The 52,529-nt window shown below is 66.8% G+C and carries 67 protein-coding genes and 1 pseudogene; 52 read left to right on the top strand and 16 right to left on the bottom strand.

The window, feature by feature from the left end:
- Nucleotides 1–781: hypothetical protein (locus tag ABZW96_RS33580; protein ID WP_355080353.1), on the bottom strand; the 781-nt coding region annotated here is incomplete at its 3' end.
- Between the two features lie 667 nt (nucleotides 782–1,448).
- Here ABZW96_RS33580 and ABZW96_RS33575 point away from each other — a divergent pair.
- A complete protein-coding gene (locus tag ABZW96_RS33575; protein ID WP_355080351.1) occupies nucleotides 1,449–1,835 on the top strand; it encodes an IS30 family transposase in 387 nt (128 codons plus the stop codon).
- Between the two features lie 123 nt (nucleotides 1,836–1,958).
- Here the strand turns inward: ABZW96_RS33575 and ABZW96_RS33570 are convergent, their stop codons facing one another.
- The gene (locus tag ABZW96_RS33570) at nucleotides 1,959–2,531 is read right to left on the bottom strand and encodes a DUF6325 family protein (RefSeq protein ID WP_355080349.1); all 573 of its coding nucleotides are present in this window, start codon (nucleotides 2,529–2,531) and stop codon (nucleotides 1,959–1,961) included.
- A 261-nt stretch (nucleotides 2,532–2,792) separates the two neighbouring features.
- Between ABZW96_RS33570 and ABZW96_RS33565 the strand changes: the two genes are divergently transcribed.
- A complete protein-coding gene (locus tag ABZW96_RS33565) occupies nucleotides 2,793–3,185 on the top strand; it encodes a hypothetical protein (RefSeq protein WP_355080347.1) in 393 nt (130 codons plus the stop codon).
- A 339-nt stretch (nucleotides 3,186–3,524) separates the two neighbouring features.
- Entirely contained in the window at nucleotides 3,525–3,824 is a 300-nt protein-coding gene (locus tag ABZW96_RS33560) for a DUF6342 family protein (protein ID WP_067470744.1), read from the top strand.
- A 288-nt stretch (nucleotides 3,825–4,112) separates the two neighbouring features.
- On the opposite strand, the gene ABZW96_RS33555 is transcribed toward ABZW96_RS33560, so the two are convergent.
- Together ABZW96_RS33555 and ABZW96_RS33550 are read right to left on the bottom strand one after the other, a co-directional pair.
- Nucleotides 4,113–4,421, bottom strand: coding sequence for a hypothetical protein (locus tag ABZW96_RS33555; RefSeq protein ID WP_355080345.1), 309 nt, complete (start codon nucleotides 4,419–4,421; stop codon nucleotides 4,113–4,115).
- Nucleotides 4,422–4,544: 123 nt separating this feature from the next.
- Nucleotides 4,545–4,889, bottom strand: coding sequence for a hypothetical protein (locus ABZW96_RS33550; protein ID WP_355080343.1), 345 nt, complete (start codon nucleotides 4,887–4,889; stop codon nucleotides 4,545–4,547).
- A gap of 224 nt (nucleotides 4,890–5,113) precedes the next feature.
- Here ABZW96_RS33550 and ABZW96_RS33545 point away from each other — a divergent pair, with 224 nt between their 5' ends.
- Genes ABZW96_RS33545 through ABZW96_RS33535 form a run of 3 tightly spaced genes read left to right on the top strand, consistent with a single transcriptional unit; the run spans nucleotide 5,114 to nucleotide 7,305 of the window.
- On the top strand, nucleotides 5,114–6,193 hold the full coding sequence (locus ABZW96_RS33545) for an HNH endonuclease signature motif containing protein (protein WP_355080341.1): 1,080 nt from the start codon (nucleotides 5,114–5,116) through the stop codon (nucleotides 6,191–6,193).
- A 56-nt stretch (nucleotides 6,194–6,249) separates the two neighbouring features.
- Nucleotides 6,250–6,603, top strand: a complete 354-nt coding sequence (locus ABZW96_RS33540; RefSeq protein ID WP_355080340.1) for a hypothetical protein — start codon at nucleotides 6,250–6,252, stop codon at nucleotides 6,601–6,603.
- A gap of 15 nt (nucleotides 6,604–6,618) precedes the next feature.
- A complete protein-coding gene (locus tag ABZW96_RS33535; RefSeq protein WP_355080338.1) occupies nucleotides 6,619–7,305 on the top strand; it encodes a hypothetical protein in 687 nt (228 codons plus the stop codon).
- Nucleotides 7,306–7,327: 22 nt separating this feature from the next.
- Here the strand turns inward: ABZW96_RS33535 and ABZW96_RS33530 are convergent, their stop codons facing one another.
- Complete coding sequence (locus ABZW96_RS33530) at nucleotides 7,328–8,239, bottom strand: aminoglycoside phosphotransferase family protein (protein ID WP_355080336.1); 912 nt, start codon at nucleotides 8,237–8,239, stop codon at nucleotides 7,328–7,330.
- A gap of 44 nt (nucleotides 8,240–8,283) precedes the next feature.
- Entirely contained in the window at nucleotides 8,284–9,132 is an 849-nt protein-coding gene (locus ABZW96_RS33525) for a GntR family transcriptional regulator (protein WP_355080334.1), read from the bottom strand.
- Between the two features lie 445 nt (nucleotides 9,133–9,577).
- On the opposite strand from ABZW96_RS33525, the gene ABZW96_RS33520 reads away from it, so the two are divergent.
- The 30 genes and pseudogenes from ABZW96_RS33520 to ABZW96_RS33375 all read left to right on the top strand — a co-directional run bounded on the left by ABZW96_RS33520 (nucleotide 9,578) and on the right by ABZW96_RS33375 (nucleotide 25,644).
- A complete protein-coding gene (locus ABZW96_RS33520) occupies nucleotides 9,578–10,096 on the top strand; it encodes a hypothetical protein (protein WP_355080332.1) in 519 nt (172 codons plus the stop codon).
- A gap of 11 nt (nucleotides 10,097–10,107) precedes the next feature.
- Nucleotides 10,108–10,467 carry a hypothetical protein gene (locus tag ABZW96_RS33515; RefSeq protein WP_355080330.1) on the top strand — a complete coding sequence of 120 codons (360 nt, stop codon included), beginning with the start codon at nucleotides 10,108–10,110 and terminating at the stop codon, nucleotides 10,465–10,467.
- 1 nt (nucleotide 10,468) lies between these two features.
- Nucleotides 10,469–12,193 carry an FtsK/SpoIIIE domain-containing protein gene (locus tag ABZW96_RS33510; RefSeq protein ID WP_355080328.1) on the top strand — a complete coding sequence of 575 codons (1,725 nt, stop codon included), beginning with the start codon at nucleotides 10,469–10,471 and terminating at the stop codon, nucleotides 12,191–12,193.
- Between the two features lie 115 nt (nucleotides 12,194–12,308).
- Nucleotides 12,309–12,665, top strand: coding sequence for a hypothetical protein (locus ABZW96_RS33505; protein WP_159850656.1), 357 nt, complete (start codon nucleotides 12,309–12,311; stop codon nucleotides 12,663–12,665).
- Nucleotides 12,666–12,670: 5 nt separating this feature from the next.
- Nucleotides 12,671–12,997 (top strand): hypothetical protein, encoded by a 327-nt coding sequence (locus ABZW96_RS33500; protein ID WP_355080326.1) that lies wholly within the window; start codon nucleotides 12,671–12,673, stop codon nucleotides 12,995–12,997.
- On the top strand, nucleotides 12,994–13,257 hold the full coding sequence (locus ABZW96_RS33495; RefSeq protein ID WP_355080324.1) for a hypothetical protein: 264 nt from the start codon (nucleotides 12,994–12,996) through the stop codon (nucleotides 13,255–13,257). The genes ABZW96_RS33500 and ABZW96_RS33495 overlap by 4 nt, the downstream gene beginning before the upstream one ends.
- Nucleotides 13,258–13,333: 76 nt before the next feature.
- Nucleotides 13,334–13,603 (top strand): hypothetical protein, encoded by a 270-nt coding sequence (locus ABZW96_RS33490; RefSeq protein WP_355080323.1) that lies wholly within the window; start codon nucleotides 13,334–13,336, stop codon nucleotides 13,601–13,603.
- Between the two features lie 48 nt (nucleotides 13,604–13,651).
- Nucleotides 13,652–14,218 (top strand): WhiB family transcriptional regulator, encoded by a 567-nt coding sequence (locus tag ABZW96_RS33485; RefSeq protein ID WP_355080321.1) that lies wholly within the window; start codon nucleotides 13,652–13,654, stop codon nucleotides 14,216–14,218.
- On the top strand, nucleotides 14,215–14,559 hold the full coding sequence (locus tag ABZW96_RS33480; RefSeq protein ID WP_355080319.1) for a hypothetical protein: 345 nt from the start codon (nucleotides 14,215–14,217) through the stop codon (nucleotides 14,557–14,559). The genes ABZW96_RS33485 and ABZW96_RS33480 overlap by 4 nt, the downstream gene beginning before the upstream one ends.
- Nucleotides 14,556–14,867, top strand: coding sequence for a hypothetical protein (locus tag ABZW96_RS33475; RefSeq protein ID WP_355080317.1), 312 nt, complete (start codon nucleotides 14,556–14,558; stop codon nucleotides 14,865–14,867). The genes ABZW96_RS33480 and ABZW96_RS33475 overlap by 4 nt, the downstream gene beginning before the upstream one ends.
- Nucleotides 14,857–15,711, top strand: coding sequence for a DUF6551 family protein (locus ABZW96_RS33470; RefSeq protein ID WP_355080316.1), 855 nt, complete (start codon nucleotides 14,857–14,859; stop codon nucleotides 15,709–15,711). The genes ABZW96_RS33475 and ABZW96_RS33470 overlap by 11 nt, the downstream gene beginning before the upstream one ends.
- Nucleotides 15,712–15,757: 46 nt before the next feature.
- Nucleotides 15,758–16,039, top strand: coding sequence for a hypothetical protein (locus tag ABZW96_RS33465; protein ID WP_355080314.1), 282 nt, complete (start codon nucleotides 15,758–15,760; stop codon nucleotides 16,037–16,039).
- Nucleotides 16,036–16,428, top strand: a complete 393-nt coding sequence (locus tag ABZW96_RS33460; RefSeq protein ID WP_355080312.1) for a hypothetical protein — start codon at nucleotides 16,036–16,038, stop codon at nucleotides 16,426–16,428. Before ABZW96_RS33465 ends, ABZW96_RS33460 begins: the two co-directional genes overlap by 4 nt.
- Nucleotides 16,410–16,925 (top strand): DNA N-6-adenine-methyltransferase, encoded by a 516-nt coding sequence (locus tag ABZW96_RS33455; protein ID WP_355080310.1) that lies wholly within the window; start codon nucleotides 16,410–16,412, stop codon nucleotides 16,923–16,925. Before ABZW96_RS33460 ends, ABZW96_RS33455 begins: the two co-directional genes overlap by 19 nt.
- 99 nt (nucleotides 16,926–17,024) lie before the next feature.
- Nucleotides 17,025–17,771 (top strand): hypothetical protein, encoded by a 747-nt coding sequence (locus ABZW96_RS33450; RefSeq protein WP_355080309.1) that lies wholly within the window; start codon nucleotides 17,025–17,027, stop codon nucleotides 17,769–17,771.
- 895 nt (nucleotides 17,772–18,666) lie between these two features.
- A pseudogene (locus ABZW96_RS33445) lies at nucleotides 18,667–18,945 on the top strand (DNA translocase FtsK); the annotation flags it as partial.
- Nucleotides 18,946–19,101: 156 nt separating this feature from the next.
- Nucleotides 19,102–19,545: a hypothetical protein gene (locus ABZW96_RS33440; protein WP_355080307.1), complete on the top strand. Its 444-nt coding sequence runs from the start codon at nucleotides 19,102–19,104 to the stop codon at nucleotides 19,543–19,545.
- Nucleotides 19,542–19,910 carry a hypothetical protein gene (locus ABZW96_RS33435; protein WP_355080305.1) on the top strand — a complete coding sequence of 123 codons (369 nt, stop codon included), beginning with the start codon at nucleotides 19,542–19,544 and terminating at the stop codon, nucleotides 19,908–19,910. Before ABZW96_RS33440 ends, ABZW96_RS33435 begins: the two co-directional genes overlap by 4 nt.
- Nucleotides 19,907–20,773, top strand: coding sequence for a phage Gp37/Gp68 family protein (locus ABZW96_RS33430; protein WP_355080303.1), 867 nt, complete (start codon nucleotides 19,907–19,909; stop codon nucleotides 20,771–20,773). The genes ABZW96_RS33435 and ABZW96_RS33430 overlap by 4 nt, the downstream gene beginning before the upstream one ends.
- 176 nt (nucleotides 20,774–20,949) lie before the next feature.
- A complete protein-coding gene (locus tag ABZW96_RS33425; RefSeq protein ID WP_159850629.1) occupies nucleotides 20,950–21,189 on the top strand; it encodes a hypothetical protein in 240 nt (79 codons plus the stop codon).
- Between the two features lie 97 nt (nucleotides 21,190–21,286).
- On the top strand, nucleotides 21,287–21,571 hold the full coding sequence (locus ABZW96_RS33420) for a hypothetical protein (protein WP_355080301.1): 285 nt from the start codon (nucleotides 21,287–21,289) through the stop codon (nucleotides 21,569–21,571).
- A 32-nt stretch (nucleotides 21,572–21,603) separates the two neighbouring features.
- A complete protein-coding gene (locus ABZW96_RS33415) occupies nucleotides 21,604–22,152 on the top strand; it encodes a DUF4913 domain-containing protein (protein WP_355080300.1) in 549 nt (182 codons plus the stop codon).
- Between the two features lie 17 nt (nucleotides 22,153–22,169).
- A complete protein-coding gene (locus ABZW96_RS33410) occupies nucleotides 22,170–22,367 on the top strand; it encodes a hypothetical protein (protein WP_355080298.1) in 198 nt (65 codons plus the stop codon).
- Between the two features lie 30 nt (nucleotides 22,368–22,397).
- Nucleotides 22,398–22,781, top strand: coding sequence for a hypothetical protein (locus ABZW96_RS33405; RefSeq protein WP_355080296.1), 384 nt, complete (start codon nucleotides 22,398–22,400; stop codon nucleotides 22,779–22,781).
- Between the two features lie 76 nt (nucleotides 22,782–22,857).
- Entirely contained in the window at nucleotides 22,858–23,103 is a 246-nt protein-coding gene (locus ABZW96_RS33400; RefSeq protein ID WP_355080294.1) for a hypothetical protein, read from the top strand.
- Between the two features lie 52 nt (nucleotides 23,104–23,155).
- Complete coding sequence (locus tag ABZW96_RS33395; protein WP_355080292.1) at nucleotides 23,156–23,836, top strand: hypothetical protein; 681 nt, start codon at nucleotides 23,156–23,158, stop codon at nucleotides 23,834–23,836.
- A gap of 92 nt (nucleotides 23,837–23,928) precedes the next feature.
- Complete coding sequence (locus ABZW96_RS33390) at nucleotides 23,929–24,183, top strand: hypothetical protein (protein WP_355080290.1); 255 nt, start codon at nucleotides 23,929–23,931, stop codon at nucleotides 24,181–24,183.
- Between the two features lie 96 nt (nucleotides 24,184–24,279).
- Nucleotides 24,280–24,702: a hypothetical protein gene (locus ABZW96_RS33385; protein WP_355080288.1), complete on the top strand. Its 423-nt coding sequence runs from the start codon at nucleotides 24,280–24,282 to the stop codon at nucleotides 24,700–24,702.
- A 33-nt stretch (nucleotides 24,703–24,735) separates the two neighbouring features.
- Nucleotides 24,736–25,251 carry a hypothetical protein gene (locus tag ABZW96_RS33380; protein ID WP_355080286.1) on the top strand — a complete coding sequence of 172 codons (516 nt, stop codon included), beginning with the start codon at nucleotides 24,736–24,738 and terminating at the stop codon, nucleotides 25,249–25,251.
- A gap of 105 nt (nucleotides 25,252–25,356) precedes the next feature.
- On the top strand, nucleotides 25,357–25,644 hold the full coding sequence (locus ABZW96_RS33375; RefSeq protein WP_159850610.1) for a hypothetical protein: 288 nt from the start codon (nucleotides 25,357–25,359) through the stop codon (nucleotides 25,642–25,644).
- Nucleotides 25,645–25,791: 147 nt separating this feature from the next.
- On the opposite strand, the gene ABZW96_RS33370 is transcribed toward ABZW96_RS33375, so the two are convergent.
- From ABZW96_RS33370 to ABZW96_RS33350, 5 genes are all read right to left on the bottom strand, one after another.
- Nucleotides 25,792–25,989, bottom strand: a complete 198-nt coding sequence (locus ABZW96_RS33370) for a hypothetical protein (protein WP_159850608.1) — start codon at nucleotides 25,987–25,989, stop codon at nucleotides 25,792–25,794.
- A 663-nt stretch (nucleotides 25,990–26,652) separates the two neighbouring features.
- Nucleotides 26,653–27,096: a hypothetical protein gene (locus ABZW96_RS33365; protein WP_355080283.1), complete on the bottom strand. Its 444-nt coding sequence runs from the start codon at nucleotides 27,094–27,096 to the stop codon at nucleotides 26,653–26,655.
- Between the two features lie 155 nt (nucleotides 27,097–27,251).
- Nucleotides 27,252–27,524, bottom strand: a complete 273-nt coding sequence (locus ABZW96_RS33360) for a hypothetical protein (protein ID WP_355080281.1) — start codon at nucleotides 27,522–27,524, stop codon at nucleotides 27,252–27,254.
- Nucleotides 27,525–27,568: 44 nt separating this feature from the next.
- Nucleotides 27,569–28,240, bottom strand: coding sequence for a hypothetical protein (locus ABZW96_RS33355; RefSeq protein WP_355080279.1), 672 nt, complete (start codon nucleotides 28,238–28,240; stop codon nucleotides 27,569–27,571).
- Between the two features lie 181 nt (nucleotides 28,241–28,421).
- Nucleotides 28,422–29,225, bottom strand: a complete 804-nt coding sequence (locus ABZW96_RS33350) for a hypothetical protein (protein WP_355080277.1) — start codon at nucleotides 29,223–29,225, stop codon at nucleotides 28,422–28,424.
- A gap of 215 nt (nucleotides 29,226–29,440) precedes the next feature.
- Between ABZW96_RS33350 and ABZW96_RS33345 the strand changes: the two genes are divergently transcribed.
- The 12 genes from ABZW96_RS33345 to ABZW96_RS33290 all read left to right on the top strand — a co-directional run bounded on the left by ABZW96_RS33345 (nucleotide 29,441) and on the right by ABZW96_RS33290 (nucleotide 39,265).
- Entirely contained in the window at nucleotides 29,441–29,779 is a 339-nt protein-coding gene (locus ABZW96_RS33345; protein WP_355080275.1) for a hypothetical protein, read from the top strand.
- A 111-nt stretch (nucleotides 29,780–29,890) separates the two neighbouring features.
- Nucleotides 29,891–30,994 (top strand): nuclease-related domain-containing protein, encoded by a 1,104-nt coding sequence (locus ABZW96_RS33340; RefSeq protein WP_355080273.1) that lies wholly within the window; start codon nucleotides 29,891–29,893, stop codon nucleotides 30,992–30,994.
- Nucleotides 30,982–31,584, top strand: coding sequence for a hypothetical protein (locus tag ABZW96_RS33335; protein WP_355080271.1), 603 nt, complete (start codon nucleotides 30,982–30,984; stop codon nucleotides 31,582–31,584). Before ABZW96_RS33340 ends, ABZW96_RS33335 begins: the two co-directional genes overlap by 13 nt.
- A 159-nt stretch (nucleotides 31,585–31,743) precedes the next feature.
- Nucleotides 31,744–32,325, top strand: a complete 582-nt coding sequence (locus tag ABZW96_RS33330; protein ID WP_355080269.1) for a hypothetical protein — start codon at nucleotides 31,744–31,746, stop codon at nucleotides 32,323–32,325.
- A 247-nt stretch (nucleotides 32,326–32,572) separates the two neighbouring features.
- Nucleotides 32,573–33,196, top strand: a complete 624-nt coding sequence (locus ABZW96_RS33325; RefSeq protein WP_355080268.1) for a hypothetical protein — start codon at nucleotides 32,573–32,575, stop codon at nucleotides 33,194–33,196.
- Between the two features lie 7 nt (nucleotides 33,197–33,203).
- Nucleotides 33,204–33,512: a hypothetical protein gene (locus ABZW96_RS33320; protein ID WP_355080266.1), complete on the top strand. Its 309-nt coding sequence runs from the start codon at nucleotides 33,204–33,206 to the stop codon at nucleotides 33,510–33,512.
- A 322-nt stretch (nucleotides 33,513–33,834) separates the two neighbouring features.
- Entirely contained in the window at nucleotides 33,835–34,755 is a 921-nt protein-coding gene (locus tag ABZW96_RS33315) for a site-specific integrase (protein WP_355080264.1), read from the top strand.
- Nucleotides 34,752–37,253, top strand: a complete 2,502-nt coding sequence (locus tag ABZW96_RS33310; protein ID WP_355080262.1) for a site-specific integrase — start codon at nucleotides 34,752–34,754, stop codon at nucleotides 37,251–37,253. The genes ABZW96_RS33315 and ABZW96_RS33310 overlap by 4 nt, the downstream gene beginning before the upstream one ends.
- 3 nt (nucleotides 37,254–37,256) lie before the next feature.
- The gene (locus ABZW96_RS33305; RefSeq protein ID WP_355080260.1) at nucleotides 37,257–37,778 is read left to right on the top strand and encodes a DUF6262 family protein; all 522 of its coding nucleotides are present in this window, start codon (nucleotides 37,257–37,259) and stop codon (nucleotides 37,776–37,778) included.
- 76 nt (nucleotides 37,779–37,854) lie between these two features.
- Nucleotides 37,855–38,184, top strand: a complete 330-nt coding sequence (locus tag ABZW96_RS33300; protein WP_355080258.1) for a metalloregulator ArsR/SmtB family transcription factor — start codon at nucleotides 37,855–37,857, stop codon at nucleotides 38,182–38,184.
- Complete coding sequence (locus tag ABZW96_RS33295; RefSeq protein ID WP_355080256.1) at nucleotides 38,184–38,915, top strand: cation transporter; 732 nt, start codon at nucleotides 38,184–38,186, stop codon at nucleotides 38,913–38,915. The genes ABZW96_RS33300 and ABZW96_RS33295 overlap by 1 nt, the downstream gene beginning before the upstream one ends.
- Nucleotides 38,915–39,265 (top strand): DUF3703 domain-containing protein, encoded by a 351-nt coding sequence (locus ABZW96_RS33290; RefSeq protein ID WP_355080254.1) that lies wholly within the window; start codon nucleotides 38,915–38,917, stop codon nucleotides 39,263–39,265. Before ABZW96_RS33295 ends, ABZW96_RS33290 begins: the two co-directional genes overlap by 1 nt.
- Nucleotides 39,266–39,556: 291 nt before the next feature.
- Here the strand turns inward: ABZW96_RS33290 and ABZW96_RS33285 are convergent, their stop codons facing one another.
- The gene (locus ABZW96_RS33285) at nucleotides 39,557–39,886 is read right to left on the bottom strand and encodes a hypothetical protein (protein ID WP_355080252.1); all 330 of its coding nucleotides are present in this window, start codon (nucleotides 39,884–39,886) and stop codon (nucleotides 39,557–39,559) included.
- 28 nt (nucleotides 39,887–39,914) lie between these two features.
- Entirely contained in the window at nucleotides 39,915–40,832 is a 918-nt protein-coding gene (locus tag ABZW96_RS33280; RefSeq protein ID WP_355080250.1) for a hypothetical protein, read from the bottom strand.
- A gap of 164 nt (nucleotides 40,833–40,996) precedes the next feature.
- Between ABZW96_RS33280 and ABZW96_RS33275 the strand changes: the two genes are divergently transcribed.
- From ABZW96_RS33275 to ABZW96_RS33260, 4 genes are all read left to right on the top strand, one after another.
- Nucleotides 40,997–41,452: a hypothetical protein gene (locus tag ABZW96_RS33275; protein WP_355080248.1), complete on the top strand. Its 456-nt coding sequence runs from the start codon at nucleotides 40,997–40,999 to the stop codon at nucleotides 41,450–41,452.
- A gap of 111 nt (nucleotides 41,453–41,563) precedes the next feature.
- The gene (locus ABZW96_RS33270) at nucleotides 41,564–43,147 is read left to right on the top strand and encodes a 3'-5' exonuclease (protein ID WP_355080246.1); all 1,584 of its coding nucleotides are present in this window, start codon (nucleotides 41,564–41,566) and stop codon (nucleotides 43,145–43,147) included.
- An 89-nt stretch (nucleotides 43,148–43,236) separates the two neighbouring features.
- Entirely contained in the window at nucleotides 43,237–43,599 is a 363-nt protein-coding gene (locus ABZW96_RS33265; RefSeq protein ID WP_355080244.1) for a hypothetical protein, read from the top strand.
- Between the two features lie 460 nt (nucleotides 43,600–44,059).
- Nucleotides 44,060–45,049: a hypothetical protein gene (locus ABZW96_RS33260; RefSeq protein WP_355080242.1), complete on the top strand. Its 990-nt coding sequence runs from the start codon at nucleotides 44,060–44,062 to the stop codon at nucleotides 45,047–45,049.
- 21 nt (nucleotides 45,050–45,070) lie between these two features.
- On the opposite strand, the gene mobF is transcribed toward ABZW96_RS33260, so the two are convergent.
- The 3 genes from mobF to ABZW96_RS33245 form a co-directional block, all read right to left on the bottom strand.
- On the bottom strand, nucleotides 45,071–49,780 hold the full coding sequence (gene mobF / locus ABZW96_RS33255) for a MobF family relaxase (RefSeq protein WP_355080241.1): 4,710 nt from the start codon (nucleotides 49,778–49,780) through the stop codon (nucleotides 45,071–45,073).
- Between the two features lie 478 nt (nucleotides 49,781–50,258).
- Nucleotides 50,259–51,143 carry a hypothetical protein gene (locus ABZW96_RS33250; RefSeq protein WP_355080239.1) on the bottom strand — a complete coding sequence of 295 codons (885 nt, stop codon included), beginning with the start codon at nucleotides 51,141–51,143 and terminating at the stop codon, nucleotides 50,259–50,261.
- Between the two features lie 19 nt (nucleotides 51,144–51,162).
- Nucleotides 51,163–52,359 carry a hypothetical protein gene (locus tag ABZW96_RS33245; RefSeq protein WP_355080237.1) on the bottom strand — a complete coding sequence of 399 codons (1,197 nt, stop codon included), beginning with the start codon at nucleotides 52,357–52,359 and terminating at the stop codon, nucleotides 51,163–51,165.
- Between the last annotated feature and the right edge of the window lie 170 nt (nucleotides 52,360–52,529).

Genomic DNA, 52,529 nt, shown 5'->3' with positions numbered 1-52,529 from the left:
CCTCGAACTGCGGGTCGATGGTGCCGGTCAGGGTAATGGTCGCTTTGCTGCCCTTGGGCAGGTCGATCGGCATGTGCAAGCCGTCGCGGACCGAAGCGGTGCCGCACACGGCTCCGTTCTCGGCCTGGCAGGTGACTTCCAGGTCGGTCAGCTCTGTCGGGACGGTGGCGTCCAGCACGGCGTCGGGGGCGTCGTTGGGGCCGAGGTTCTGCACACCGATGGTGTAAGTGATCCGATGTCCGGACTGCGCTGTCCGCGGGCCGCTGATCTCCAGCGGCATTTCCGCGGGCAGGGTCACCTTGAGGTTGCGAATCCGGTGGGAGGCGGTCGCGGCGCCGGTCCCGGCTGCGAAGCCCAGTTTGAAGGTCTCAGGCACACGGGGCTGACCGTCGGAGCCGGCGAGATCGAAGTTGTCGATCAGCAGGGTGCCGTTCGGGTTGGTCTTGTCGGCGTGGCGAACGGTGAGCCGACCGCCGATGATGGAGACCTGGATGTGGGCGCCGCGCTCCCAATCCGCGCGGAATCCGCCCGGCACCGCGACGCCGGTCAGCCAGCCGAACCCCTCCCGCAGATTGCCGGCTCCGCGGACCCCCAGAGTGTTGGGCCGTTGCGCACCGCCTCCAGTACCGGCCAGCGGTGTGGCGAAGTTCCCGAAATTGTCGAAGCCGACGCCGACGAACCCGGCGGTGACTCCCGGCGCGACGATCTGCCCGGACCCCGTTTTCGTGATGGAGTAGCCGAGTGCGGCGCCAGGAGTAGTCGAAGTCGATGGTGACCCCAAGGGTGGAGGAGAACGCCTGATCAAGGAACGCTGTCCCGGCTTGAGAGTTGGCGTTGGGGGTGAGTTCCAGGCTGCCGCCGTACAGCCGCGCGCTGCCCAGCAGCTGCCAGTGCGGGTTGGTCACGGTCTCATTGGTGAACGATTCGATGATCGGGAACTGTGCCTGCTGGATGGTGACCGGTGCATACGTCGTCATAGTCGAACCCTCCTTGGCCGGATATGCCAATCAGATGAGCGATTGCGCCACGCGGATCGACTCCGCCACAGATACCAGCGAAGCCCCGGTCTACTGATGTGGCACCTGACCGAGCAGCCAAGGGCCACACGGTCGACTGTAGGAACATCCCAGCGCGACCGATTCACCTTTTTCGAGTGAACCGGGAGGGGCACCCATCAGCATCTACGCCGTCGCCTCGCGGCGCGAGCCCAGCAGCTGCGCTCGGCCATCGTCAGGTGCTGGCTGCGTCGCCGTGGTGGCGGCCGGTGAACTCCTCCGGTCTGAGCGAGAAACCTCCGCACATGCTGCAACGGCAGCCCGAGCGCCCGGGCAATCGAGCTGAACGACTCACCAGCCCGCCACCGGCGCCACACCTCGTCCTGACGACCAGCAGATATCCCGTAATCCCGCACCCAAACCTCCACGCCGACATGATCATTCACCGCGCTGGTGGCGCTGCCCGACGGCATCAAAGCCGATCAGGTGACCCCACACCTGACCAAGTACCTGCTCAGCCTCCCGATGCCGATGCGCCGCACGCTGACCTGGGACCGCGGCCGGGAAATCGCCGGTCACAAAGCCATCACCGCAGCCGCGGGTATGCCGATCTACCTGTGCAAGCCCCGCAGCCCCTGGCAGCGAGGGACGAACGAGAACACCAATCGCTTACTGCGTCAATACCTGCCGAAGAACGCCGACCTACGCCGATTCAGTCAAGCCGACCTCGACACCATCGCCGACGAGCTCAACCACCGACCCCGCAAGATCCACGGCTACCGCAGTCCCGCAGACGTCTACGCTGAGCATCTGAACAGCGGTGATGCACTGACTGTTTGAGCGCACCAACGATTCTTGACATCCGCCGTTCGGTGGGTGTCGAGGCTTGCGGGTGCGGTGGTGGGTTGAATCGCCGTGGCCTGGGTCTCGGGGCTTGTCGGTAGCGGCGTGTGGATGGTCGTGCTACCCGAGGTTGGTGTGGGCTGCGGCGATGTGCCGGGTTCGTTCGGTGATCGCGTGCGCGGTCCGGCCGCTGCCGTCGGCTACGACGGTGGCGCCGCTGGTGGCCAGCAGTCCCGGTGTGTCGGCCCGCGCGCTGAGGATCATCGACGCCACGGACGTGTCCGCAGAGCACGACGAGTGGGGGCACCGCATCTGGAGGTGCAGGGCGATCTCGCCACCGCACCCGGCGATCTGATCGGCGATCGTGCGGGTCCAGGTCTGCTCGTAGACGACCACGACCGCCGAGGTGGCCACCGGCATCGCCCCGGCCACCGCTGCCAGGTCCTGCTCGGTGAGCAAGCCGAGACCCTGCACCCGCACCCCGGCCAAGCCGATCTCCTCGAGCGGCTCTCCGATCTCGACTCGCCGCAGGTAGCCATTGGCGTCCTTGGCGAGGTAGACCAAATCCAACACGGTGACATATCCACCTTCGACGACACCGGACAGACCCTCCCGGACGTGCTCGTTCATGCGCATTCCGGGGAAGGTGAGAACCACCACCTCCACCGGACCCAGGTTCGATGCCGCGGTCATGGAACCATCGTGAGGGCGCACTGTGGAAGCCACCTCACCTGTTGCGGATGAAGAAGCAGCCTCCTTCGGCCCCGATCGCCCGTTGGACCGAGCGTTCCGCTGCCCGCGCTCCGCTCGTACGCGGGTGATTATCGGTTTGCCGACCGATCGGTATCGGTTCGGAACGACCCTGGTTTGCCTGTCCGCTGAGCCGATAGCGTCGTCTCTGGCATCGCGTCCGAAAGAACCTGCGACACATCTGCTTGTCGGAGGAGGTGCGAGATGGACCGGACTGTGAACCACACCGGGCGGGGACGGCATCGGGTGCGGCGGGCACGATCAACAGAGCGAACCCTGGCACCGCAGACGGCGGTCACTCTGGGCTTGCTCTCTCTCGTTCCTGTCCTGGCCGCGGCCGGGCCGTTGACGGCCAGCGCGCTGATGCTCTACCACGGGGCGATGGCCGAGGACCCGCCTGCGGCTCAGACGGTCGCGGCGGTCACCGCCGCCGGCGGGTTGATGGCCCTGGCCGTGGTCACGGTGACGGGAATACTCATCGTCACCGGATGGCGTTCAACCCGTTGGCAGCCGACCCGGATCAACCAGCAATCTCCGCGCATAGAAACCGAAAACCAGGCTCCGCCAAAGGCCGCTCACCCCACGCAGCTCGACTAGTGCCCAAGATCGATTTCTCGACAGCCTTCCGGCGCTGGAGCAGTCGAGGAGGTTCGAAGCGCCGCCGTTCCAACGGCCGCATCGGCCGGAACCGGGGGTGCGCGCTACAGGACTACAGGGGGCCGAGACCGCCGACGAGTGCCGGATCCGGACGGATCCGGCGTCCGGGGCGATCTCGACCGAAAGTTCCTATTCCCATAGAGCGAGTGACGCACAATCGCTCCGTTGGCATGCCGTCCAGCTCTCGTCCTGCATAGAATCATGTTGCGGGGCAATCGAATTGGGTACCGGATACCGATTCGAAGATCGCAGGATGATCTGCAGCTAAGGGGAATCAGCATGGGTGATATCGATCTGGGCTTGGCCTCCGATTGGGAAGAGGGCGACACCCACGGTCGGGTGAAGCTGCGCCAGAACCAGGTGTATCCCACCTCACCGAAGAAGGATGTCCTCATCAGCTCGCCGGTGAGCATCGAACTGTCGGTGAACACGAACTTCAGCACCTCGCAGGAGGCCGACAAGATCTACTTCACGACCCACCACGGCACCCAGAAGAAGATCATTGCCGTGCTGGACTCCAATGGCGACCTCTATGTCGCGGGTCGAGTGATCACCGGACAGACCAACTTGGGCTACTGAACCGGCGCCGCGACCGGCCGTGTGTCGTGTCGCGGGCCGGAACGAAACAGGGGAAACGCCCTGCCGACCGTCCCACGGTCGGCAGGGCGTTTCTGCCGAGCTGGCCTCGGTCCATGGGGTCCAGCGCCGCCGAATCCAGCGGTAAGCGCCCTACCGCAGATCGTTTCCGGAGCCGGTACCGCCCATCCAGAGCATTCCCCCAGGTCGGCACCGGAGTCGCCGCACATGGTGTGTCATTATCAGTAACTCCCTAGCGCCGGATCGGGCGGAAATGCTCCTCAACCCCGGTCAGCGGATGCCGAAGTGGCGCGCGCGCAGCTCGGCCAGCACGCGGCGCACCGCTGCCGGGTCGGCGTCGGTGAGCGCGGCCAGGTCCGCCATCGAGTAGTTGCCGCGCTGGGCGATGATGCCGCCGACCGCGTGCAGCACGACCAGATCGTGGGCCTGGCGGGTGGTCGAGGCGAGTTCGGCGATCACCTCATCCAGCCACGGCACCTCACCGCGTTCGGCGCGTTCGTGCTCGGCGCTCGACAGCACCGCGTCGAACGCTTCGGCGATATCGGCGTACACCGCACCGCGAGCGTCATCACGCCCCACACATCCAGCCTTGTCCGCCGGTCCGCATGGCGCAAACGGTGCGGCCTGCGCGTCGCCCAGTTGGTGTGCCTGGCTGTTGATGTCGGCGGGCGGGTGGTGGGTGGGGAGCGCGGTGGGGTGGTGTCAGTGGGGTGTGGGTTGGGTGGTGGTTGGTGGGCCCGGGAGCAGGGTGATGTCGATGGCTTGGTTGGCGAGTAGAGCTCCGGTGATGAGGCAGGTGAGCACGGCGGCGAGGGTGATGATCATCGGCGGGGTGGAGTAGCGGTCGTAGCGGTCGCCGCGGGCTTTGGAGGTGAAGTATTCGGAGGTGGGTTGCCAGTCGCCGATGAAGTGGGTGTCGGCGTCGGCGTAGGCGCGGCGGGCGATGGCGTCGAGGACAGCGCCGATGGAGCCTGCGATGAGGAGCACGATGAAGGCGGTGACGAGGATGGTTACGAGGGTGGGGTCGGCGGGGTGGGTGGTGATCATCGAATCCCCTGTCGGTGAGATGGTTTCGGGGTGCAGATACGGGTGATTGTGTCCGCGGGGTCTGACATGCGTGTCGCTGCGCGTGGTGCGCGCGGGGGTGGGGGGTGTGGCGGCGGGCAGGGTGCGTGGTGGCTGCCCGCCGCCGGCTCACGTCATCCCGCGCTCGTCGAGTTCGTCGACCTCATGCACACCCACCACCCCGCGATCGTGGCGGTGCGGCGTTCATGACCACCGATGATGCGCGGTACTCACACTCGTCACCTACGCACAACCGGCTCCTGCTGCTGGCTCTGGTGCAGGCGTGGGGCCACAAGTGCTACTGGTGCAAGACCCCGACCACCTTCCGGGGCCTGCAGATCGACCACATCGTCCCGCGCAATCCCACCTCGGGCCCGGTTGAGGATCTGGGCCTCGGCGCCGACTTCGACGTGGACGCGGCGGCGAACCTCGCACCGATCTGCGGACCCTGCAACCAAGAGAAGAACAACGACGAGTACTGGAACATCCCCCGAATCGCCTCCGTCCTCAAGGCGGCCGCTGGCATCGCCCCGAAGGTCCAACGCCACCTCACAAGATTCCGCGCCAATGACAGCGTCGTCCGAGCGCTACTCGCGGTGACCGCGGCCGACCTCGGCAACGACGAGGTCGCAGACTCGATCGCGGCATTCGGAGCGGTGATCCTGCCTGTCTTCCGGGAACGGTTCCCACAGATCCTCGACGCACCGTACTGGCAGGACTACACCGAGCAGCGCCCGGTCGTCGAGATCAAGGGCCGACGCGTCCAGCTGCCTGAAGAACGGACGATGATCGAGTGGGACGTGACGTCACGGCGCGCACGGGTGATCCTCGAAGATGTCCTCGACACCCCGATCGCCTACGCGCTGGGCTGTGTGCGTGATCAGGTTCGCGAGCGCGTCGACGACGAGGTGGACCACTGGATCCGGCACGGCACGGCAAACCGCTTCCGCGACACCGAGGCGTGGCAGAAGCCGAGCTCGAATCCGATCGGGCTGTACGTCCGTGAGCTGCGATACGTCGACGGCGAAGTCCAGATGACCGGGGATCTGGAGGGCACGTTCACCGCCCACATCGAGGAAGACGTCGAGGACCGCGAATGGTGGGAACCGCGAACGACGAGCAGGTACGCCGACTTTTCCTTCACCGGCGAGTTCTCCGCCACCTTCTCACGGGAGGAGGGGATCACCGACGCCTCGGTGTATGTTTCCGACCCGACCGAGAACCGGTGGCAGTACCTCGATGTTCTGCTCGAGGGCGACGAGGATGCCGACCGGCTCGCCGAGTGAGTCTGGCTGCTGGCCGGTGCCACGTCTAGCCTTATCGTTCGTTCGGGGCGTTTCGAGTGTTTCGGAGGGTAGAGCACATTAGCGGCAATACGTTCAATTTCGGCGGCGGCGACTTCACCGGCGCGAACAACAACTTCGGGGGCAATAACGTCACCCAGTCCATCGTCAACAACGGCGCGGAGGATGACCGCGCGGACCTGTTCGACGCATTGCGTGAGGCAGGCCTGTCCGATGAGCAGGTCGAGGCCCTGGAGGCGGCGTTGGACGCGGACGGCGGCCGAGCCGACGACGGTGGTGCGGGACCGGCTGTTTCGGGATGGTGGGCCGAGGTGCGCCAGCAGGTGACAGCGACGGTGCTGACCGGCCTGTGGGGTATCGCCAGCGCCCAGCTCGGCCTCCCGACCGCCTGAACACCGGGGTGCACTGTGGCATTGCTGCAACAGATCATCGAGGCCGCGGTAGGGGACGGGCCGGTGTCGGGCATTCTGCGCCGGTCGAAGGTACTCGCCAAGCGCATCGGCGCGGAGGACACGTTGCTGCCGTGGGTGATTCGGGAACTTGAGGGTTATCCTCCCGACGTCGAGGTGCCCGACTATCGGAAGCCGATCCCTCTGCAGCCGTATGGGACATTCACGAACGGAATACACCTGCCGGTGCGCCGTGATGCGATGCCCGAAAGCTGGCGCACCCCAGCACAGTTCGAGTTTCAGCGCACGCACCCCATCGCGGTAATCGAAGGGTTGGCCGCTGACGGCGGGATCACCCTCTCGTGGAGTGCTGAGGCGCTCGCGGTGTACAACGGGCGTATCGAGCGGGGGGAAGGCGGGATCAATCCCCTCCTCAACTGCACGGGTGTCAAGGCCGACTTGAACCGGCACGCCTTCGAGACTGTGCTCGACGGTGTGCGCAACAAAGCCCTGGATCTGGCCTTGGAGTTGGAGGGTGTGGCCCCGGACGTCGGTGAGGTGGGGGTGCCCGACGAGGTGAATGTGGCGGCCCGGCAGGTCGTTAACTACATCTTCTTGGGGTCACTGTCGGAGGCGAACAACAACTTCGGCGGCACCGATGTCAAGCAGATTCTCAGCGCCCTCGACCGCGAGTCGGGCGAGTAGGCGGATCCTCTGCCAGGCACGATCAGAGACCACGCCAGGGCTCGGTCAGTCGGCCGGTGCGCACCGTGCGGATCCGCTTCTCGTACTCGTCGCGGACGCGTGCGGAGTGATCGACGTTCTGTGACAACCAGCTGACCATCTTCACCTGCTGGATGGCTTGCAGGACCGGCCATCCGGACCAGGTGGTGACGTCGTAGCCGTAGCTACCCGCGAACGCGGCGTAGGCCTTTTCGGAGAGCATTCCCATCGACGCTTCGGCCGCAGTCTTGGCCAGATCCCACTCCGCCGGCCCGAACGCGAACGCCTCGAGATCGATCAGCACCGCCTGGCCGTCGTCGGTGATCATGACGTTCTTCACGTGGGCATCGCCGTGCAGCGCGGTCACCGGCAGCTGGAAGGTCAGCGCCTCCAGTTCCTGCTCCAGCTCGCGTACTCGGTGCCGCAAGAAATCGGCGTCGGTGGCCGGGATCGGAGCGGTGGCCAGCCGCGCTGGGACGTGCCCGAATGCCTGCACGGCGGGGAGCGTCAGCCCGGCCGGCTGGTCGAGTTGGTGCAGCTGGTGCAGCAGATCGCCGAGGATGCCGGTTTCGTCGAGGTCGGCTGCTCGCCCCGGGATCAAACGCCAGAACGTGACGGGGTGTCCGTCGATCTCGATGGGCTGGTTCCGATTGCCGATGCCGTAGGTCTGTGCGGCCGGGAAGCGCTGGTCGGCAAGCCAGTTCGCGACCGCGACCTCCTTGGAGGCGTCGTCCCAATGCTGCAGGTTGCGGGCGATGCGGACAACGACCGGCGCCGCTGCCAGCTGGTAGAGCATGTTCTCTCCCAGCCGCAGCATGACCGCATCGGCGGGATCCAGCCCGGCTGCCCGGCACGCTGAGATCAGCACTTTGTCGACCATGTCGGGCAGGAACGCGGATGCCGATGAGCGAGCCACGACGTCCAGGCTAGGGGACAGGCCTGAGGCTGCCGAATGCCGGATCACTGCGGCCGGTGCGCTGCGGGGAGGGGCTCGAGGCGGCGTAGGAAGGTCTTCACCTGGGCTTGGATCGGCTCGTCGTCGAGGTTGTTGCCGATGACGGTGTGGGGCCAGGCCGGAGCGAACTGGGCGTCGACGCCAGTGAGGTATTGATCCCAGTGGCCCAGTTTCCAGGTGTCCTTGGCGGCCGCGCGGCGCTCGAGGTGAGTCCGCATCACCTCGGTGCTGCTGGCAACCCAGATCACCGACATGTCGGCTCCCTGTTCGGCCAGCGAGGCGGCTTGGCGGTCGAACCAGGCACGGTTGGCGAACTGCTCGAGAAACGGTGCGATGGCGATGACGCTCACCCCGTAGGCGATGTTCTCGCTCACCGCGGCCGCCAGACACTGGTACTCGGCAGGCTCGATGACCTCGCGGTAGAGCGCGGATTCCCGATCGGCGATCGTGCTACCGAGCTGGACGAGTGCCGCGTCCACCACGCTGCGGGTGAGTACTTCCTTGTCGAGGATCGCCCACCTGGTCTCTCGCGCCAGAACCCGGCCGACTTCCGTTTTCCCGCTCCCGGCATAGCCGCCGACGTACACGACCCGCGGCTGCGGCGGCCGGTCACCAGCTGCCGCGGCTCGGTCGGCGACCACACGCCCCGACCGGGGGCGGGTGTGGATGAGCCCCTCGTGCCCGAGCTGATCCATCGCCAGGTTGACCGTCCCGATGCTGACTCCCCATCGCTCGGCGAGCGCACGGCTCGACGGCAGCTTCTCACCCGGCCGGAGCCGACCGGACTCGATCTCGGTCCTGAGCTCACGCGCGATCTGCCACCGCCGGGCCTCGCTACTGGTCGATTCAGTCATCCCGGCTGAGCCCTCTCTGATCTGTGCTTGTGAGCAACCAAACGCTATCAGTCCGAACCGATCAGGGGCGACAGCGCAGATCGGCAGCTTGTACCAACAATCTGGGGAATGTTCAAGAGTCATATCTGAATAGATCAGTTGATACGATCTGAACATTATGTGACCCGGATCTCCCCTTTGGAGGGGTGCTCGATGAACTTTCAGACTCGGCCCGAAATTTCCTGGAAACCGGGCGAATCATCGCCCGAACCAGTGCATGCGCGGACAGGCGTCAGCGGCTCGAACATCGTCGACTCGAATGCTCTGCGCTCTCAACTGATCAATTCAGATCACTGGGCAGTGGGTGAGATCGCGTTGTTCTGCCACCGATTCGCCGCCGCCAGCGCAGGGGCTGTTAACCCCTGCCAACTCCCGACACGCCGCCGCGCAGGAAGACGGTGAGGACATGGCTCCGAAACGTTCCTCCGCACCGAGATCTTCACGCCGCGCGACCAAGGCGTCGTCGTGGTGCACGACCGCATTCGTGCTGGTCGGTGTCCCGGTCGGGTTGGGGATCTGCACTCGTCCGATGTGGCCGGCGGGCTGGGCTGATCAGGTCGTGGCCACCGCTACCCCGGTCGCGGCCGGGGCGGCGGTGGCCACGACGTCGGTCGCGCTGCTGGCGCTGAGCGTCTCGTCCGGTCGCGGTATGCGGCGGCGCCGGTGGGCACGCGCGGTCGAACAGGCCGGTCTCACCCGCAGCCGCCTCGGTGAGCAGTTGGTGCCGAAGTTGGTGTCGAGCAGCCGCGAGGGCGGTGAGCTCGTGTTGCGGGTGCGGATGCTGACCGGCCAGACCCCGCAGGACTGGGACCGCCGCGCGCAGCGCCTGGCCGCAGAGCTCGGTACCGGCAAGGCCCGGGTCGCCTGGAGTCCGGAGCGGATCGAAGAGATCGAGCTGCGGCTGACCCGGAAGCAGGCCGCGTAATGGCGCGGCTCATGTCGGTCAGCCTGACCGAACCCCAAGTGATCGCCCGGCAGAAGACCGTGACCCGGCGGATGGGCTGGCGCATGGCGCGCGTCGGTGACCAGCTCACCCTGTGCCGGAAGGTGATGGGCCGCAAGGCCGGTGAGCCGCTGGTGCGCATCGCCCAAGTCGAGATCACCGCGATCAGCCGCGAACCGCTGGCCGCGATCAGCCAGGCCGATCTCGTGGCCGAGGGCTTCCCGGAGATGACGCCGGCCGAGTTCGTCGCCTTCTTCTGCTCCACCCACCGAGGCTGCCGCCCCGACAGCCTCGTTACCCGAATCCAATGGCGGTACCTCACCGCCGCTGACACCACCGAGGAAGTGGCTTGAGATGGACATCGAACCGGAGTTCATCGCTCCCGTCGCCCTGCTGGGGACCGGGATCGGATTCATGACGATCGCGACCGTGTACAAGACGGCCGAAAACCTGGGTGTGCCAGGGTCGGTCGGTGTCACGCCGCTGCTGGCCGGGGTGGGTGCGCTCGGCGCGCGCGCCGTGTGGTCGCGGTGGTCGGCCAAGACCCAGGTGACTCGCGCCGAGCGGGTTGCTGCCCGGGACTGGGCGGACTGGGTCACCGATTTCCCCGAAGACGTCCAGGAGACGGTGCAGGTCCTGTCCACCCCCTGGGATGCGGTGAAGAAGTGGGCCGCACTCGGTTTGGGGCGGTTGCCCGATCCGGCGAACGGTGATCCGGGGGAGTGGCCGCAGCTGGTGCCGTCGCAGAGCTCCTACCCGCCCGACCGCGGCATCATCTCCGTGCCGGTGGGGTTGCGGCTGCGGCTGCGCATGAGCGACGGCCAGGAGCGCCGCCACTACGAGGAGAAGCTCAAGCGCATCGCGGTCGCTCTCGACGCCGACGCCGCTCGCGTGGTCGGCTCCCGGGGGCGTGTGATCTGCCTGGACGTGCGCTACTTCGATCCGATCAAGGATCTGGTGCCCGTTCCGGTCCCCGCCGAGCCGGTCGATCTGAAGAAGCTCAACCCCGGCATGCGCGAGGACGGCGAGCACTGGCTCGTGCCGCTGTTCGAACGCAACATCCTCGGCGTCGGCCTGCCCGGATCCGGTAAGTCCGGGTTCGTGGCGTCGCTGCTGATGGCGACCGCTCCGGCCGCCCGTGACGGCCTGCTCGTGAACTTGATGATCGACATGAAGTTCGGTGTCGAGGCCGCGCGGATGAAGGGGCTGCTGCACCGCACCGCCACCGATGCGGGCTCGAGCGGGCAGATGCTGGAGTGGCTGCGCTGGACGGTGATCGAGGAACGCGGCCGCGAGATGGAAGCCCTGGGCCTGTCCAAGCACGTCATCACCACCGGCGCCCCGATGTATCACCTGATCATCGACGAGATCGCCGAGCTGCTCGACGACCCGAAGACCCGCACCGACTTCCTGCGGGTGCTGGTGTCGATCGCGCGGCTGGGCCGCGCCCTGGGCGTCTCCATCTCCGGGTACACGCAGCTGGCGAACAAGAAGATCCTCGACATGCTGCGGGATCTGTTCCAGATCCGGATCGGCATGCGCCTGAGCTCGCCGGAGCAGATGGTCATGGTCTACGGCGATCACCACGCCGCCGAGCGTGGCGCCGACAACACCAACATCCCCGACAAGGGCAGCGCCGGCATCGCCTACGTCTTCGACGACTCCAGCTCCCAGATCGTGCGTGTGCGCGCCTACTTCGTCTCCGACGAGAACCTGGCCTGGGCCGCGCAGACCTACCCGCCGTACCCGCACCCGCATGTGCAGGAAGCCGCAGCCCAGGCCGCCGCGGTCGGTGGGCAGCGCGCCGCGGGGGGCAAGCCGGTGGTGTCGATCGACTCCGCGCGTCGTCGCCGCGGTGACGGCGAGATTCCCAACGTCACGGGGTTGCTGCTGGCCGAGATCGACGCCGAGGCCGAGGAATTGAGCAAGAAGATCGGTGACGCCCTGGCCGAGGACCGGCAGCGCGACAAGCGCGAGAGCGTCGACGAGCCGCTCGACGGCATCGACTTCGACGAGCTCGGCGACGACGACCGCAGCGACGACACCGACGACACCGATGCTGCCGACGAATTCGCCTGAAATCCACACAACTGAACCGTTAACAGTCTAGACTGTTAACTATCGGTTCCGCCTTGAACTCCCACCCCACAACGGGTGGGCGACCAGAGAAAACACCAGTTCAGGAAGGCAAATCATGACCCTCACCTTCGATCTCGCCCGCACCCTGCTCGCGCCGCCGACCGCCGCCGAGCAGGCCCTGATCGACACCCTGACCGCCATCTCGTCGACCACCCACCAGTACGCGATCAAACTGCCCAACGGCCGCTGGTGGCGCAAGGTCTCCACCCGCCTCGCCTCCCCGAACCACACCACCCCGACCGTCTTCCACGACCGCGCCCGCGCCGCTGACGAGATGTTCGACATGACCGCCCAGGCCATCGACGACTACGGCCCCAAGGACTACCAGCCGCAGCTGATGGTCCGCGAGGTCGTCATCCGCGGCAACGAGATCAGCACCGGGCCGTGGTACCCGGCCGAAACGGTGCGGTGAACGCCATGACGATCCTGCACCCGTTCCGCCGTCACCGTGACGACGAGCTCGCGCGTCTGCGGGCCGCGCTGGCGGATCGCGACCGGAAACTCGCCGAGCTGGAGCGGCAGCTGGAAGACGCGCTGGATCGGGAGTCGATGCACGTCAACGCCCCCGACATGGAGCGTCTGACCTCAGCCGCGGAGATCGAGCGTTATGGCGCCCCACGCGCCTGCCACCGCGCCGGCCCGGCCGCTCGGCCGCAGCTGAAGGCGTTGGCAGGCAACGTCACCGAGCTGACGATTACCGCCCCGCACATCGAACGCGGCATGTGGGCCGGGTTCTCGCGATGAACGATCGGCTGGGTTCCCACGACATGTGGGCTGGGCTCGTCGTCACCGGACCGATCCGCGGCCAGGACATGACGATCACGAACTGGTCGTGCGAGGACACCGGCCGCGGGCTGAGCGTCGACCAGGCCAAGGCCATCACCCGCCAGCACCTGGAATGCCCCGGCGACGCCCCCCGGATCTGCCGGATCAAAGCCGCCGCCATGGCCCTGCTCATCGACGAAGGCGTGCTCGTCCCGGCACGCAACTACTCCACCTTCTGAACAAAGGGACGCCCCAGCCAGCGTGAACCTGGCTGGGACGTCCCTCAGATCATCTCATCACAGACAGGACGTCCCGATGCGAACCACCATCTCCACCGAGGTCGCACTCGCCGAGAAGATCGCCGCCAGCGCCCACCAGCTGCTGACGCTGCTGGCCGAGCTCGACGATCCCGAAACCCTGATCCAGAAGGCGACCCGCGTCGACTGCGCTGGTAGCGCCCTCTACCTCAAGGTGCTCGACACCAGCGACCTGCCCATCACCCCGCAGGCCCTGATCGACGCCGTGCGCGAGCGCCTGCCCGAGCAGCTGCGCGTCCTCGTCGGCACCGGCCGCGTCCCGCGCTGACTCTTGCGGCGATCACCACATCTCACGACCCGAAAGGCCCACACAGTCATGACCATCACCGACCTCGACGCCGCAGCCCCCAGCACCGACTGGCGTAATCAGGCGGCCTGCGCCGGACACCCCGACCCCGACCTGTGGTTCCCGATCTCCCCGAAAGACCCCGCCACCGAAGCCAAAAGGATCTGCCAGGGCTGCCCTGTCCGCGAGATCTGCGGCATGATCGCGGTCCGCACCAACGAGCAGTACGCCGTCGCCGGCGGATTCCGCACCTCCAACCCCGACGACTACGCCGAGCTGGAGGCATGGCTGGGATTCGAGAGCTCGGCGGCGCCCAAGGTCCGCTGCACCGAGTGCGACACAGTGTTCGCCACCCGCACCAAGTTCAACACCTGCGAGGACTGCAGGGGCTTCGCCCCGGTCGAGGATCTTCACCGCCACATCAACGCCCTGCTCGACGCCGGACGCAGTGCGCGCAGCCTTGCCGCCAGCGCCGGTGTCGGAGTCTCCACGATCTGCAAGCTCGCCAAAAAAGAGGACGGCTGGCAGAACGTGCACAAGACGATCGCCCGCCGCATTCTCGCCATCACCCTCGACGACGCGGACGCCGTGGCATGAACACCAACATCGACGGCGCCGCGCCGCAAGACCCGATCGTGGCCTGCCCCGAGTCCACCACGCTGCCCGAGCTCGCGGCCGCCGACGCCGGCGCACTGTTCACCGCCGCCCTGCGCCTGGCCGCCGCGATCGAGGCGGGATCGATCAACGGGGCTCTGGAGGCCGCGCACCGCGCCCACAGCGCCGCCGCCAACCTCGCCTGCGCGCTCGACGACATCGAAAACGCCGGTGACGACGAGGATCTCGCGTTCGACCTGCTCGAGTTCCAGCGCCGCATCGCCGGTCAGCTCGACACCGCCGTCGCGGCCTTCGACACCAGCAGCACGGAGGTCCTGCCGTGACCAGCGCCCACTCCCCCCGCATCGAGCAGCTGCTCGCCCGCGGCCGTGCCGAACTCGGCCGCGGCGGCCACCGATCGACCCCGAAGCTCGGCGAGATCAGCATCGCTGTCGCCGACCACGGTGACCGCTACATCCTCACCGACTCCCATCCCGATGGGATGCGCGTGCACATCCGCAAACCGGCGACGGTCGAGGCCGTCAACGACGCCATCCGCGAGGCGATCGCCCACAACAGCGACTGGATCGCCGACGCACTGACCACGAACCTTCCCATCGACGATGAGACCGAGACCGATCATGACCTCTGACACCACCGCCACCGCGGTCCTGGACCGATCCGACTCCCTCTATTCCTCATCCGCCGACGCGTCGGTGCCGGAGGTCTACATCTCGGCGATCTCCGTGGCCGAGATGTTCGTCGACGCCAGCTATCAGCGCGAGCTCGACAAGCCCCGGGCCCGCGCGATGGCCAAGACATGGGATCGCCGCCTCGTCGGCGTCCTCGACGTCGCTGATCGCGGCGCTGGATCCCTGGCCCGCTACGCGGTGATCAACGGCCAGCACCGCGCCGCAGCCGCCCGCCTGATCGACCCGGACATGGCCCTGGTCGCCAACGTCCACACCGGTCTGACCGTGGCAGACGAGGCTCGGCTGTTCCACGAAATCGACGCCAAGACGCGGCGATTGACCACGTGGGACCGGTGGCGCTCGCGCCGCGCGGCCGCGGACCCGACCGTCGCCGCCATCGAGGACATCGTCGGCGAGGTCGGGCTGACCGTCGCCGAGGCCGCCAAGGACGGCGTCATCCGCTGCACCAGCACCCTCGAGCGGATCCACCGCACCGGCGGGAAGTTGCTGCTGGGCAACACCTTGCGACTGATCGTCGAGGTCTGGGGACACCGCCTCGACGCCGTCGACGCCCCGCTGGTCGCCGGCGTCGCCCTCATCCTGCGCAGCTACGAGCAGCAGCTCGACCACGACCGCTTCGGCGAGGTCCTCGTCGACCTCGCGCCGCGGCAGGTCAAGGCCCGCGCGCTGGCGCTGAAGGAGACCGAGAAAGGCCAGAACGGTGCGCTCGTCGCCCTGGTGATGATCGGCGCCTACAACTCCTCGCGCGGCCCGAAGCTCAACCGCGACGAACTGCGCCGCTGACCTCCACCCCATGTCGTCCAGGGAATCCGCACCCAAGGAGGAATCCGTGAAATCACTGCACCGCCAACGTCATTCGCGTATGGCTTCGGCGGCCGCGCCCACCCGGCAGCACCACCGGCTGCAGCTGGCGCCGCGAGAGACCGACACCACCGGCCGTCAGCTGTTCAGCGGGTCGTGCAGCTGCGGCGAGATGACCCCGACCCCGAGCTGGGGAACCGACGAAATCCACCACGCGCACACCCTCCACACCCAGATGCACACCGCCTTGCTCGAGCTGCGCCGCATCAACGGCCCCGCCGAGCAGCACAGGAAGGACAACAACCGATGATCGCGATGTACCGGTTCCGCCGCTGGGTTCGGCGTGAGGCCGCCGCCGCGCGCCGCGAACCCGACACCATGGCCCGCCACGCCCAGACCGAGGCCCTCGAGCCCGGATCCCTGCGTTGTGTCACCCTCCGCGACCGCGTCGGCGGCCCCTGGTGGTTGTTCGGCGCGTGGGGTCCGCTGCGCACCGTCGATATCTCCACCGGCTGCCCCCGCTGCGGCGAACCCCGCGGCGTCCCGCGCTGGCGCGGCCGCGTCCAGACCTGGACCAACCCCTGCGGGCACCGCGACCGGCCGCGGGTGGTCATCACCGAGGCCGACCAGATCATCCTCGGCGCCCGTGTCGACGCCAACGTCCAGCGCATCCTCGCGCAGTGGCCAGCGGAATCATGACCCTGACCAGCATCGGTGGCCACCATTCGACCCGCGCCGGGTCGAATGTGTGGCTCACCCCGCCGGGGATCCTCACAGCGCTCGGCCCTTTCGACCTCGACCCGTGCGCAGCCATCGACCGGCCATGGGATACCGCACGCCAGCACATCGCCCCACCGGACGACGGCCTCGCCGCCGACTGGACCGGGCGGGTCTGGCTGAACCCGCCCTACGCCGCCGTCGACCGCTGGCTGTCCAAGCTCGCCGAGCACGGCCAGGGAGCCGCGATCGTGTTCGCGCGCACCGAGACCCGCTGGTTCATCAACGCCGTGTGGGAACGCGCGACCGCTGTGTTGTTCCTGCACGGACGCCTGCACTTCTACCTGCCCGACGGCTCCCGAGCAGCCGGAAACGCCGGCGCGCCATCTTGCCTGGTCGCCTACGGAGCCCTCGATGCCTCCCGGTTGGCGACCTGCGGGTTGGCGGGCAGGTTCGTCCGGCTCAGGGAGGCGCCATGAGCCTGCAGACGGACATCGAACGATTCGCCACACCGGCGCGCGCGACCACCGCCGCATAAATCCCCCAACCCCGGAAGAAAACCCAACCAGGAGGAAGAAATGGCTCTGATCAGTCTCGAGATCCGGTGGAGCGACGGTTCCCCGATCACCATCACCGCCGAGCAGGTGACCGCGCATTTCGCGATCGCGCCCACGCTCACCGCCCGCCAGGACGGCACCCTCACCTTCGCCGACCACGGCCGCTCGCTGACCCACATCCCCACCGGGCTGCTGGTCACTCGCTCCGGATGGCTGGACCTGCGCCGCTACGCCACCGAGCTGGAGAAACTGCCCATCGACTGGGCCACACTCACCCACGCCTCCGACCTCACCGCCGAGCAGGCAAAGCAGGTCCGCGCGGTCAGCGACCGGCTGATAGCCGAAGACGACACCAGCTGGCCGTGGCCGGAATGGGTGGGCGACGAATCCCGGCCCGCGCTCTCACTTCTGGCCACCGAGATCGACCAGGAGCTCAAGTTCACCGACCGCTACGACTTCATCACCACAGTGACGAAGTCCCTGCGCGCCGACCACCCCGATCTGGCCCGCACCGTCGATGACCATCTGCGGGCAGCGCTCCTCGGTCGTCACGTCACCGGATACGGCCTGGTCTACCTTCTGTCGGTCCTGCACCGTGTCGACCCGGCCGCGGCCGACCGCGCCGCCCGCAACCTCGTCGGCGCATGGGAGGACGGCAGCTCGATGGACGAGTGGCTGTTCCAGTGGCGCACCGAGCTCGCCGAAGGCGTTCCGCTGACCCTGCACGAATTTCCCGACCTCCCGCTGCTCGAGCAGGCGGCCGTTTGATGCGCAGGATCACCACGCTGAGGTGCCTGTGCGGCGCACAACTCGACGAAGTCGACACCGACACCGGAATCTCGATCGCCTGCAGCGACTGCGGAAGCGCCGAGGCGTGGCCTGAACACATCACCGACATCATCGACCTCGATCGGACCGAATCATGACCACCGTCAAAGTCGGCACCACCGACTTCCGCCACGCCCTCAACGCTGTGCGCGTGCACGCCTGCGCCGACAGCGAGATCCCGCCCATCCACCGCATCCGACTCGCCGTCGACCGGCAGAACATCGTTGTCACAGCGACCGACATGTTCACCGCCGGCCTGGCCATCGCGTCGGTCTTGGACAGCGCCGACGAACCCGGGCAGTACCCGTGCACCGTCGACATCGCACCCTCCGACATCAAGAACATCCTGCAGATCTTCACTGCGGGCAAGGAGAAGAGCGACACCCCGGAATTCGAGCTGCGCCTGGACATCACCAAGGACCGGATCACCATCACCGACTGCTCCGGCCTGATCGACGGACACGCACTGACCGTGCCGCGCATGCCCACCGATGGCGGCACTCTGTGCACCATCCCCGGCCTCATCGCCCGCCAGCACGGCAGCGATGCCACGCAGCTCACGGACATGTCGGTCGGGGGTGAGATGCTGGCGCGCTTCAGCGCCGCGTCCAACGCCTACTGCCAGGCACTCGACGTCGAGGCGCACTCGGCCAGCCGCGCCCTGCTGATCCGCTGCGGGGAAAGCTTTCTTGGCCTGATGATGCCGCGCCAGCTCCTCGACCGCGACCGCGACGACCGCCGGGAATGGTCCGCCGGATGGGACCGCCGCCTGCCTGACATCGTCGCCGCGGCCGAGGCCGAGCGCATCGAGCAACACGCCCAGGTCGACATCGTGGACCTCGACGCCGACGAGGTCGGCGACGACCGCGACATGTTCCTGCGTGCGGTCGATCTCGTGGTCCGGTCGCAGTTCGGTGCGGTGTCGATGCTGCAACGCCGGATGCGGATCGGGTTCGCCAAGGCCGCACGCCTGCTGGATCTGATGGAGCAGGCCGGCATCGTCGGCCCGAAACCTGAAGGGACCGCGGCGCGCGAGGTGCATGTGCGTGCCGAAGACCTGGATTCGCTGCTGGCCGATCTGCGTGCCAGCGAACAGGACGGCGGCGACCGATGACCAAACGCCGCGCCGAACACGGCTTGCTGAACTCGGTCGGATCCGCCTCGATCGTCGTCCGCCGGTACGCCGCCGATCTTCCAGAGGTGTCCCATGGCTGAAGTCCTGCATCTGCTGCCCGCAGTGTGGCATTGCGACCGGAATTTCGACCGCCTGGTGAACGCCGACCTGCGCGACAGCCGCGGCATCGGAACGCAATACGCGGTGCTTCGCAGGAAGGAGAACCGCGTCCGTTGGCTGCACACACTCATCAACATTCGCCAGTCGATCACTTCGCAGAACGCGCAGGACAACGCCCGGCTGCGGTCGCATCCCGACCGACCCACCGGTGGAAGGCCGTCGAAGGCCTACGTCGCCGCCAAGACCGAGATCGCCGACCGGAAAGCGGAGCGGGAACAGGCGATGCGTGTGGTGAACGAACGGATCGGGGAGGCGCGGCGGCTGATCGGCGCTGCTCCGATCGAGCGAAGCACTGCCGGGGCAATCGTCTGCCAGCTGCTCAAAGCTGATGCGTTTCTTCACGACGGTGACGTGGGAGAAGCGCGGCAGATGCTCGCCGGACTGGTTCGCGCCCTGAACGGAGAGGAGGCAGCGTCGTGACCAGTAGCAACCGTCCGCCCGTGGTCACGCTGTGCGGCAGCATGCGGTTCTTCGACCTGATGCTGGCGACCGCTGCCGAACTCACCGGCCGCGGGGAGATCGTGCTGGCCCCGTTCGTCGTCGTCGACGCCGGCGATCAGGACAGCACCGCCAAGGCCGCGCTCGACGAGCTGCACCGCCGCAAGATCGACCTCGCCGACCGCATCGTCGTCGTCACCGACCACACCCGGTACCACGGCGAATCCACCCGCGCCGAAATCGCCTACGCCACCGAGCACGGCAAGCCCATCGACTGGGCCATCCACACCCCCAGTACGGGCACGTGCACCACAGCAGCTGCCACACAAGCGCGGGGGTCGGAATGACTTCCACGAGCATCGAGTGGACCGAGGTCACCTGGAATCCGGTCACCGGCTGCGATCGGATCAGCGCGGGATGCGACAACTGCTATGCGCTGAAGATGGCCAGGCGGCTCAAAGCGATGGGCGCGGCCAAGTACCAGAAAGACGGCGATCCGCGAACCAGTGGCCCAGGATTCGGTATCGCAGTTCACGAGGACGCGATGACCGAGCCGTTGCGGTGGCGGTCGGCGCGCCTGGTCTTCGTCAACAGCATGTCCGACATCGCCCATGCCCGTGTTCCGCGTTGGGCGCAGGCGTTGATCTGGGCTGTGATGGCGCTGACGCCTCGGCATCAGTATCAGATCCTGACCAAGCGCTCCAAGCGCCTGGCCACATTGTTGACCGACCCCGCGTTCTATGCCGAGATCACCGACGCCATCCACAAGATCCTGGATCAGTTCGACGGCCGATTGCCGGTCGAGGACGTGGATGCGGCGATGCGGTGGGCCGATCCTCGTCAGCGGCTGCGTGGTGAAATCCCAGCTCCGCTGCCGAACGTGTGGATCGGGACATCGATCGAATCGGACGACTACTGCTGGCGCGCAGACGAACTGCGGCGGACCCCGGCCGCGATCCGGTTCCTGTCGTGCGAGCCGCTGCTGGGGCCACTGCCCAGCCTGGACCTCGCCGACATCGACTGGGTGATCGTCGGCGGCGAATCCGGACACAGGTTCCGGCCGCTGGATCTCGACTGGGTGCGTGACCTGCGGGACCGCTGTGTGCAGCGTCGCATCTGCCTGTTCTTCAAGCAGGTCGGGGGCATCCGCCCGAAGGCCGGCGGCCGGTTGCTGGACGGGCGGACCTGGGACGAGATGCCCAGTCGCTGACGGGGTCTCAGGGTCCGCAGCGGCGTGAACCCGCTGCGGACCCGGCTTCGCCGAAAAACACACACCAATTTCTAGACTGATAACAGTTTAAACTGTTAAAGTGGGTTGTGGCGGAACGGACATCGTGAACATGCCCGATCCGCCCCATCACTCCCAAACGGAAAGGGCGCCACCCCATGCAGGATCCCACCAACATCGAGTTGACTCCGGAAATCCTCGAGCGCAACCGGAAGCTGGTCGCCCAAGCCCCGGCCATGATCAAACGCAACCGCGAGCTGATCGCCCAGCTGCTCGAAGTGGCGGATCTGCCGCCGGCCCCGACCGGCGACGACCCGGCCGCCAGTGCCCGGACCCGTCGGTCTCGGGTCGCGGCGCGTGAGCAGCGCACCCGCGCCGACATCGTGAGAAGCCGATGAGCGGCACCGCCTCACGCACCTAACCCCCAGACCCCGGTGCCGCCCCGCTGCGATGGGGCAGAGGGCGGCACCGGTCACCAATCCGAAAAGGCGAACCATGACCGCGAAATACGTTCTGAGCATCACCCCCACCGAGCGGGGGTACGAGGCCAACCCGGCCTGGAAGTTGGGAACCGCGATCAGCGTCTACAGCCGCCAGGAGCTGGATACGCGACTGGCCGCCGCGAAGGTCGCGGAGCGCGCCGGTGAAATCTCCGCCGTCAGCGTACGCGCACTCACCCACGCTGAGCAGCTCGAAGCCGAGCGCTGCCGCCGCCTGCACGTGCGGCGGCAGCAAGAACGCGCTCGCGCGCAGCAGCGCTCCCACAGCCGCGAGCGGTGACCCACAACGCAGCTGAAGAAGGAGAGACCACCATGCCCATCACCAGCCAGGATCTTGTCGCCAACCACCTCGAGGCGGTGGTACGCGCCGCCCAGGCCCGCATCGATCGCTACCACGCTCCCGAAGCTCCCGTCTGGGAGACGGAACCGGCGCTGGCCGTGCAGGATCTGGCCGAGATCCTGCGTGGCATCCGATTCACACCGACGTTCCCGTCGCTGGGGCGGTTCGTCGACGACTTTCTTGCCAAGCGCCACGCACGGCAAGTCACCGACATCAACGAGGTCGTGTGGTGCCCGGAGTGGTGGCAGCACGCCGAGGCTCTCTGGAAATTCGGCCTGTTGTGGGAGGGCTACGAGCATGTCCGCGCCACCGGCGGCCCGCTGGAGATGAGCGATTTCGCACTCCACCACATCGACCCGCACATGCGGGAGATGTTCGACCCGAGGGGCCCATTCAAATTTTGCAGCGTCCGCCACGGGCACAAAGACATGCTCAAGCCCCTGCCCAGCCGCATCGACAAAGCCCCAGACGGGCTTTTCGCCGGTCCCCCGACCGCCACCGCCACGCTCACCGTGGCCTGAAGAGAAGGAAACCAGTGATGGATCACGAGAAATTCATGCGAGGGCACGAGAAGCGGATGGCCCGCATCGATGCTCGCATGCAGCGCATCGCCGAACTCGCCAAGGAGGCGAAGGCCAAGCAGTTGGCGCGCGACGAATGGTACCGAGCTCTGCGAGTGCGCCAAGGGCGATCACCTGAGCCCCGCATACCGGAAATCAGCCCCCGCGAGCGATAGGCGGACCCGGTCACCACTGAAGGATTCAAAATGACTGCCACCACAGACTATCCGTACGTCACCACCGTGCACCGTCCCGGACTGCCGGACGTGCACCTCGGATTCACGTTCGCGCACCAGGCCGAGCATGCAACCTGGTCGCTCACCAGCGACTTCGTCAACACCGCGCACGTGCAGGGAACCACCGTCACCTGGTCACCGACCCCTGACGGTGTGTCCGCGCTGCCTCCGGTGCCGACCGACCCCTACGCGCTGGCCGAGCTGATCGCGGCAGAAGACGATGATCAGCCGAGAGAGCACACGTTCCCCGATCTGTTCTCGCGGCTGAAGGCGCAGCAGGGCTACGACTCGGCGGCGCAGATCTGGCGCACCGCCTGCTACCAGCTGGAAGGCGACGAATCCGAGCAGGACTGACCAATCCCCCTCCCGGCAAATGCGATTCAACGCACTTCGACCGCCGCCCCAGCGGCATGAGGAAAGAAAAGAAGCAATGTCCAGACGCCGACACTCCAAAGACATCACCACGCCAGGCGAGGCGCTCGCCCCCGAGCTCGCGCACCACCAGTCCGATCTCGTGAAGCCGAACCCCATGTGCCCGCTGTGTGCGCCAAGCTGGCCGCCCACCCGCCCCGCGCGCCGGATCCGCATTCGCCCGACCACCGCGGCCGCTGTCGCTGTCGTCGGCGCGGCGGCGGGGTATGCACTCGGCTACACCCACGGCTGGCATGCCTTCTGACGATGGCATGAACCGCTTGACCAGAACATCTCCCCAACCCGAAAGGTCTTCCGTGTCATCCAATGCCGCTTCTCCCCTGGTCTTCGTCGACATCGAGACCACCCATACCGATCCAGGTCTGCGCCGGCCGTGGGAGATCGCGCTGATCCGCCGTGAACCCAACGGCTGGCAGAAGCAGATCACGATCCTGATCGAAGACGTAGACCTGTCCCACGCCGATCCCCGCGCGCTCGATATCGGACGCTTCTACGAGCGGCACCCGCAGTACGCGCCGATTCCGCCGCTGGTGCGCGGCACCCCGCCCCCGTCGATCACCTGCACCGGAGAAGACGACGTCTTCTACCTGACGGAGGCCACCGCGGCCGCCGTCGTCGACGACTGGACCGCACCCAGCGCCAACGGGCGAACCCGGTTCGCGGGCTACAACGTCTGGTTCGACGCGGACACCCTGGACGCGATGCTGCGCCGTCATCGGCGGCTGCCGCGGTGGGACTACCACCTGATCGACGTGGGCAACATGGCCGCAGGCCGCCTCGGCATCGCCGAGCCGATGCGCAGCTACGAGCTGTCCCGCGCGACCGGCGCCGAACCCCCGAGCGAAGCCGAGCAACACACCGCACTCGGCGACGCCCGATGGGTGATGCGGTGGTGGGACCAACTCACCTCCCCCATTCCCGACGATCACGGGTCAACGGCCACCGAGCACGTCGCATGGGAGGCGGCCACCCACTGACCGCGCCCCGCCGTTCCTGTCAGTGACCCGAGAGAGGATCACCGCGAGCCAGGACGGCACCAACCCCCCGAAACGACAGAGAGGCAACGACAATGAGCACATCTACCAGTCAGACCGTCGAAGACCTGGCCACCGACGCTTATATCGCGCTCCAGGAAGCTCAAGAAGCCGTGGAACGGCTCACCACCCGCATAAACGCGCTGGCAAGTCACCCCGACGAACCAGAGGCCTACTGGGCGCGAGAGGCCACCGAAGCGGCAACCAAATCGCTCGACAACGTCGGGGCAGCACTCCCGCCGGACGGCCTGTACAAGAAGACCGGAGAAACGTGGGCGGCGTCGCAATAGCCCCCTGCTGAGTCCTCAACAGCCTTCGAATGGCGGGCCGGGGACGCTTTCACCGTCCCCGGCCCGCTCACCATCATCACAAGCTCAAGGAGCGAAATGGACATCACCCCAACTTCCGGGCCGTGCCTGCTCGAGCACAGCCCGGACACCGGATTGGCCCCGTCGCGGACGATCTGCACCGACCTGCGTAGCGCGCTCGCGCTGGCCGTCCAGACCGTCGAGTTCGGCCCGCCCGAGGTATGGCCGGACGAATGGCCTCGCGAATCGGTGAAAATCACCTGTGCCCGCGCGGACGGCAGCCTGCCCGACCCCGACCTGTGGGTATCCGGCCCGACACCCCACGTGTACAAGCAGCTGCTCACCTGGGCCGCGGATGCCTCGGTGCCGGATCTGGTGGCCGCGCTGACCGGCGAGACCAACCCGTCCGCGAACGACCTGCGCGCCGCAGTGGCCGATCCGATCCGGCTGGCCGCTGCACTGCGCGCGACTCACGGCCACACGTGGACAGAGCAGCAGTGACGGCGTGGTCGTAGAGACCGCCAGGCGTCAGCAGTGACCAACCTGAAGGCGAAAAGGCCGGGGGCGTTCCCGCTCCCGGCCTTGCTTGTCGGCCGAACTTGTCGGTGCGACAGGCGGAAAATAGACGATTATCGAAAGGACCGAGCGATTATGTCGACCTGCCGATTCCCGATCGTGAATGACGGAAAACTGATAGGCGCATGTGGAGGCGGGGTCCCCGTCGACGCGGAGCCGGTCAACGGGCGCGTGCCGATGCTGTGCGGCCGTGTCGTGTCCGGGATGCGTCACGACCTGAAAACCCTGCGCCTGTGGCGTTCGGAGGTCGACGACCTGGCGCTGCACCAGTTCGTCGCTGCGCTCAAGACCGCAGAGGATCAGATGGTCGTCGCGCGTGAGGTGCTCGATGTCTGGCGTGACGAGCTTGTCGGTGGCGGGGAGATCTCGAGCGAACCGGGAGACGATGTCGCGCACCATCTGGCCGACGCCATCCGATCGATACGTGCCAGCCGCGCTGTTTTGGAAACCGACTGCGGATATCACGTGCGCTGACGATGCGGCGGGGGCGCGACCAACTCACCACAGAACCGACCACATAGACTGATAAAAGGCTGACAGTCTATAATCCGGGTATGACTGAACGGACGGACAAAACCGATGTCTAGCGGCGAACGCGCCAAGACTTCAGCAGTGGAGGACCGGTCCGACTGGCTGACATGGACGCTGAAGATGCCGCCCGAGCAGAGCGATCACTGGAACGACCTGCTGGCCAAGCTGGCCAAGCAGGCCGGACTGCGTGTGCGCACCAGCGGCCGCGCCAGCACCCGCAGCGTCGGCAGCATCAGCCGACGCGACATGGTCGAGGCCCTGGTCGAGCTGGCCGAGCACGACTCGGCGGTCTGGGACCTGCTCGTCGACAAGATCCGGGTCTGGGAGCCGCGATAAGCCGCGGCAGCTTGAGATCCGCCACGGGCCCGAAGCGATACGCTCCGGGCCCGTTTTGCGTGGCAGGACGTACGGCAGCCCCGGGAGCCGGTCTCCAGGGCGTGCCTCCTGGGTTGTTCTCGCCCTGCCGCTGGGATTCAGGGCGTGTCAGCGGAGGCTGCGAAGGCCATCGGGGTGCTGCGTGTATGTGATGAGTTGCCAGAATCCGGGCGAGTAGATCCGGACACCGTGGGTCTTGCTCTGGACTTTGAGAACGCCGGATTCGTAGATGTGGAACTGATCGTCGTCGCCGAAGCTGATCCCTGCCGGAGATGTGTCCTCGGGCGTGTGCACAGTGAAAGCCATACCGCGAATTGTGAACGCGGACACCGACACACCCCCGATCCGGCCGGGCAAGCCCTCCCCTTCGTAGGTCGGCAACATCGGACCGCAGCCGTCGGACGAGCACCATGGACGCGACTTCGGCCCCGGTGCAGGATCCGGGGCCGAAGCGGTAGTGAGGCGAACTTCCTCGACGGGATATCGAGGCCGCGTCGACGTTACCCCTGCTGACCTGGGGTGACTGGTAGCTCTGCCTCGGGTGTCGCGGCCGACGATAGGTGCTTGACATGTCACGGTGTAGTGGCAGGCTGCTGGGTGAGGTCGGGGTCTGAAGCGTTGGAGTTCGGGCACTGGCCGGGGCATCGCAGGTTCGGCCGGGACGCCAGGGCTGGGCCTGCGATGTCGTGTGCGTGGGCATGACACGCGTGAATTGCGGTACCGGGCATCGGGGTGAGCGTGGCTGTAGTGTCTGCGGCTGTCACGAACATCCATCCCTGCGGTCATCGTGACAGCGCTCGAGGGGCGGGCACCCCCGAGTCCCGCTCACTCCTTTGCTGGGCGGGTCTGCGGGTGTCGCCCCCCGGGTGTCTCCCGGCGTGAACCATGTTCCCCACGCGGCGATGGGCAGGCCCGCCCGCAACCTCACCCACCGAGGCGGGCCTAACGCTGGCCTGGGCTCGAGCAGTCCTACGACTGCCATTCCGGGGCGTCGACCGGGTCGCGGGAGTACCAATGTCCCGTCCAGGCCCGACCCGCGTCCCGCGCGGCGAAGAAGGCATCGTCGTCGTCGAGGTCGGGAGAGTGGGCGAACACTATCCCTCCGCTGTGGAATCGGCGGGCGCGCACGACTGTCCGAGCTTCTCTCTCGGCCCAGTACATCCGATCCGCGGTCCACCACTGCTGCGCGGTCCATCCCCCGACGATCTCGCCGTGCTCATCGATCGGCGGATAGCACATCTGGTAGACGAACCGTGCGGTAGTCGGGTTGCGCTCGTACAGCCATTGGATCCACGCGGGCACCACCGGGTAGAGCGCGTGGGCGGCGCGGGCGGCGAATCCGCTGTGTGCGGTCGGGCTGCCGGGGTCGCGCTGCGCCGCCGCTGTCACTCGGCCGAGGGCGGCGGAATCCATTCGGGCACTGCGCCGCTTCCGATTCCGAGACGTCATAGCAGACGACTATAAGGATGCTGCGATGCCGGAGCGGGGACATCGGCTCGAATGGTCACCCCGGGCACCGACAGGAACCACAGTTCGGCGCCGGTCTGTCGAGTCGGTGCCCGCCCGGTTCAGTCACTGGTCGGGCGGCGGCGCAGCGTCACCAGCGCGACGGTGCACAGGATCGCCAGCGCGACCATCGCGGTGATCATCAGCACGTTCTTGAGGGTGGACTCTCCGGTGACGGCGGGAAGGGTGATCGCCAGGATCACCGATCCGACCGCGCACATCAGCAAGCTGGCCTGGAAGACCTGCACCTCTCGACGGCGCAGGAGGCGAGAAAGAACCATCACGGCGACGCTGGGAAACCAGATCCCCGCACCGATCCAGAACAGAGTGGTCATGTAAGTCCCCTGCCTTGTCTGTCGTGCATGTCTGCTGGCGGCGGCTACTTCGACCGGGACTGACCGGCCTCTGCCGCCGCGTCACGACCGTTTCCGGGGACCTCCGGCTCGTTGCTTTCCGAGGAATCCTCGGGCGCACCGGCCCGGTGCTGCTTCCACCACGGGGTCTCCTCGGGGCTGTCGCTGCTCGCGGGCTGGGCATCCGCGATCGCGGCACTGCGGGCGAGTCTGGCCACCCGTTCGGCTGATTCGCGGATATGGATGTCGCGGATCGACGCCTCGATCCGTGCGGGGATGATCACCGCGAGCACGACGTACCCGCATACGCAGCACACCAGGCACGCCGGCGCGACAGAGACGACGGCCGTGATCTCGCCGGTGGACAGCTCGGTCGGGCGCGGGGAGATGACCGAGACATTCCCTCCGACACTGACCAGCGCTGCGGACACCAGCAGCAACTGGTAGACCAGGGCCAGCGGCTTGATCCGCTCGTGAGGCATCCGCGCCAACATGACGTAGGTGTAGGCGATCTGGGCGACACTGAGGCCGACCACCACCGGCCACAACCAGGCCAGGCCCTCGGGAACTCCCGCCAGCCGCGCCAACGTGCTGGTGAAGGAGAACGACGCGATGCTCGCGGCGAGGACCAGCACCGCGGACAGGCCACTGAGCATCCACGGCATGGTGAACAGGACAGGGCGGGGATAACGGTCCATCCGGGCTTCTCCTACTGAGTCGAACACCGGCACACAGACACTGCCCCAACAGAATACGATCACTCACCGGACGCGCTCACGGAATCACGCTGTCCGACAACTATTTTCCGTGTAGGTAGCACCGTCGGACTGTGCTTGCTCCGACTGATCCGCGAACGGCAACCCAAGGTCGGCGAGGCGTTCAGTGGGTTCGTGGCTTCAGCAGCCGCCGCCACCGGGGAACCGCCCGGGCCGGGGCCGGGTCGCTGATTGCGTCGGTGGGGGGTTCGGTGGCCGGCCGTTCGGTCCAGGACCCGCTCTTGGTCGCGCGGATGGACCCTTCGCCCAGCACGCGGGTCGCGATCGTCCACACCGCGGGCAGCTCTTCCAGCGCGGTCTCGTCGACCTCGCCGCAGGCCTGTGCAGCGGTGTCGATGTCGGGGTGCAGCGACAGGTGCAGCACGGCGCCGGTCGCGGAGGTGAGGACCAGGACACCGACCGCGGTGTTGGCCTTGTCGCGTCCCAGCCGGGCTTGATAGGCCAGATCACCGCCGGGTTCGGCGCCGAGGTGGTCGACGATCTCCACCCGAGTCTGGGCGAGCTCGAGCGCGATGCAGCGCCGCGCGATGTCCTGCTCACCCACACCGAACTCCTCGACCAGCTCAGCCATGCTCGGTGCCGGATTCCGCGCCCAGGCCAGAATCAGCCGCTCGTCGGTCCTGGCATCCCAATAGGGCTTGTTGGCGAAGGCGTGCGCGTCGCGGGCGAGGGGCTCCCAGTCGAAACCCGGCTCCGAAGCCATCTGCCGCAGCTTGCGCAGGGCCACCGCCGACGAATAGTTGTCCAGCAGCAGGAACTTCGCCCGCCCGCGCAGGCCCTCGAGCGAGCGGCCCAGTTGTGCCGCGATCTCGCTATCGGGGACGGAGGTCGCCAACGCGGCGAACAACGCCTCGTAGTCGTCCCCGGTCCACAAACTGCCGCGCCGATCCTGTGCCCCCGTCGTCATGTATCGAATATGCCAGATACCGCTGACGCCAACAGGTTTCGTTCATTGCGATCACCACGGCAACAACGGCCCCGGATCCCGCTGAAGACGAGGTCCGGGGCCGTGTTGCAACCGTCCACAACCGGGTGCCGGGCTCGCCACATTTATAGACTGTCAACAGTTGAACTGTTAAACTGGCAATAGTTGTCGAGCAATCTCCGGAAGGACCGACCATCATGTCGATTCAGCCCCGCACCTCCCGTCGCTCCGCTCCCGTTCTGCTGCGTCCAGCGTTGGCCATGCGCCACCGGGCCGGCCGCGTGATCGCGTTCATGCTCCGCACACCCGCACTGCTGGCAGGCGTGTTCGTCGCCGCGGCCGCCCTGTACTTCTCGATGCTGCTGACCGTGGACCGCGCTCCCGCCGCCGCGCTGCCCACCACCCCCGCAAGCGCCGACTGCGCCATGTTCTGCACGGCCACCGAGGCCCCGAAGTACGTCGACACCGCCGCGGCCTCCGACACGCGGGCCTGCTGGCTGTTCTGCGAGCCCGCCCGGCACCTGGGCCTCCTGTAGCGCCCGCCGAACCCGGCCGGGCCAGGTGTGCACTTTCGACACGCCGAACGCGGCCCTCACCATCACGACACGTTCACGGCACACGAAGTGCCCTCACGACAGGGAAAACCCATGCTGATCATCAACGGAAATCGCCCGAAAATGTCGGGCGCGGAACGGGCTGTACTCGACTGGCTCCAAGCCAGCGGCATCCCCGGTGTCGCGATCTCGGGAAGCCACATTCCCGACCGCAGCGGCCGCGACAGCCAGGAAGTCGACCTGGTGCTGCTCACCCCCGACACGCTGGTGTGCATCGAGGTCAAGGGCATCCTCCAGCGCGGTGTGAACGGCACTTTGTCCTGCCACGTGAACCCTCGCTGGTCCCTGCCCGGCATCGACGGCGACCCCGTGCACGTCCGCGATGGTGACACCAACCCGCTCAACCAGCTCGCCGACGCCATGTTCAACCTCAAGGGCGTCGTCTCCCGCTGCGGTCTCGACGTGTTCGTGCCGGGCCTGGTCCTGGTGGAGCCGTTCGGCGGCCGGATCACCCTCGACAAAGGGTCGGTGCCGATGCCGGCGGGCCGCGACGTCCTGCTCGGGGGCGATGACACCGCACTGAGCGGGTGGCTGGATACCACCGCCCGTCAGCACCCGCAGGGCTGGACCGTCGAGCGCGCCCACACCCTTCTTTCCGCGCTGGACCAGGCCGACGCTGTCACCCGCGACGATTTGGCCGCCGAAGGATTCCCCAACCCCACCCCCGCCGCGGGTGCCGACGATGACGGGGTGGTCGTGCCGCTGCGACCCACCGCCGTCATCCCCCAGGCGCCGACCGGAGCCACGACGCCGCCCCGGACCACCGCGCCCACAGCCGACCGTGGCGACCTCGGCCGCAGCCCTGAGGAACAGATCCACCCCAAAACCGCGATGTTGGCCTCAACCGCCGCCAGCCGCGCTGCCGCCCGCAATCATCGGATCCGCAACGTCGTTCTCATCGGCGCGGCAACCTGCCTGCTCACTGGTGGTGTCGGCGTGCTGAGCCACGTCTCCGCTTCGCAGCCCTCCGACGAGCCCACCAGCAGCGAGCCCGCCCCGCCACCCGCCGCCGACGCTCCGGCCCCGCCGGCACCCGCCGCGCCGCAACCGCCCCCACCTGCCCCCAAGTCCAGCAGCGGAGTGCTGTTCCCGATGGACAAGACCTGCTTCCCCTTCCAAACCGATTGCGTGCGCTGACCAAACACAACCCGAAAGAAAAAAGGAGAAAGAAACCCCCGATGAACCGCAACGACATTCGCCCCGCCGCTGTCGGCATCGCCGCTGGTGCGGCCATGTTCGCCGGGCTGATCGCGTGGATCGAGATCGACCCGTGGAACAGCATGGCCGAACGGGTCGCCCGTCACCGCCTGTCGCCAGCAGAACGCGCTGAGATCGAACGAATCGAGGCCGAACGCGACGAACGAAGCCGCGAATACGCCGCCAAGACCAAGCAGGACCAGGAAAGCCAGCGCCTCCAGGTGCAGGACGGATTCAGCCCGGAGCTGCTGAAGACGCCAGGATCGGTCACCTCGCCGCAGGAGCTGTCTGTGGAGGACCTGGTAGCCGAGATCGAGTACGCCGAGGAGGCTCGCTACCAGTACCCGATCAGCGGGCTCTGGTTCCGGCACTGTGACGCCTTGGCCCAGGAGTTCATGGAGCGGCGCAACAACTGGGAGACACGCTCCAAGCTTCCACGCGTCGAGCGGCTGCGCCTCGATATCGCCGCCGACCGTGTCCGCACCGCCCGCTCACGGCCGGTCGTGATCCAGACGCCGCCGCAAGACTGACCGACAAAGCAGAGACCGGCCACGGGGAATGTGGCCGGTCTCCGCGAGTGATGGTCGCACACACGGCCAGAAAACGAATCGAGCCCCGACCCATCAACGACGGGCCGGGGTGCCAACGACATCCCCGGTCCCGCATCCGATCAAAGAGAGAAGCGCACCATGACAACCTTTCTCAACATCACCTACGAACTGCTCATCGCCCCCGATGACCCCGCCATCAGCGCGGACGATCGCATCGGAGTCGGCTTCCACTACGCCGGCACCTGGTCGGTGATCTACCTCAGCCGCGGCCACCACCCCGGCACCGCGTACAACCCCGCCACCGACCGCGCAATATCCACGCACGCGATGGAATGCGGCGGGAATTTCGTGGTCCACATGCACACCGAGGACCGCGCCGCGATCGGGCACGCACACGCGGCACTGGCACCCTGGTACGCCGCCGAACGCGAGCGGGGCCAGATGCCCGATGTGGTGGCGTTCGAGATGGAAGAGCACCTGGACGTACTTGCTCACTGGGCGGCGGGCGGCAAATGGGAAGTGGTGATTCCGCGGATCGGCGCACCAACCCTGCAGGTGCGGGACTTCCCCACCCCGGCCGCTGCCTGGACCGCCGCCGAATCCGGGCGCGTGTGGGACCTGGCCGGAATCGACCCCGAAGAATGGGATCTCAGCCTGCACGACCTGTATGTCTGCTCGACTCCGCTCGATGTTCATTCCCGGCCTTCGAAATCACGCTAACCCGCCGTGTTTGGCCGCTAGATCAAGCTGATCTTCACGACGCGACATCTCACATCGATGACTCCGCCCTATGCGGACCGATCGGTCGGATATGGTCGAACATGTGTTCGACAATGTGCCGCCGGTGGCGTTGGCTGATCTCCCCCGAGATCAGCAACTTGCGGCGCTGCGAAGCCGCATAGCGGCCATCCCGGGCCGGGTTGGCGCAAGCCAGCCATCGCCGTCCTCTGCTGGCTCGCCCGCTGCAGTGATCCCGGTAGCGGGCGGCCTGGGGGAGGCACTGCCGGAAGGTGGGTTGCCGCGCGGCGGTGTGGTCGCCTGCACCGGCCGTAGCACGCCGTTGCTCGGCCTGCTGGCGGCCGTCACCGCCGCCGGTGAATGGGTCGCCGTCATCGGACAGCCGCAGCTGGGGTTGTTGGCCTTCACCGAGATGAACGGTGACCTCACCCGGCTGGCTCACATCCCCGATCTGAAGGGCGAGGACCCGCTCACGATCGCAGCCGTTCTACTCGACGGCGTCGACGTCGTTGTCTTGGACGTCGCCGGGGGCGCACCGCCGAGCCGGATGCGCGCCGTGCTCGCCCGGCTGCGCAGCCACGAGGGCGTCCTCGTCGTCACCGGTCCAGGATGGGCGCGCCCGGATCTCGAAATACAATGCGAACTCACTGGATACGACGGTCTGGGCCGGGGGCGTGGACGGCTACGGGCGATGACATTCGACATCCAAGTCACCAGCCGTGCGATGCGGCGGCCGCGCACCACCCGCGTCCAGCTCGCCGGGGCCGGCGCCCAGCGGTGCAGCTGGACGCGTCAGACCCCGTTCGCCACCGCGGGGCCTGCAGTGCCGACGTCGATCGCGCGAACCGGGTGAGTGTGTGATGAACGACGATCGCTATGCCGCCATCCGCATGCTGCAACCGCCCCGGCCGGTCCGCCTTGATCCGCGGCGAGCATGGGTGATGCCAGCCCGCGAGCCGGAGCGCGTCATGCCGGTGACGCTGGGAGAGAAGGCATTCTCTTTCGATCTGCGCCTCGGGGAAGAGTGGATCCCGGCTATCGCCTACCGATGGGCGCGGTTCAATATTGGGACCACTCCCATATGGTTTGCCGAGATCGAGGTCCAAGTCATGACCAAGAACGGCGTCAGTGGAACCAGTTTCTCTGGGGGACGGATGGCTGTGGTGTGACGTTGTGTCGCCGACACTCCGGCTGGGTTTTGCGACGGTTCTTTGGGGGGTGTAGCTCTGTGGCTCCTTGTTGGTGAACTGGGAGAACGGAGGTCGGGTGCGGGCTTTTCGGGTTCGGATGCCGTCGGGGTCGAGTTATTGGACGGTGCTGGGTGAGTTGTGTGAGGTGGTGCCGGTTGCGGACCGGTACTTGCGGGATCTGAGGTTCGGTCGGGACCGGGCCGAGTCCACGACCAAGGCGTATGCGGAAAGCGTGGCGTTGTATCTGCGGTGGTGCGGTCAGACCGAGCGTGAGTGGCATTCTGCAGCTGGGGATTTGGGGATGTTCATCCTGTGGCTGCGTCACACCCCGGCCCAGGGCCGGGCGAGGGGGTCGGCGTCCGATCCGGCGCGGTCGGATGCGCGGATCAACAAGATCCTGACCGCCACTCGCGGGTTCTTGTCGTTCGCGGTGGTCGACGGGCAGGCGCCGCAGGCGGTGATGGATCAACTGTATGAGATGGCCGATAGCCGGGACCTGCCCTTGGCGGCACAGGGCGAGAGTTCGGCTCTGCGGTATCGATTGCGGGCGCGGCACCGGTTGCGTGAGCCGGAAACCGCGGTGGATCGAGCCAGCGACGCGGAGATCGTCGCGCTGTTCGGTGCGTGCTGGTCGGCGCGCGACAGGCTGATCGTGTTGTTGTTGGCGCGGGTGGGGCTGCGTCGTGGTGAGGCGGCTGGTCTGCGGCGCAGTGATTTGCATCTTCTGCCGGACAACAGGGTTCACGACTGCCCCGTTGAGGGTGCGCATCTGCATGTGGTGCGGCGAGAGAACCCGAACGGGGCGTGGGCGAAGTCTCGGTATTCTCGTGCGGTCCCGCTGGATTTTCTCGTTGTCCGCGCGATCGACCTCTATCTGTTCGAACGCGCCGACCAGCCCGCGGCCAGCGACTGCGATTTCCTGCTGGTCAACCTGTTCCGGCAGCCGTTGGGCGCGCCGATGACCCCGGATGCGATCACTGAGCTGTTCGAGGTGCTGAGCCGGCGAGCGAAGCTACCGCGGCCGATCACCCCGCATCAGGGTCGGCATGGGTTCGCCAGCAATCTCGCCGATTCTGGCGCGGAGGTGGATGAGATCCAGACGCTGTTGGGGCATGTGAGTCCGGCATCGTCGCGACCGTATCTGCATCCGTCGCCGGATCGGTTGCGAGCCGCAGTGGAGCAGGTCGGCTCACCGCGGGAGCTGCGGGAGGGACTGCGATGAGCGCCCAGCAGGGGGCGGTGGCGGTCGCCAGGGCGGAGGAGGTGAGCATCACCAGGGGTTTGTGGGAAGCGATCACCCCGGAGTTCCTGGACCTGATCGGCTGGCGACCGGAGCAGAAGACGCTGCGGTTTCCGCAGGAGCATCCGATTCTGGGTTGGCGGGTCTGCACCGTCTCCGGTTGCCAGGAGCGCGAGCAGAGCAACGGGCTGTGCTCGGCGTGCTTCTACCGTTGGGGACAAGCCGGTCGGCCATCGATCGAGCATTTCCGGACGATCGAGCGGGTGCGTAGCAAGAACCGCCGCGGCGGTTGGTGCCTGGTCGATGGCTGCCGACGCCACTACTGGTCGACCACGACCGGTCTTTGCACTGTTCATCAGGCTCAACAGAAGCGTTTGGGTCTGCCGATGGCGCAGTTCCTTGCCGATCCGAGCGTCGTTGGTTTGACTTCTCGCGGGGTCTGCGCGGTCGTGTCCTGTTTCTACGACCGCCGCGGCCGCGGGCCTTACTGCCACGTCCACGACCAGCGTTGGAACCGGCTGCAGCGCAGCGGGAAGTCCGCGGACATCGACGAGGCACAGTGGCGGTTGACCGAGCCGACTGTCGGCACCGGCGGTGAGGTCAGTTTGCGGGGGCTGCCCGAGCGTGTGGTCGGCGAGTTGTTGTTCGGTTTGCAGCAACGCGTCGCGAAATGCTCGAAAACGCCGTCGCACAACTTCCGGCGCGTCTGTGATCAGGCGCGCACCGAGCAGGTGAGCACGGTTGAGGATCTCACGCCGCAACAGATGGGTGAAGGCCAGCGAAAGATCGTGCTGTGTTTCCTTGTCTCGGTCCGGTTGCTGCGGTCGACCCCGGAGACCGAGCGGCTCAAGGACGAATGGGATACCGCGGTCTTCGGGTTTCACGGGATGCTGCGCTTCGGCGCGATCTCGCAGAGCTGGCTGCGGGAAGCCGCCAAACGAGCGGCCTTCCACGATATGTCCCGCCGCCGCGGCCGCGGCGTCAAAGACGCCTGCCAAGCTCGCATCAGCGCGCTGGCGCGGCTGTCGGAAAGTTTGCGGATGCAGCGCGCCGATGGTGGCATCGACCTAACGGTGCTCTCACGCAGCGACGTGACAGCGTTCGAGCATCGTCTGAGGTTTCTGGTGTCCGAGGGTGTCATCAGCGACTCGCTGCGCTACAACACGGTCCTGTGGGTCCGGCATTGGCTGCGCTCGATGCGTGTGCTGGGATTGACCAGGCCGGGGGAACCGTTGCACGGGCTGGCGGAGGACTTCTCGATCGCCGAGTTCGACTTGCGCGGCAAGCCTGCCGAGCCTGATAGGCATGACAAGGCCGGCAAGGACATGCCGGTCGAGGTCATGCGACATGTCTGTGCTCATCTGGATCAGTTCGAAGAACTCACCAACCGGGAGTTCCGGGTCGCGGTCGAACTACTCATCGACACCGGCCGCCGACCCTACGAGATCTGCGGCCTGAACCTGGACTGTCTCGAACGCGACGGGCAGGGAAAGCCGATCATGGTGTTCGACAACACCAAAGCCAACCGGCTCGGTCGCCGTCTGCCGATCACCGAAGCCACCGCCGCGTTGATCTCCGGCCAGCAACAGCGTGTCCGCGAGCAGTTTCCCGACGATCCTGCCAGCACGCTGAAGTTGCTGCCGACGATCCTGCGGAATCCTCACGGGCGCAGACCGATCCAAGAGCGCGCACTGTCGGTGCGGCATCGCGACTGGATGACGATCCTGCCCGATATCTCCGTCCCGATGGTGGTCACCGTCGACGGCACACCCGAGACGACGATGGTGCCGTTCGACAAGTCCAAGATCTTTCTCTACGCCTACCGGCACACCTACGCCCAGCGGCACGCCGATGCCGGTGTTCCCGCAGATGTCCTGCGCGAGTTGATGGACCACCGCCAGCTCATGACCACCCAGGGCTACTACCGCGTCGGCGAGCAACGGCGCCGGGAGGCGGTCGAGCGGGTCACGACGATGCAGTTCGACCGGCACGGCAACCGTGTCTGGCACCACGCCAAGGCGCTGCTGGACTCCGAGCACCTGCGTCACGCGGTCGGCTCGGTCGCGGTCCCCTATGGCACCTGCAGCGAACCGAGCAACGTCGCCGCCGGCGGCGACGACTGCCCGGTCCGGTTCCGCTGCGTCGGCTGCGCCCACTTCTCCACCGACGTGTCCTACCTGCCGGACTTGGAGGCATATCTGGCTGATCTGCTGCGCAGCCGCGAACGGCTGCGCGGCGCTTTCGCGGCGGCCGAGGACTGGGCCAAAGCCGAAGCGATGCCCTCCGACAACGAGATCACGCGCATCCGCCGCCTGATCTCACGCATCAAAGCCGATGTCGAGGAACTGTCCGCCGAAGACCGGGCACAGATCCAGGAAGCCGTGGGTGTCGTGCGACGAGCCCGCAACAGCGTCACCGTTCTCGGTCTGCCCCGCATCCGGCAACCTCATCCCGACATTCGCCCGGACAGGAGCGCATGAACCATGGCGAACACGATGATCCAAGGCCGCCGAGCCGATTCCGCCCGCCGCAGGCAACGAGTCATCAAAGCCCTCGACACCGCCCGCAGGACACGCGGCGAGATCAGTGTCTCCGCGATCGCCCGCGCAGCAGGCGTCGATCGCAGTTTCCTCTATCGACACCGCGACCTGCTCACTCAAATCCACTGCGCCCAAACCGATCCACCGACAGCAGGCGGAATCACCGCCGCGGTGACGATGGCATCGCTGAAAGCCGATCTGACCAACGCCCACGCCCGCCTCCACCGGCTCGCCGCTCACAACAAGCAGCTCGAGAAGAAACTGTCCGAGCTACTGGGCGAGCACGCGTGGCGGGAGTCCGGGCTCGGCGCCCCCGCCGACATCGACCAGCTCCAACGACAAATCGTCACGTTGGAACAGCAACTGGCCCAACTGCTCGCCCAGCTCGAAGAACGCGACCAAGAACTCTCCGCCGCCCGCGCCGCCAACAGGGAACTGTTCGCCAATATGAACAAACGCCACTGACCTCGAACTGACCTCCAACCCGATCGACCAACAATCCAGATCTAGCTGAATACAGAAACGGATGTATTATGGGGTCGTGGAAACCGCGCTGCACAGTGACGCGCTGGCCCGCTTCGGGCACGCGTTGTCGGATCCGACCCGCACCCAGATCCTGCTGAACCTGCGCGCGGCGCCGGGGTATCCGTCGGATCTGGCCGAGCGGATCGGGGTGTCGCGCCAGATCCTGTCCAACCATTTGGCCTGTCTGCGCGGGTGCGGGCTGGTGGTCGCGGTCCCCGAGGGGCGTCGCAGCCGCTACGAGCTGGCCGACGCCCGCATCGCGGCCGCGTTGGAGGACCTGCTCGGGTTGGTGCTGGCCGTCGACCCGGCCTGCTGCCCGGCCTCGGACACGGAAGGCTGCTGCTGATGGCCTCGCTCGGCATGCCCTCGCTGCCGTCGCGGGTGGCGCCCGGACCCGACGCGGGCCGCAAAGCGGTGTTGGCGCGGCGGATCCGCTGGCTGGTCGCCGCGACGATCTCCTACAACGTTATCGAGGCGATCATCGCCCTCAGCGAGGGCGCCCGGGTGTCCTCGACCGCGCTGATCGGCTTCGGGCTGGACTCGGTGATCGAGGTGTCCTCCGCGGCAGCGGTGGCGTGGCAGTTCGCCGGCCGGGACCCAGAAGCGCGGGAGAAGGTCGCGCTGCGGATCATCGCGTTCTCCTTCTTCGCCCTCGCGGCCTACGTCACCGTCGACTCGATCCGCGCCCTGCTCGGGATCGGCGAGGCCCAGCATTCCCCGATCGGGATCGCCCTAGCCGCCGCCAGCCTGGTCATCATGCCGGTGCTGTCATGGTCGCAGCGGCGCGCCGGGCGAGAACTCGGATCCGCCTCCGCGGTCGCCGATTCCAAGCAGACCCTGCTCTGCACCTACCTCTCGGCGGTGCTGCTGGTCGGGCTGCTGCTCAACAGCCTGTTCGGCTGGTCCTGGGCCGACCCGATCGCCGCGCTCGTGATCGCGGTGATCGCGGTCAAGGAAGGCCTCAATGCCTGGAAGGGCGACACCTGCTGCCCTGCCCCGGTCGCGATCGGCGCCGCCGCCCCGGCCGCCGGACACGACTGCGACTGCTGCGAACACCCCACGGGAACCGACCACTGATGCCCAGCCTCCCCGACTCCGCCCGCGCCCGATATTACGAGGAAATGCAGGCCGCGAAGGCCGCGGCCTTCGCCGGTCAACGGTGGGCCCACCTCGAGCGCGCGCACATTCTGTCCCAGCCCGACCCATGGCTGCACACCCGTAACCACCTCGCGATGTTCTTCCTGGCCGTGCAGCAGCGCGACCGCGGCGAAGCCATAGGTCAGGTCATCCGAATCATCGTCGCCGCCCCCGGGTCGCTCTCAGGCCGCTACCCCGAAGGCAACACCGGCCGCGCCCGCGTCGGACTGCGCCAGCCGATGCCGACTCCACCAGATCTCGCGGCCCTGCTGCACCCCACTGCCGCCTGACACCAGCCAGCCCGACCAAGTTCTAACACAACCAGTACCAGTAACCCCGTTGTGGTGACGCCAGAGCTGACCGATCGAATAGCCGCCACAACCTCCCGCGCCAACTGCTGCACCACACCTGTGGTGATCTGTTACAGTCGGCGCGAATGCCACTGAGCTGCAAATACTCCTTCGATCTGGCGGTGAACCCCCGCGAAACCCCAGAGAAGTGACCCTGCGTCAGTGGGTCCCTTTTGACGCTGTCCAACCGGCCTGATCATCGCCGGGAATCTGCGGACGAGTCTCCCGTGGTTATTGGTGGAACTGGCCGATGCCGGCTTCGACGAGTCGCCGGAGAATGCGTTCGACGGATGCGACATCGCGGCCGGTGATCGCGGCCAGCTCGTCGACCGGCCAGGGCCCGTCGCCGTGCAGCTGGACTGCGTGGTGGATCGCGCGGAACGTTTCCAGGTCGTAGGCCTCCTCGGCGAGTGATCCGAGTTCGGCGGTCGTCTGGTCCAGCCACTGGGCCGTGGGGTCATCGCTGCTGAGCAGCATCCGCTCGCACTTTGCCAGCGACAGCGCGCTGGCAAAGTGTTCGGCGATCTTGCGGATCACAACGTCCCGCTCGGCGTCGTCCATGACATCTCCAGACTAGGCCGCAACACCCTCACGCCGACATGCCCTGCTGCGAACTCAGCAGCTTGAACACGTGCGCTCGTTCGGCAGCGAGATCAACCGGCTCACCGGCCACGGTGTCGAGCAGTTGCTGCAGCGGCCAGCAGTGCAGCATCCCGTAGCGGGCGGAGTAGAGGGCGATCGTGTGGATCCGGAAGGTGTCGGTGGTGTCGAACACCGCGTAGCCGATCACCTGGTAGATGTCGGCCAGCGACAGCGAGTCCGCGCGACCGGACTTCTTGGCGGTACCCAGCCGGGTCTTCAGCTCGAGCAGCACGCCGTCGACGATGATGTCGGCGTCGGCGCCGCAAAAGCGCGACGCGGCGAACGTCGGCCCTAATGCCACCGCCGACAGCGGCGGTGACAGCAGCTCGCCGAGCTCAGTGAGCGCCAGCATGTACAGCGACCGTACCTGCGCGATCGCATCCTCCGGAGCCAGCGCGAGCAGCGCATCCACGCTGAACCGGCCACTGCGGATGGGATCGGCCAACGGGGAGGTGGGGAAAGCATAGGGATTGCGGTACAGCTCTGTGCACAGCGCCAGCGCCCAGCTTGCGCGGATGACAGTCGACAACGTGCTCTCCGACAGTGGCCGATGCGCCGCCGCACCGGCCAGCCGCGCCACCTCGAGGACTTCGCCGATGTACTCCGGCCTGCCGGAGATCGCCGGGAATGCGGCAGCGATCTGCGGCCGGTAGTCGGCATCGAGTGTGAACCGCAGGAGGAAGTCGAACGCGGCACCCAGCGTTCCCGGATTCGCGGTGGCGCCGTCGACCAGCAGCGTCCCCGCCGATGCCCGGTAATCGGCCTGTACGGGCTTGATGTGTGGAAAGCGCCGATCGAAGTACTGACGCAGCGGGCAGTATTTGTCGGCGATCGCAGCGGTCAAACTCGAATATTGGTAGCTCACATGCATAACTGTGGCATGCCTTGCCGACACGATCCGGCGAGCCAAAGAGGATGCTCCCCAGGTCAGCCCGCTGCCTGGCGCACAGGTGAGCCGCAGCTCGCCGCCCGATCCGACTGCATCACATTCGACGATCGAGGTCGGTGGCTGCTGATCTAATTTCTGGTGTGGATAGCAACGATGTGTCAGCGGACACCAGACTGGTGTGGTTCTCCCTGCTCAACCTCGACGACCGAGTGGCCCTACTGGCTGACCCCGATGCGCCGCTACCTCTCTCGCTGGTGTACGAGATCACGCGCGACAAGGCTCGCGTCGTCAGCGATGGGATCTTCACTTCCAACGGCTCGCCCAACTCCACATGGCATCTGACAGGAGATATCGCACGGCTGCTGCGTGGCCACCGTGATCGACTGCTCAGGTGGTGGAACGAACTGCCCATCGAAGACCAAGATGTCTTCATCAACCACCGCGACGGGTCACTGCCTGAATCGGCTTGGTTCCTGGCCCGTAGCGCACCCAGTGGCGTGGCCAGCACAATCGTGGATTCGACCAAACACGACGTCTCGCTTACCCCGATCGGTCAGGTGTTCCTGGAGTGGAAGGCCCGGGAGAAGAATTCCTGATCCATTTCGCGACCGCGATGTCGACGCGTGTCGAAATCCTTCTTGTCGGTGGGGCCTGGGACGATACTGCTGAATCCCTTGCAGGCGTTGCGATCTGAGGAGACTGCGTCGATGACTGCCAGCGCCCGATCCCACTATGGTCCGCTTGTGCTCGCCGACGCGCTTGGGCTGGCGCGCTGGCAGTTCGAGAAGGCCGACGCGGCCGGGATGCTGCCCAAGCCCGGCCACACCCGGGGCTGGCTGCCCGAGCAGGTCGACGAGATTCGTGGCCTGGTGCCGCAGATCGTCGAGCGGTTCGGCGCCGAGCATCCGATCGGATCGGCGCGCTGCGCTGAGCGGCTCACGCGCCGTCTCGGCCGGCCGGTGCAGCACACCGACATCCACGCACTCGCCGAAGCCGGGCACCTCGAGGTCGTCGACGTGTACTCACCCCGCGGCGGCGAGGAGTACGAGCTGTTCGCGCCCGCCCAAATCGACGCAGTCAGCGCCGAGCAGGTCGAGGCGGTCATCAGCGCCCGCGAGGCCTGGACCGCGACTTCGGTCAGCCAGGAGGAGGCCTGCAGACGGTTGGGGTGGCAGTGGAGCGAGTTCGCCGCGGTTGTGGCCGAGCGGCAGATCCAGAAAGGCCGCTTCGGCCGCTACCGCCGTGAAGACATCGACGCCCTGGCCGCCGACGCAGAACTCGACGAACAGGTCCGCCAGGACCGGCTCGTCACCGCCGACTCCGCCGCGGAGCTGCTGGATGTCGTGCGCCGCCATTTCGACATCGCCGTCGAAGCCGGATGGGTGAAACCGAAAGCCCACCACGACAAAGAAGTCGGTCGATACCGCACCGTATCGGTGCCGTTGTACCGCACCGGTGACGTGCTCGCGCTGCTGGATCGGCCCGACATCGACTGGGAACAGGTACGCGCGACCCCGAAAGGAGAGAAGTCGCCCCTGCTGGAGCTGGTCGGCGGTCGCGCGGTGTCACGCGCGAAGGCGATCCGTGCGTTCCTGGGATGGTTCGGCGCCGAACACGGCATCGAGATGTGGGGCTGGTGGGTGCCCGGCCCGGATGTGTGGGAGATCGACTGGGAACGCATCGACGGCGGCCCGACCAAATCCGATGTCGAAGCCGCGATCGAGCAGAACCCTCTCCTGCGCACCTATCGCTCCAGCATGAAACTGCACTCCGAGGCCGGCGCGGCGATCCGGTTCGCCCGCAGCATGCTCGAACCTGGCGCCGCCGTCATTCTGGACTGCGAGACCACCGACTTGTACGGCGCGGTGATCGAGATCGCGGTGATCGACGCCGCCACCGGCAAGACGCTGCTGGACACCTTGGTCAACCCCGGCCCCGGCATGCCGATCGCGCCGGGAGCCTTCGCTGTGCACGGCATCAGCGACGCCGAGGTCACTGCCGATGGCGTCCCGGACTGGCCCACGGTCTACAAGCGGCTGCTGCGCATCACCAAAGACCGCACCGTCCTCGCCTACAAGGCCGAATACGACCGGTCCGTGATCACCTCCGAATGCGCCCGCCACGGCATCCGCCGCACCCGGCTGGCCGACAGCAGCCACTGGGCCGACGTCATGGTTCCCCGATCCGACCACGCCCGCTCCCGAAGGTGGCTGCCCAACGAAGGCGGGCACCGAGCGCTGTCCGACGTGCAGCAGACCCGTCAGCACCTGCTCCGGATGACAGCACCCTGACCGGATTCGCCACGCACATTAATTTTCCACCGAATAATATTCCCGCCCCGATTAATAGCCGGATACTTCTCAGTCAAGGTGACAACGACATGGGGACGACACCCAGCACAGTCCACTACGAGCTCTACATAGGCATCGACCTCATGGCCGGAGAAGCGGTGAGCCTGGCTATCACAGGCCTCACCTATCCCCGGATCGGTGAGGAGCTGGTACTAGACGGCGCCCGCGGGGAAAACCTGACCCTGACCGTCACCGAGGTCGATCACTACTTCGGCATCGCGGACTCGACCGAACATGCTCGCGTTGTCGTCTCCACCGTAGCGACGCCCAACAGCGCCGCACTGGCACGCCGGCTACTGGACCGTGAGACTCTCGACGAATGGGCCAGCCACTTCCCGCTCATCGAGCCCATCCACTACGGGCCGCCGCTGGCCTTCGACGAATCGCCCTGACCTCCGGTCAGCAGCGAGGGGGGCTTCTAGGTAAGGCAAGCGAGCTGGCGCACGAGGTGCAGCACTCACGACGCCGACGAGACGTGAGGCCGGCATCGCTGCGGACGCTGTGATCATGTTGGCGAACATGGTGCGCCGACTCGCTGAAGAGGCCTGAGTCTGAGCACTCAGTTCACAGTCCCTGCCGCTGGCCCAGCTGGCACGCTGATCAGGCGATTCGTGATCGTAAAGGGGCAGGTCGAATAATGGGGGGGTGGATCGACAAAGGTTGTCCGAACCTGGCTGCCAATTAGTATGGCCCCGTAAGCTTTTCAAGAGTCAGGCGACGGAACTTCTCTTCCGCCCTAATGATTGGGTGTCATTCCTCACGTGGAATGCGGCATGCGAAGTTCTCTTGGAGCATGCGTTCGTTCCGGGGTTCACTGATGGACCACTCGGTGAGTACCAGAAGCTGCCCCCCATGCAAGAAGAGGCGTTTCAGCATGCCGGGTATCACCCCCGAGCTGCGGGAACGACCAGGCTTTGTCCGCAGCAGAAATTCCTGTTCGACCTGGTTAATTCGTCCAGTCGGCTTCTGGAAGACTCGCCGCATCGTCCGTACTACCGCGAGCGCCGCAATTCGCAGGGTCGGGCACCGGAACTGACTGTCCATGAGGTGGCCCGCGAGTTCGCTGACCTCATTGACGAGCTCGATCAAACCGGCTATTTCGACAAGCGATTCGGTGATGGGAGATGTGGCGCTGACGGGCGAAAGCCTGGACCTGAGTGGATGATCGTCCGTCAGCTCAGGTTGGTAAAGCCTCTGAGGTGGCCCTTGGATCCTGCCGAGTTGGGCTACGAACCTGATCTGTTCTTCAGTCTCATCGAGATGCTGCACGATCAGATAGCGCGCCCTCGCACCGTGGAGCGCCTTCGCACTCGCCACCCACTTGATCCCCAGTGCAAGCACTACGTCGACTTCGATGTCCCGACAGGCCAGGCGGTCTACCGGTGGCGAGTGAACAAGATCCTGGACCGCAGCAACCTCGGCATCCGCCTCGCTGAAGAGGGCGAAGACATCGGACTACTGGTGAGCAGAGTGCCGGACGTCCGGGCGGATCTGGTTACCGCAGCCCTGTCGACACCTGCCGCGGAACGCAGAGTGGCCGTCGAACACGCGATCGCTCTGTTCCGCAGACGGGACGCTGACCTGGAGGAGAAGCGTAGTGCGTGCATCGCCCTGGCTGGTCTGTTGGAAGAACGCCGAGCCTTGCTCAAGCAGGAGCTATTCAGCGCAGACGAGGGCGCACTGTTCCATATCGCCAACAAGTTCAACATCCGCCACCGCAGTGCTGACCAACACAGCGAATACGATCCCGCCTACCTTGACTGGGTGTTCTGGTGGTATCTCTCCACGATCGAGCTGACCGACAAGCTCGTCGCCGCCCAAGCACAAAGTAATTTGACCTGAGACAGAAGAAAAGAGCCCCTGCTACAGACCGATGCCGCGCCCACTGCCATGCGATGGCCCGTGCGAGGGAAGGTCACGGTGGGCACCAGGATCCCAAGTACGCGTCGCCCTGGCCTTTCGGCGCGGGGCATTCTGCGCCGCAGTCGATGCTTCCGGCTGTGCAGGACGCTCGAGGCGATCGAGTTCCGCCCGGCCGCGGTCTTCGAGGTCCCGCTCCGGAGCGGCCTGCTCGGTGCGACGCTGTTGTTCCACAAGCGCGGCGTCCAGCTCGGCGCCGCTCTTATCGGCGCGGGCGATCGCCTCAGCGCGTTGCGTCGCGTACTTGCGGTCAGTGGTGGCCGCGGTGTCGAGCTCGGCGGCCTGGCGGCGCGGATCATCTGCCTCGGCGAGGAACCGCGTCCACCGGTATTTCGGCTCGGTGATTTTCCGCCGGGCGGCATCGACAGCTTCCTGCACGGGCTTCTGGATTTCGTCGTGGGCTTCTAGCTGCTTCTCCAGCTCCGCGATACGCCGAGTGGCCTTGCGGATGGCGAAGCGCCGCAACTGGTTGGTGTCGTGAAGTTTCTGCCGCTCAACCATCAGCGCGACTCCGATCTCGCGGCGTTGTTTCTCCAGCTCGTCGAGTTCGGCGATCAGTTCTTGCGCGCGGCGAATCGCTTCGGCCTGATCGGTGCGGCGCTGCTGCCTCAGCTGGACTTCAGCGACTGCATCCCCGGTTTTGTCGCCGCTCAGCACGGGCGTGGCGCGGTCGTTCATCACCTGGTTGCGCAGCTGCTCGACATGCCGCGCCAACTGGGCATCGGTCATCCGCCGCAGCTTGTTGCCGCGCAGCTCGTCGAGGACCGCACCGAACGCGCTGGTCTTGTCGTCGCTGCGTTCGTCTAGTTCAGGCGCTAGACGCCACCGCAGCGCGGCGGCGGGCTGCTCGACCGGCAACGCCCGCTCGTCGACGGCGGCCCGCACTACGGCGGGTACGTCCACGCCGGTTCCGGCCGCCCGCGACAGCTCGGTGGCGAGCGTCGGCCAGTACGGGTCGGTGGTGATCTTCGGATCCAGGCTGTCGGCCAAGGGTTTCCAGCGGCGAACGTCGAGGGCCTGGTCGCCGAGCACGGCGGCCGCGCGCCGGTCGAGATCCAGCTGCACACCGCGGGCGGTGGACTCACGCACGGCCGGGCCGGTGCGCCGGCGGTCGTTGTCGGCGATCCCGCGCGCGGCCCGCCACACCGCGAGCTCCTCGAGCAACTGCGCGTCGGCGCCGACCAGCGGGCGCGCCCACATCGGCGCCGTCTTCGTCGTCCAGGACCGCGCCTGCTGCGCGACCTCCGCAGCCAGCGCCTGCACCTGGACCTCGCGCGCGGCCAGCGCAGCCCCGTGCTCCGGATCACCGCGCAGCCCGGGAGGCACGGTCGGCAGCCACGGCAGCGGTCCGCGCTCGGCCCGGTCGCCGATGCGCCAGTGCAGCACCGCTGCCCGGTCGAGCGCGGTGTCGAGCTCCCGGCTGGCCACCGCCTCGGTCAGGAGCGCCACCGGATCGTCGCCCTGGGCGGCGCGCAGCGAAAGGTGTTGGCGCAGTGTCGGATAGGCGGGTTCGTCGGTGAGGCCGGGGACCAGGCGCTCGGCGGCCGCGTCGATGTCCGCGCGCGCCCGGGCGCCGAACAGGTGCTCGGCCACCACGCCGATCGAGTCCGTGTACGCGCTGGCCGCGGCCCGCAACCGGCGGCGCGGATCCTCGGCTTCTCGTTGCGCGGTGCTCGCCGAGACCTGCCCGCCGCGCCGGTTCAACACCTCGGTGAGCACGTCGAGGTAGGTCGGTGGATGGGCCGCGTCGATCGTGTAAGCCGCGGGCCCCGCCGGATCCAGGCCGGTCTCGACATAGACGTGGTTCGCCGAGCGGCCGCGCGTGAGCATGACGTACGCCTGGCCGCGGTGCGCGCGCCGGGTCAGCAGGCCGTGGCAGGTGTCGACTGTCAGGCCCTGGCTCGAATCGATGGTGCTCGCATACCCCAGCTGCACGTTCTCCCGGACGTAGTCGGCATCCAGCGTGGCCAGCCGCCCCGACGTGGTGTGCGCGGCGGTGATCCGCCCGTCCGGGTGCACCTCCCGCACAATCCACCGATAGCTGTTGCGCACGAAGTCGGTCGAGGAGATCCGCACCGCATAGTTGTTTCGACGGGTGACGATCGTGTCGCCGACGCCGGCGGCCAGGCCGTCGCTGAGCACAACCTCCCGCGCATCTACAGGTAGGGGAGTGCGCGCCAGCCGCTGCGCGCGGGCCCGCGCGTTCAGCTCGGTCACCAGCTCCCGGGTCGGGGCGAGCAGCAGCGAGTCCAGGCCCGCGGCGTTGTCGGCAGCCCACGCGGCGAAGGCCTGCTCGGTCACCGATCCCAGCGTGCCGATGTGGATACGGTCGCGGTCGGCGTAGAAGGCGAGGCCGGCCGGATCCCCGTCCCGCACCGCCAGCGACGCGGCGCGCTCGCCGGCATCGGCGAACCGCATCACCGTCGTCAAGCTCAGCGCGTCGCTGGTGTGGGCGATGTCGCGCATCACCCCGCCCGCCGCCACGGACGCCAGCTGCTGGTCGTCGCCGATCGCCCGGACAGACGCGCCGCGCCGCAGCAGGAACTCCACGGCCGCATCCAGATTGGCGGTCGAGGCCTTCGCCGCCTCATCGAGGATGACCAGCGTGCGCTCGTCGATGCCGCGCATCCACTCCGGCGCGTCACGCTCGTCCAGGACGCCGGTGTCCAGCTCGGCGGCCATCGTGACCAGCAGGTCGATCGTCACCGCGCTCACCCCGGCCTCTTCCTCGAGCACCGCCGCCGCAGCCGAGGTCGGCGCGATCCCGATCACCGAGCCGCCCTCGGCCCGCCACGCTCGCACCAACACCTGCATCGCCGTGGTCTTGCCGGTCCCGGCCGGGGCGATCGCCACCTGCAGCCGCGCCCCGGAAGTCGCGAACGCCCGCACGAGGGCACGCTGACCGGGATTGAGCCGCTTGCCCTGATTGTTGGCCGCGAACTCGACCTCGGCGACCTCGACAGCGGCCGCCGAGATGGCGTGCCCCCCGTACTGGGTGCTCGCCTCGATCAGCCGCTGCTCGGCCGCCAACACCTCAGAGGAGGTGTACAGCGTGGATCCGGCGGTCACGTACACGCTCGTGCCATCGCGGCGAGCCAGCACGCCCGGCGCCGCGATGGTGTCGTGCACACCACGCGGGATCGAGATCGGCGCCGACAGCGCAGCATCCACGATGCGATCGGCAATCCCATCCAGCAGTGCGACCTCGATCCGCCGGCCGCGCAGCTGCCGCTCCGCCTCCGCCCACACATGATGGATCCGCCACGTCGCCCGCGACCGGGAGACCGTCGCGATCACCCGCCGCGCGGTGGCATCCACCCAGACGTCGTCGACGACCTCTGGCACATGCGCGCCGTCGTGCTCGCGCGCCAGGACATGCGCCAGCATCGCCTCGAGCCGCTGCTCGCCCAGCAGCCCCACCGCCTCCGCCCACCACGCTGCCCGCTGCTCGATCAGCGCCCGCGGCGCGTGCTTGCGTGCCCGGGTCGCGATCGTGGCCGTCCCCGCCATCCGTAGCACTTCCTTCGGCATCGGCTCGCGTCGATGGCGGGCCTGGAATGCGCTGCTCTCCGCGTCGACCTGGGCGGTGATCTCGTTGTTGCGCTTGGACCACAGCTCGTTGAGCTCGGCTGCCACACCGACGATTTCCCGCACCGGTCGCTTGCCCGCGACCCTGCCGGGCCGCTCGGCGAACTCCAGCCCGCCGAGCGCTTCGCTCAGGTACGCCTCCAGCCTGGTGTTGTAGACCTCGGAGGCAGCCACGTTGTGGAGGTACAGCTGATTGCTGTCGATCGCTCGCCAATCGCCGTCCAGGGTGCGGACCTTCGCCGAGACGACGACGTGGGTGTGCAGATCGGGGTCGCCGGCGCGGGAGTCCCGGTGGGTGTAGGCGGCTGCGATGATCCCCTCGGTCTCGACCTGGCGCACACCGCCGTTGCCCAGCCGGGTGAACAGGGCGTGCTTCTCCAGGTACGCCAGCGCGTCTTTGATTGCGGCATGGTGGGCCGCCTCGATCTTCTCGGCGATCCCGCGCGGCGCGATCGCCCACAGCGTGGACACCGACTTCGCAGGCGAAAACGTCAGATCGACCGCCGCCAGAGCCGTTCTCGGCGGCCGCAGATTCCGGGCGATCCACCCCGACAACTCGGTGTCGGTCTTCGGCGCCCGCTCGTGCTCCGCGGTGAACATCCGCAACGCGACCTCGGTGCGGATGCGCTCGAGCACCTCCTCCGGCACCTTCGCATCGCGTGGATTGCCCTGCTCGATGTTCCAGGCCTCGACCGCGACTGCGCACTCGCGCCGGAAATCCGGCCGCTCCCGGTATCGGTAGAACGGCCGCCCCAGCCGGGTCAGCTCACGAATCACCCACGGCTGCGTCACGCCGTCAGCCTTCAACCGGGCGGTGATCGCCGCGGCATCCGGATGCCGACCCTCACCGAACAACGCGGCCATCTGCGCCTCGGTGATGGCGTCCCCGGCCTCGATCCCGTCGAACGCGACCAGCCCAGACCCGATCCACCGACCCGGCGCCTCGCCCTTCGCCTCGTAGTAATCCGCCAATGTGGCGCGGCCGCGGTCGTCGCCATCGGCCACAGCAATGCAGCGGGCGTAGTACAGATACCCGTCGCCCGCTGCCAGCTTGTGCAGCGTCATGACCACACAATCCAAGGTACGCAAACGCTCAGCAGCAATGAATGTATGAGGTTTACGCGAATATTGCTGAATGGTGGTGTGGGTAGGCGTATTTCGAGCTATAGGGGGATTGTTGCAGGTGATGGGTAGCTTTCAGTGGGAATGGTGAACGGACAGCAAGTGTGGAAAGGGCTGGGTGGGAAGGAGAACCGGTGTTTGCACTTGGTATCCAAGGCCATCGCCTCGGGTCTCGACGCGCTTCGTTGCCGTCTACCGCAGCTTCGGCGCCGAAGGCGAGGGCTGTAACGAAACTCGGGGCGCATCGCAGGTGTCGGCGCGCGCAAGGTGTCACGTGATCCGACTTTTGAAGCCAAAGCGTCCAGCTGCACCGCCGCACGATCGTCGCCTGGCGTACAGGTCCGGGGTGACCGCCTGCCAGGCAAGGACAGCACAAAGGCCCGGACCGCTGAATGCGCGTCCGGGCCTTTGCGGCGTTTGTTCACCCGTGAGTGGCCGAAACCTTGTTTCGCGCAGCAGCTCGAGATGCGCGAACTCGGCACGCGCCTGAGCACGTCTTGCGAGGTCGGCCGGTGGCTGGCTGCACGATCTCCTTGCCGCACACCGAGCAGTGACTGCTCGAAGTCGCCAAAGCGGGGGAAGAAATAGGCATTGGCGTTGCTGACATCGCGATGCCGTGGGAAGAAATGGGCGCGGCAGGGACGGCGTGCAAAGCAACTCGCTGAGCTGGCCGCCGCTGTCTGCTCTCGACGGTACGTGTAGGGGCGCTGTGCGCCGTTCTGACGGGATTAGCCTGCTCAACCGCCGCTGGTAGCACCACAGCCGAATCGGGCAGTGGAGCGGGCCCCACAGGCACACTGTCGGTCCGCTGCGCATCCCAGGTGATCTCCAGCCACATCGCACCGCCCTTGCCCTTCTCGGCGCGATGAATGATCGGCTCGGGCTTGGCCATGAACTCGGGAGTGTCATCGGGCACCAGGCCACACCCGAGCTGAGCAGGGATCAGCCGCGGTTTCTTCTTGGGATCCTTTGGCCGCGAGAGCCGCGCAGGCCGACCGTCGGTGAGCGCGTCGTAGGCCGGCTTGGCAGTGTCGACCAAGTTGTCCGTGTCCCGCCGCCGATTGTCTCTGGGGCGGTAGTGCAGCGTCACCGTGACATGGTCAAGGCCGCGAGGCAGGCCCGCCGCCGTCGCCCGCTCGTAGACCTCCTGGCGGACAGCAGCGATCTTTGCGGCGCGGGCGAACATGGCGCCACGCGTCGCACGACGCTGGTTCAGCGTGAGAGGCGGTGCTGTCCAAGGCAATTCGACAATCGCAGAACCCGCGCCGATGTCCACCCGCGCCGCCGCTGCTGGGTTGTTCACCACGTCCAAGCCTTTCTCGAAATCAGCCCTGAGCACGCGGGGCGGTCGGGGAAGAATCCTTTTCTTCCCCTTGCATGGCATTGTGTGCCGCCGCAGTGGCATTTTTCAGCATTGCGCTGTAGTAGTCGGTTACCTCTGTGAGCCGTGTCCGGTACCGCTCGTCATCCTCATCGCGGCGCTGACGCTCCTTTTCCAGGTTGGCGATGAGCTGATCCACCTGCTTCCGCAGATGCATAGCCTCATCTTCCGCGTGCTTCCGCGCCCGCTGAGCAGCCTGGACCTCCTCATGAGCAACCCGCGTATCCTCGGCTGCTTTCTGGGTAATTGCAGCGGACTCCGCGGCAATCCGATCCGCCCGCTTCCTCTGCTCCTGGGCCTCCCTCAGCGCCTCGTCACGCTCCGCTACAGCAGCAGCAATCGCCTCGGCGGCCTCATCCCGAGCGGCCTGAATCGCGTCCGCCGCCGTCTGCTGGGCCTCAGCAACAGCCTGATCGGCCTCCGACTTCGCAGCCGCTGCCGCAGCTTTCGCCTCGTCGCGCTCAACCGCCATCCGACGGCGCTCCTCGGCGTGCTTGTCGGCGAGCTTCCGGCGCTCCTGTGCCAACTCCTCAGCGACCTTGCGCTGCGCGTTCGCGTGGACCAGCTCCTCCTCTGAAGCGGTCACAACCTGGATGATCTCGCGCTCGGCCGCCCCGGCTGCCCCGGCTGCCCCGATTACTGCGCGGGCTTCCGGAGCGATCTTCTCGGCGGCATGGGCGATCTTCTCGGCGGCGGCTGCGAACTGCTCGACGAGCGCGGCGAACTGCTCACGCGCCTCGGTCACCGGCCGGTCGGACTCTTCACTGACCGACTCTGCGGCGTGCGATGTAACAGAAGTGGATGTAACGAAAGTATCGGCCGCAGGCTCAGCAGGCTCGGAAGAAATAGGCTCTACGACGCGTGAAGGGGCGGGGGTCTCCTGCTTCGGCGCGAGGTGGATAGCCGGTGCCGCGTTGAATCCGTGCAGCTCACGGGCCTTTGCGGCATTCTTCCCGTCATGCTTTACCGGAAGCCCATTCTTTCCCGTGACCACCTGGCCGCAGTACTTCGGGCGGCGACCATGGAGGGACTTCGCGTAGACCGGATTTCCGCACAGATTGCCCGCGTCATCCATCACGAACTCGCAGGTCCCGACCTGTTCGCCAACAGGCACCCGAGGGCCGCGCTCAGTCTCGATCATCACGTCGCCTTTCGTTTCGTTTCTCCGTCTGGTACCCTCTCATCCTACAGGAAAAATACCCCGGAAGTCAAGAAAGAAAGGAAAGAAAATGAGAAAAGAAGTTAAAGAACAAACTGTTTGTTCTTTAACTTCTTTTCTCATTTTCTTTCCTTTCTTTCTTGACTTCCGGG

This window comes from Nocardia sp. NPDC004168, from assembly GCF_040610355.1.
In the GTDB taxonomy this organism is placed as follows: Bacteria; Actinomycetota; Actinomycetes; order Mycobacteriales; family Mycobacteriaceae; genus Nocardia; species Nocardia sichangensis.
Note: the sequence above shows the minus strand (reverse complement) of the source record. Positions and strands in the feature narration are given on the sequence as shown.

Coding starts and splice junctions, on each gene's coding strand:
- ABZW96_RS33385 (WP_355080288.1), top strand. CDS start 24,280: ATGGACATCACCCCAACTTCCGGGCCGTGCCTGCTCGAGCACAGCCCG.
- ABZW96_RS33285 (WP_355080252.1), bottom strand. CDS start 39,886: ATGGACGACGCCGAGCGGGACGTTGTGATCCGCAAGATCGCCGAACAC.
- ABZW96_RS33500 (WP_355080326.1), top strand. CDS start 12,671: ATGACGATCCTGCACCCGTTCCGCCGTCACCGTGACGACGAGCTCGCG.
- ABZW96_RS33295 (WP_355080256.1), top strand. CDS start 38,184: ATGGCCTCGCTCGGCATGCCCTCGCTGCCGTCGCGGGTGGCGCCCGGA.
- ABZW96_RS33320 (WP_355080266.1), top strand. CDS start 33,204: ATGAACGACGATCGCTATGCCGCCATCCGCATGCTGCAACCGCCCCGG.
- ABZW96_RS33410 (WP_355080298.1), top strand. CDS start 22,170: ATGGATCACGAGAAATTCATGCGAGGGCACGAGAAGCGGATGGCCCGC.
- ABZW96_RS33270 (WP_355080246.1), top strand. CDS start 41,564: ATGACTGCCAGCGCCCGATCCCACTATGGTCCGCTTGTGCTCGCCGAC.
- ABZW96_RS33490 (WP_355080323.1), top strand. CDS start 13,334: ATGCGAACCACCATCTCCACCGAGGTCGCACTCGCCGAGAAGATCGCC.
- ABZW96_RS33515 (WP_355080330.1), top strand. CDS start 10,108: ATGTCGGTCAGCCTGACCGAACCCCAAGTGATCGCCCGGCAGAAGACC.
- ABZW96_RS33415 (WP_355080300.1), top strand. CDS start 21,604: ATGCCCATCACCAGCCAGGATCTTGTCGCCAACCACCTCGAGGCGGTG.
- ABZW96_RS33510 (WP_355080328.1), top strand. CDS start 10,469: ATGGACATCGAACCGGAGTTCATCGCTCCCGTCGCCCTGCTGGGGACC.
- ABZW96_RS33460 (WP_355080312.1), top strand. CDS start 16,036: ATGATCGCGATGTACCGGTTCCGCCGCTGGGTTCGGCGTGAGGCCGCC.
- ABZW96_RS33470 (WP_355080316.1), top strand. CDS start 14,857: ATGACCTCTGACACCACCGCCACCGCGGTCCTGGACCGATCCGACTCC.
- ABZW96_RS33245 (WP_355080237.1), bottom strand. CDS start 52,359: ATGATCGAGACTGAGCGCGGCCCTCGGGTGCCTGTTGGCGAACAGGTC.
- ABZW96_RS33260 (WP_355080242.1), top strand. CDS start 44,060: ATGCAAGAAGAGGCGTTTCAGCATGCCGGGTATCACCCCCGAGCTGCG.
- ABZW96_RS33430 (WP_355080303.1), top strand. CDS start 19,907: ATGACTTCCACGAGCATCGAGTGGACCGAGGTCACCTGGAATCCGGTC.
- ABZW96_RS33365 (WP_355080283.1), bottom strand. CDS start 27,096: ATGGATTCCGCCGCCCTCGGCCGAGTGACAGCGGCGGCGCAGCGCGAC.
- ABZW96_RS33520 (WP_355080332.1), top strand. CDS start 9,578: ATGGCTCCGAAACGTTCCTCCGCACCGAGATCTTCACGCCGCGCGACC.
- ABZW96_RS33330 (WP_355080269.1), top strand. CDS start 31,744: ATGACAACCTTTCTCAACATCACCTACGAACTGCTCATCGCCCCCGAT.
- ABZW96_RS33345 (WP_355080275.1), top strand. CDS start 29,441: ATGTCGATTCAGCCCCGCACCTCCCGTCGCTCCGCTCCCGTTCTGCTG.
- ABZW96_RS33425 (WP_159850629.1), top strand. CDS start 20,950: ATGCAGGATCCCACCAACATCGAGTTGACTCCGGAAATCCTCGAGCGC.
- ABZW96_RS33495 (WP_355080324.1), top strand. CDS start 12,994: ATGAACGATCGGCTGGGTTCCCACGACATGTGGGCTGGGCTCGTCGTC.
- ABZW96_RS33375 (WP_159850610.1), top strand. CDS start 25,357: ATGTCTAGCGGCGAACGCGCCAAGACTTCAGCAGTGGAGGACCGGTCC.
- ABZW96_RS33560 (WP_067470744.1), top strand. CDS start 3,525: ATGGGTGATATCGATCTGGGCTTGGCCTCCGATTGGGAAGAGGGCGAC.
- mobF (WP_355080241.1), bottom strand. CDS start 49,780: ATGACGCTGCACAAGCTGGCAGCGGGCGACGGGTATCTGTACTACGCC.
- ABZW96_RS33480 (WP_355080319.1), top strand. CDS start 14,215: ATGAACACCAACATCGACGGCGCCGCGCCGCAAGACCCGATCGTGGCC.
- ABZW96_RS33550 (WP_355080343.1), bottom strand. CDS start 4,889: ATGATCACCACCCACCCCGCCGACCCCACCCTCGTAACCATCCTCGTC.
- ABZW96_RS33290 (WP_355080254.1), top strand. CDS start 38,915: ATGCCCAGCCTCCCCGACTCCGCCCGCGCCCGATATTACGAGGAAATG.
- ABZW96_RS33570 (WP_355080349.1), bottom strand. CDS start 2,531: ATGACCGCGGCATCGAACCTGGGTCCGGTGGAGGTGGTGGTTCTCACC.
- ABZW96_RS33360 (WP_355080281.1), bottom strand. CDS start 27,524: ATGACCACTCTGTTCTGGATCGGTGCGGGGATCTGGTTTCCCAGCGTC.
- ABZW96_RS33305 (WP_355080260.1), top strand. CDS start 37,257: ATGGCGAACACGATGATCCAAGGCCGCCGAGCCGATTCCGCCCGCCGC.
- ABZW96_RS33545 (WP_355080341.1), top strand. CDS start 5,114: ATGACCACCGATGATGCGCGGTACTCACACTCGTCACCTACGCACAAC.
- ABZW96_RS33390 (WP_355080290.1), top strand. CDS start 23,929: ATGAGCACATCTACCAGTCAGACCGTCGAAGACCTGGCCACCGACGCT.
- ABZW96_RS33340 (WP_355080273.1), top strand. CDS start 29,891: ATGCTGATCATCAACGGAAATCGCCCGAAAATGTCGGGCGCGGAACGG.
- ABZW96_RS33350 (WP_355080277.1), bottom strand. CDS start 29,225: ATGACGACGGGGGCACAGGATCGGCGCGGCAGTTTGTGGACCGGGGAC.
- ABZW96_RS33565 (WP_355080347.1), top strand. CDS start 2,793: ATGGACCGGACTGTGAACCACACCGGGCGGGGACGGCATCGGGTGCGG.
- ABZW96_RS33505 (WP_159850656.1), top strand. CDS start 12,309: ATGACCCTCACCTTCGATCTCGCCCGCACCCTGCTCGCGCCGCCGACC.
- ABZW96_RS33485 (WP_355080321.1), top strand. CDS start 13,652: ATGACCATCACCGACCTCGACGCCGCAGCCCCCAGCACCGACTGGCGT.
- ABZW96_RS33355 (WP_355080279.1), bottom strand. CDS start 28,240: ATGGACCGTTATCCCCGCCCTGTCCTGTTCACCATGCCGTGGATGCTC.
- ABZW96_RS33310 (WP_355080262.1), top strand. CDS start 34,752: ATGAGCGCCCAGCAGGGGGCGGTGGCGGTCGCCAGGGCGGAGGAGGTG.
- ABZW96_RS33450 (WP_355080309.1), top strand. CDS start 17,025: ATGGCTCTGATCAGTCTCGAGATCCGGTGGAGCGACGGTTCCCCGATC.
- ABZW96_RS33400 (WP_355080294.1), top strand. CDS start 22,858: ATGTCCAGACGCCGACACTCCAAAGACATCACCACGCCAGGCGAGGCG.
- ABZW96_RS33525 (WP_355080334.1), bottom strand. CDS start 9,132: ATGACTGAATCGACCAGTAGCGAGGCCCGGCGGTGGCAGATCGCGCGT.
- ABZW96_RS33315 (WP_355080264.1), top strand. CDS start 33,835: ATGTTCATCCTGTGGCTGCGTCACACCCCGGCCCAGGGCCGGGCGAGG.
- ABZW96_RS33420 (WP_355080301.1), top strand. CDS start 21,287: ATGACCGCGAAATACGTTCTGAGCATCACCCCCACCGAGCGGGGGTAC.
- ABZW96_RS33370 (WP_159850608.1), bottom strand. CDS start 25,989: ATGGCTTTCACTGTGCACACGCCCGAGGACACATCTCCGGCAGGGATC.
- ABZW96_RS33405 (WP_355080296.1), top strand. CDS start 22,398: ATGACTGCCACCACAGACTATCCGTACGTCACCACCGTGCACCGTCCC.
- ABZW96_RS33265 (WP_355080244.1), top strand. CDS start 43,237: ATGGGGACGACACCCAGCACAGTCCACTACGAGCTCTACATAGGCATC.